This is a genomic window from Lederbergia galactosidilytica, from assembly GCF_017873565.1.
Classification (GTDB): Bacteria; Bacillota; Bacilli; order Bacillales; family Bacillaceae_C; genus Lederbergia; species Lederbergia galactosidilytica.
This window is the reverse complement of sequence record NZ_JAGGKH010000024.1, coordinates 1-55578: the sequence shown is the minus strand read 5'-3', so window position 1 is coordinate 55578 and position 55578 is coordinate 1. Positions and strand designations below refer to the sequence as shown.

Here is a 55578-nt window from a genome sequence, read left to right as displayed (position 1 = left end):
GTTTGTCAAGAGCGATTGCGGTAGCTTACCACCACATTTAGACCGTAGAGCTACGTTTAGGCTTTTGTTTTCATAGAATTTTTGACACTACCTAATAATTTACCATAATCATCTACTTCCCTTCTTTTAATGCAGGAGTAGATTCACCAACATACATATCGCGACCTGCTCCTAGTCCTGATAAGATCGTTCCAACAGAAACAACAAGTAAGAATGATAATGGTAATGTCCAAGATTGGGTATAATCGAATAGGATACCAATCAATATTGGACTGACCGCAGCCAATAAATACCCAACTGACTGAGCCATCCCAGACAGCTGTGCAGCTTGTGTAGAATCAGCCGCACGCAAACTAAATAAAGTAAGAGCTAAGCTAATACACGCACCTTGAGCTATTCCTAATAGTAAAACACAAACAGAGAGAAATACAGTTCCCCCACCAATTAACAATCCACTGAGACTCGCAATGTAAAAAACCCCCACAACCATGACAATCGGACGTTGGTTTTTCAATTTCCCTGCCAATACGGGAGTGATGAAGTTGGCTGGCAAACTACAAAATTGCATAAAACTTAACATCCAACCTGACGCAGCGATACTAAAGCCTTTATTCACCAATATTTCTGGAAGCCAAGTGATAGGTCCGTAAAAAAGGATCGATTGAAGTCCTAGAAATAGAGTCACTTGCCAAGCTATCGAAGAACGGAACATGCTTGTGAACGATAAGCCTGCTGGCTGTAGCCCATGTTTTCCAGCAAATTTCAACACTTGGGGAAACCAGATTATCGCGGCAATAAGAGCCATCGTCCCCCACACAAGCAATGCCTTATGCCACCCGAGACCAAGCCCCTTAGCTAAGGGTATGCTTAGTCCTGAAGCAGTTGCTGCACATAATCCCATTGAAGTCGAATAAATACTAGTCATAATTCCCACTTTATAGGGATAGCGTTGCTTCACAATCGCCGGTAATAAAACATTACAAATTGCAATCCCAATCCCAATAAAGGCGGTTCCGAGAAAAAGAAGATTTAAATTTCCAGATGAACGAATTAGGGCTCCAATTAACAACACAAGTAAACTGACAAAAATAGTTGCTTCATTTCCCCATTTTTTTCCAATGATGGGCGCTATAATCGAGAAAAGAGCAAATGCAAGTAACGGCAAAGTTGTAATCATTCCGGCTACCCCATTGGATATATTAAAGTCCGTGCGAATCGTGCCAATCAGTGGACCGACCGATGTAATCGCAGGTCGCAAATTAAAGGCGATAAAAATAATACCGAGAATTAAAAGGAAACTTTGAATAGATGATTCCCGACCAAGTTGTTTATCGTTCATATATATACCTCTTTCTTCAAGAAAAAAGGGAGTTTCTAATCAAGGAGATTAGCTAAGAGCCACCTTATAACACGGCGTTTTAATCTAAATCCTGTGAATCTGCAACTGACAAATCTCCGGATCTAGAAGGATGTTTTCCCCATTCTCAGTTGACCTTAAGTATCCGCTGTATACAGCTTGACATTACTTTCTAACCGCCAGGGTTAAATGGTTAAAATTAGGACATGATCAATAAATAGCCCCTTTATGTAAAAGCTAACATTTGTAAGAAAAGATTCATTCTTATACGATAACATATATAGGGCTTATTTTTGAATAATTTTGGTAAAAATGACTGAGGTGATGTCGATGAAAGCTATTTTAGTCGAAGAAGAGGATCAATCATTATATATTGGGGACTTTGAAAAGCCTAAAATTGGCTCTGATGAAATACTTGTAAAAGTAAAAGCAACTGCTTTAAATCGAGCTGATTTATTACAAAAGCGAGGATTATACCCGCCACCACAAGGTGCTTCCCCAATTTTAGGACTTGAAATGAGTGGCATTATCGAAGAGCTTGGTGCTGAAGTTACTGGTTGGCAAAAAGGAGATCGTGTTTGTGCTTTACTTCCCGGGGGCGGCTATGCTGAATATGTCTCCATTCCAGCTGGCATGGCTATACGCATCCCCGAAATACTTTCCTTTGAAGATGCCGCCGCCATTCCTGAAGTCTTTCTCACCGCTTATTTAAATATGTTTTGGCTTGGCGACTTAGAACAAGGACAAACAATTCTGATTCACGCCGGGGCAAGCGGAGTAGGAACAGCGGCCATACAACTAGCTAGAGAAAAAGGAGCTAAAATTATTGTAACAGCCGGAACAGAAGAAAAAAGAGAGCTATGTCTTTCTTTAGGGGCTGATTATGCCATTGATTATCGAGAAGGACCATTCTCTGAAAAAGTAAAGGCTGCCACAGATGGTAATGGTGTTGACCTAATTCTTGATTTTATTGGGGCAAGCTATTGGAAAGAAAATATTCACTCTTTATGTATAGATGGAAAACTTATTATTATTGGAACAATGGGAGGAGCCAAAGTTGAAGATGTAGATCTTGGTTTGCTATTGTCTAAAAGACTTCAAATTATCGGGACAGCTTTACGAACACAGACTCCCGCAAAGAAAAGCCAATTAACTCAAGACTTTTCTGGCTTCGCTTTAGATAAACTTGCCTCTGGGGAAATCAAACCTATCCTAGATTCTATTTGGGATTGGAAAGAGGCCAATCAAGCACATGCCCATATGGAGCAAAATCGAAATGCAGGAAAGATTGTACTACGAGTCAATTCGTAATCTAGCGGATTACAATTTCAATTTCAGCCTAACCCTTTATCAGGACCAAGTATGAATGAACTCCCAACTCATTTTCTTTTTGAAAATGGGTTGTTCTTTATTATATTTAGCAAAATTTAAATTTCTTCAAAAGATGATTGCCATAGCTAAAAAGCTTAAAGAAATATGCCACTTAATAATCCCCATTTGTAGAACCCTTTTTCTCCCTAAGTTTTGACACCTTTTTTGGATTCTGAATATTTTCTATTTAATTGCTGTATTAATTAAACTATTTTTGTGAAAGCGAAACTAATCGAAATATAATTTGTAATTTCACCAGTATATTGATCGCCCTTTTTTTCTACGATAGAATAATCAAACAAAACATCATTGACGTAAGTGTTAAGATCATAAAAATACATTTTTTAAACATTTGAAAACCCTTTTTCTTTTTTTATTAACTTAAGAAAGGATGTACATTAATGAAAATAAATAGAAGTGTCTTTTTCACAATAGTTTTAATATTAATGTTAGTAATAATTTTTTTGTTGTATCTATTGATTTCTAGGCCGATTGGATCGGTTAAATTATATGAAGATCTAAATACAGCAACGGAATACAAAGACATCGAAAAACTTATTGATGATGAATACATCGATCATTTTAGTGAAACAGATTTTAAATTATTAAGAGATATTATGGATAAGGATAGCCCAAATGGAATAAATGAGTACTCAATATTTGAGTACAATGATAAATGGATATTGATTAAAAAATCTCCAGGAACTGAAAACAATATTTTAAATATAAAAGTCTTAGATGAAGATGAGATTAAATCGTTGAGTCAATTTTTAAATTAATTTCATTATCTATCCCCTCCTTTTTTAGTCGGTAGACTATCCTAATTATAAACACGAATTATTTTTGAATTAGTTCCACTTTAAAGAGAATTTTTTAATTGAAATATGTAATTCGATAGATTCGGGAGAATCAGGAAATGAAAAGAGCTGAAGTGGGAAAGTGCGCATTCACAACGTTAAAGAATTTTTTATTTGCTTGTTCCACTAAAGCACTCTTATAAAAGAAGTGTTGGTGCTTCATAGGAACCATGTCCTGTATTATACTTTGTTTAAGCTTCGGGTTCATTTAGGTATTACTCACTATGAACTATTTTTTTACTGGGTCTATCATCTATCTCAAGATAAATATCACTTTCTTTATGGGATATAAGATAAACGAGCGTTGTATTTTTATGTTTTGAATCTTTCTTAATAGCTAAAGCTAATAGGAGACATAAGTAGAGGAATGAGTGAAAATGAATGTAGTTTTAACTGTATGTAGGCGATTCTTCTTAGAGCGGTTCCATGATCAATCAGCCTTAATGGCTTACTACTTCATGCTGGCTATTTTCCCTTTTTTAGTATTTTCATTTGCAATTATTAGCCTGCTCCCCGTCCAATCAGAAGATGTGCTTACCATATTAGAACCTTATATCCCAAAAGGTAGCTTTACTTTAATCGAAGATAACATCATGGGGATTATTGGAAGAAATCAGACAAAGCTCGCCTCTTTTAGCTTACTTGCTGCCTTTTGGATTGCTTCTATGGCTGTTCAAGCGCTTGTCAGATCGATGAATGAAGTCCACCGGGTCATTCGCAAAGAAACTTTCTTACTTTCGTTGGGAAAGGATCTTATTTTGACAGCCGGGCTCATGATTACATTAACAGTATCTCTATTAATTCCAATTGGAGAAGAAATCGGACGAGTCTTCTTAGTTGCCCATATCTATCTACCAACGGCTTTTTATCGTTGGTGGGCAGTTGTGAAATGGGGTACAGGCTCTATTTATTTATTTTTCTTTTTTTTGCTTTTATATAAAACGGTCCCAAGTTCGAAGATTCGTTTTCAGCATGCATTGCCTGGTGCCATTTTTTCAACAGTTGGTTGGCAAACGGTAACCATTGGCTTTTCCTATTATGTTAGCTATTTTGCCAGTTATACGAGGCTTTATGGGTATATGGCTAACATGATTGTCCTGATGATTTGGTTTTACTTTACCGCTGCGGTGCTGTTGATAGGAGGGCTCATCAATGCCTCTTGGATCGAAAGACACACATGAGTTGCTTTTGAAGGGAAAAAGGCGGCTAATTTGCGGGGAAAGACACAAATACATTGTCCATAAACTTCATTCATTGTATCTAAATGTTAAAGTGCCCCTTAAGAGGTTTACTTAAGGGGCACTTTAAACTGGGACAGTTCGGAAATTTTTATATTTGTAATCTTTGTTTTGGTTGATTATAAACTTCCTCATCTAATTCACCGGTTATTTTGCCTGTCAATACTCCCGCTGTCATACTTCCACTTACATTTAAGGCTGTTCTTCCCATATCAATTAAGGGCTCAACTGAAATTAACAGCCCGACGATGCCGATTGGTAAATCCATCGCTGAAAGGACAAGTAACGCAGCAAATGTTGCTCCTCCTCCTACCCCTGCTACTCCAAAGGAACTAATCGCTACAATTACAACCAAAGTACCGAGAAATACGGGATCAAGAGGGTTGACACCAGCTGTAGGGGCAACCATAATGGCTAACATGGCAGGATAAATACCTGCACAACCATTTTGCCCAATTGATAATCCAAAGGAACCGGCAAAATTAGCGATTCCCTCAGACACGCCTAATTCTTCGTGTTGGGTTTTAATATTTAATGGCAATGCCCCAGCACTTGAACGCGAGGTAAAAGCAAAAGTTAAGACAGGAATCACTTTCTTAACGTATGTGATTGGGTTTTTACCAGCGAATAGTAGTAAAAGTAAATGAACGATAAACATAAGTATAATCGCCACATATGAAGCCAGCACAAATTTACCTAGTTTTACAATTGCTGAATAATCACTTGTGGCAGTTACTTTTGCCATTAGCGCTAAAACTCCATAAGGTGTTAACCGAAGAATTAACGTCACCATTCTCATCACAATTGTGTAAATCGTTTCAATAATTTTTGCGAAAAACTCTCCATGCTCTGGCTCTTTTCTTCTTACACCTAAATAGGCGATTCCGATAATTGCGGCAAAAATCACTACTGCAATGGTAGAAGTAGGCCTTGCTCCTGTTAGCTCCATAAAAGGGTTTTGTGGAAATAAACTAATAATTTGCTGTGGAATTGACATATCTTCAACGTCCCCAACAGTTTGTTGTAGCTGTGTATTTTTTTCCGCTTCCGCTTCACCCGCTTCTAGCTCAATACCTTCTAATTGAAATCCTAAAGAGGTTGCAATCCCAATCGATGCAGCAATCGCAGTTGTCGCAATTAAAATCCCAATCACTAAGGCACTTATCTTTCCTAAATTGCTTGTTAGCTTTAACTTTGTAAAAGCTGACACAATCGAAATAAACACAAGTGGCATGACAATCATTTTTAGAAAAGATATATAACCACTACCTACAATATTAAACCATTCAATCGAATGATTAGTTACACTCGAATCTGTTCCAAATACAAGGTGAATATAAAGTCCAAGTACAATTCCTAAGCCTAAGGCAGAAAAAACACGCTTCGAAAAGGAAAGATGCTTTTTTTGCATGTAAAACAAAAGGCCTATTAGCACGAGGAATAATATAATGTTGGCGATTACCCACAAAGTATTCATCAAATGACTCCTTTCCTAAGCAGGTATAGATCCTCCATAATATATTCCCACAATTTCGGATTCATAACCAAGATTATGGATTGAAATAAAAAAGTTTTCCTTCTTCTGCTTGTAATATGGCGGGAATTCCAAATGGCAAGGTAACTGTAGGTTCACAATGTCCCGCCCTTATATTCATTAACGTAGGTTTTCCAAATGGAGCAATAATTCTTCGAAATAAATCTCTTACTTGAAAGCTCTTCGGATCGCTGGATTGACAACCGGTCCAGCTGCCTAATAGAATCCCCTCCGCGTCAGCAAACTTTCCGGCTAAAGCAAGCTGTGTCAGCATTCGATCAATTCGATAAGGCTCTTCCCCTATTTCTTCTAAAAATAAGATTTTCCCCTTCGTATTAATTTCAAAAGGTGTACCAAGTAAACTGGTGATAAGTGCTAAGTTTCCTCCAGTTAAAATCCCTTCTGCATTCCCAGGTACAAGGCATTCCATTATTTTTCCAGGTGGGTTCTCTATTCTCCCACCCAAATGGGCATTTGTTATAACTGAGAGCAATGCTTGAAGTGTAAAGTCAGAGGCTGAAATTAGATCAGATGCAGGCATAGGACCATGTATTGTAGCTAGTGCACTTTTCTGTTGTAAAGCGATATGTAAGGCAGTGATATCACTATAGCCAATTAACATTTTCGGCTGAGCAGCAATAAGTTCAAAATTTAAAAATGGAAGGATTTGCATTGCTCCATATCCGCCTCGTAAGCAAAATATCGCATCAATGTCAGGATTAGCAAACATTTGATTCAATTCATTCGCACGTAAGTTAGCGGAACCTGCCAAATAGCCTCCTTCATTTTGGTAACATGTTAAGCCAATTTCCACATAAAAACCAAGCTTTCTTAAAATAGTAATCCCTTTATTTAGTTTATCTTCATCTGTTGGACCAGCAGGGGCAGTAAGGCCAATTTTAGCTCCCTTCTTCAGTGCTTTCCCTTTATTCACCTTTGCATCACTTCCCATTCTATTTATTTTAATTTACGTTATATCCTCTTTCTTCATGTTATTCCTGTTTACTTAATCAATGTATTCTATTTTATCATTAACTATTGCTTACGAACTTTCCTACAATATTGCTGAAAAATCAATAATGCAATGAAAAGTACACAACCTAGAATAGTATAAATATGTCAGAGGAAAGATGACAAATCCACCTTCCTTTCGTTAATATAAAAAAAGAGAAACTTTTTAATTGGGGAGGATAAGATGTCATTTAACGAATTCATGCCATACATTAAAAGAATTAAACTTCTCAAAGAACAAATTCCATCTTATTCTAAATACCCTTTCCACTTACCTGCTGTAAAATCCTTAGATGAACTTACACTTCATCCCCAGGTTACATATCTTATTGGTGAAAATGGAATGGGTAAATCCACTTTATTAGAGGCGATAGCGATTGCATATGGATTTAATCCGGAAGGTGGGAGCTTCAATTTTAATTTTTCCACCTATGACTCCCATTCATCTCTTGACCAGTATTTACGTTTAGTTAAAGGCGTTCAGAAGCCTAAAGATGGATTTTTTCTAAGAGCGGAGACGTATTATAACGTTGCTTCGAATATAGAGGAATTGGATCGCGAACCATTAGGTGGAAATAAGGTGATCAATCAATTTGGTGGTGTTTCTCTACATGAGCAATCACATGGAGAAGCCTTTTTCGCTACATTTTTGAATCGGTTTAGAGGACAAGGTATTTATCTATTAGATGAACCGGAGGCAGCGTTATCTCCCTTACGTCAATTATCCATGTTATCACGTATGCATGAGTTAGTAGAGCAGGATTCCCAATTTATTATTGCTACTCATTCACCTTTACTAATGGCCTATCCTCATTCTACTATTTATGAGTTCTCTGAGGATGGAATAAAGGAAACATTACTTGAGGAAACTAGCCACTATCTTCTATTCAAACAGTTCTTTGATGACAAAGAAAGACTTTTACACCATTTATTTTTATAGGTGCCACTTGAATTTTGCTGAAAGAAGGTTGAAAAGTTTGAATGTGACCATTATTGGTTTAACCATTGTATTAATTCTTGTTTTACTTTTACCATTTACCGTGAAGATTGTTGAAGAAAATTTAGAGCCTTTTTTATTTTTAATGGGATTAGCTGCCGCGTTTATAAGTCAGGTTCTTGATCGGTCTTTATTTTTCAAAGCCCTAGAAGATCCTATTCATATTACTTTAGCTGTATTAATTGCAGGCTTATTATTTCGGTGGTTACAGACACCCATTGAAAAGGGAATTTTAGGATTAAGTCGAGCCATTCCTAGTCGGCTATTTATAGCCTTTGTTGTTATTATCCTTGGCTTAGTTTCCAGTATCATCACAGCGATCATTGCCGCTATTGTACTCGTCGTGATCGTAAGCGTACTTCGCCTTGACCGCCAATCAGAAATTCGTCTTGTTGTCTTAGCCTGCTTCTCTATAGGATTAGGATCTGCCTTAACACCTTTAGGTGAACCTTTATCAACTATTGCTACAAGCAAACTTGGGGAGGATTTCTTCTTCTTGATGCGTTTGATTGGTTCTGATGTCATTCCAGCTGTATTGATCTTCGGAATTCTTGCTGCTGTATTAGTTAAGCCACGAAAAGATCAATCAGGTCTTTCTTCTTCTCTTGAGGTAGAGAGCTACGGAGAAATTATCATTCGCGCTATCAAAATTTACCTTTTTGTCATGGGACTTACTTTACTTGGAGCTGGATTTGAGCCTTTCATCGAAAAGTACTTACTTGGAGTTAGCCCATTATTGCTTTATTGGATTAATATGATTTCGGCTGTTTTAGATAATGCTACATTAGCCGCGGCAGAAATTAGTCCCTTGATGGAGGCGCCAACGATTAAAGCCATTTTGCTTGGACTTATGATTAGTGGTGGGATGCTCATCCCTGGAAACATCCCAAATATTATTTCAGCGGGAAAACTGAATATTACAAGCCGAGAATGGGCCCGCTTTGGCGTTCCAGTTGGACTAGCTGCTATGATTGTCTATTTTATCGTTATTTTAATCTTTGGCTGAGCGCAGGCAGAAGTTCCTATTTAATGACGTACAAATTTGGTTTAAGGATGAACACATTATAAAAACATCCTGTTCACTTACACGATCAGACACTGAAAGTTAGCCACTATTCCTCGTCACAAGCTAGAAATTTAACCAATAAAAAGAGATGGTCCCCAATAAACCATCTCGTTCTCTTTTAAAATAGAGATAAAGCTAGAAAGGTTGATTTCCGCTGCGAGCGGACGCTTTCCGCTCCAATCAACGGTATTTTCTATAACTGAATGAGGTGATGGATATGATGACGAAGAATCAAATTAATGAATGCGAACAGCTGGAAATGCTGACAATAGAGCAGTTGGTTCCTCAAGACCATCTGGTGCGCAAACTGGATGCGACTATTGATTTCTCCTTTATCTATCTATTAGTCGAAGATCTTTACTCAACCATTGAGAGACCCAACATAGATCCTGTCGTACTGATCAAGATGACATTCATTCAGTATACCTGCGGCATCCGTTCCATGCGCCAGACAATCAAGGAAATTGAAACGAATGTGGCATATCGCTGGTTCCTTGGCTTGGGCCTCATACAGAGGTTCCTCACTTTTCCACGTTCGGAAAAAACTATGTGCGTCGATTTGCAGATACAGATCTATTCGAGCAGATCTTCTATAAGGTTCTAAACGAGGTGGCAAACCGCGCTTCTTAGCCCCGACCATGTCTTTATTGATTCGACCCATGTGAAAGCCAGCGCGAATAAGGAGAGCATTTATGGCTCTTTTTCATAGAATGATCCTGTATGAATAGCAAAAGGGTTGGAAATCATTTTGATTTCCAACCCTTTTGTCTACATCCTGAAAGATGGTCCCCAATAGACCATCTCGTTCTCTTTTATCCCTTGAAAAAATTAGCAATGGATTCAAATAAGTTTTTGAAGAAATTGCTGACACTATCCCAGAAACCTTCATCTCCAACAACATCTTGTAGCTTATCCTTAATATCCTTTGAAATATCTTCTAGTTGCTGTTTCACATTTCCAAAATCAATGTCTAAGGAACGCATTTTTTCAAATAAATCAATGAGTAACTGCCGATCCTCTGGACTTAATTGAATTTCCATTTTACTTAATTGCTCTTCAACAATTTGCTCTACTTCTTCTCTTGTGACCGGATTTTGCTCAGCAATTTGTTTTTTAATTTCTGTTAAAAGTTCGCCAACTTTTTCATCATTCAATCCTTCTTTATCCGCAAGTTCGGTGGCGATGTCGAGTTCCTCATTGGCAACTTCCATTCTTCCCTTGTCCAATGTCTGACCACGGGATTCATAAGCTTTATAAATTCCAACCAACGCAGAGTGACCTGTAACCTTTACAGGAGAGGCCACTTCCACAATCGCATTTTCCACACCCGCTGTGAGCATTGCATTGGCATACATTTCTTCTGTTACTTCCGTAATATTTTCTGGTGTGACCCTTTTAATAACAAGCCCTTTTCCTTTATCTTGTAAAGTGATTTTTGCGGAAGAAAACATTCTTGAATTTGGATTCCCATCAATTAAACGCGCCAAGTCATCCGCCGTGACAATGATTTCCTCTACATTATCAGGATTTTTCACGTTCAAGATCTTTCTTACTTCCTCTTTTTGAGAATCTGACAGTGTTTCCCCATAAACAACAATCGGGAGCCCGAGTTTTTCATCAATTACTTCATTATCATCATCGTTTGCGGCAAGGACAGGACTTGCTATATAAAACAAACATCCTAATGTTAGTAATAAAATAAGGAACTTTCTCATTTTGAATTTCATTGTAATCCCTCACTTTCGTTCCTGTATCTTATCATATCAAATTATGCGGAATAAGCTCATTGCTTAGGTGGTAATTTCTCTAAATAATCAATGGCCTCTTGCAATGTTTTAACTGGGACAATTTTAACTTTATATCCCTCTTTTTCCGCTTCATTCAATACATCTTTTTCATTTGAATCATAAGGTTGTATATCAGCTGGACAAAAGAAAATATCCATACCCGCCTTTTCAACAGCGGTGATTTTTTCACGAATGCCTCCAATTTGTCCAACATTTCCGTCCATATCAATTTCACCTGTCCCTGCTATTTCATATCCTTTGGTAAGATGTTTCTGTGATATCTGGTTATAAATTTCCAAGGAAAACATTAGTCCCGCAGATGGACCACCGATCTCACCTGCATCTATGCTAATTTGCCGAGATGGCGTAATATAAAATTCATTCTCCGAGATAATTCCTAGTCCTGCTGTATTTGTACTATTTGTTAATGGGACAAGCTTGACTTTTTCTTCTTTGATTGAGCCTTCTCGCTCAAATTGTAGCTCGACAAGATCTCCTGCTTTTTTATGTGATAAATACTCAAGGAAAGCTTGAGCGTCCTCCACCTTATGACCATCTATTTGTTGAATCACATCACCAACTTCAAGTTTTCCCTTCGCATCAGTATCTTCTCTAACATCTCGTACAAATACACCAGTAGGCTTTATATCCACCTTTTCCCCAGCAGCACGTAAACCAGCCGCAAAAGCGTGGTTTTGGGAGCTTTCCATCATATGTTGTAACAAACGATTATATTCATCATCCGTCATATCTCCTCTTACTTCTTTTACTTTGCGCATATCTGTATGAGGAGCAAACCAGCCATAGGCTAAATAATAAATATTACTCGCTCTCATGGATAACACTGTCGTAAGGTGTAAGTTTCCTGTAGGATCCTTTTCTCCGCCTTCCACAGTTACTTTTGACCCCAACTCTTCCACTGATCCAGGCTGATAAAGATAATAGGGAGTTGGGATAAAGAGTGAAATGATCACCAAAACGAGGATAATCGTAAGACTTCTCTTTTTCATTCTCTTTGCGAAAGCTGAGTTCATATGTCTTCCCTTACTTTCTATAAGTGTTTTCATCATGAACTTCATTTAATTGAACGAGACCAAAGAGTGAGTGGAGTTTCCCCCTCTTCAATTGGCATTTGTTCCATCTTCACCGACCGTTGTTGTTTAGGTAAAGCGAGTTCCTTGTAAATAAATGATGAGGTTCCAAGTCCCACTGTTTTTGCCTCTTCTACAGTTTCACAATAATATACCTTTTGAATACCCGAAAAGTAAATAGCCGTTAAACACATTGGACATGGTTCACCACTTGCATATATCGTACAATCTTTTAAATCTAAGGTTTTTAATTGCTCTTGTGCTCTCCGAATCGCTAAAAGTTCCGCATGCCCACTACTATCATAGTGAAGGTGGAGCTCATTAACACCTTCCGTAATAATTTTTCCATCCCTAACTAAAACAGCCCCAAAAGGCTGACCACCGTCCTTGACATTTTCCCTTGCCAATTCTACAGCTCTGTTCATAAATATATCCATATTTCATATGCTCCTTTCTCAATTCTTCATATATTTCCAAGAAAGTAGCTACTCAAATATTAGGCTTCATTCATTAATCTTTCCAATTCTAATGGTTCAATATAGACTCCATCTTTATACGCTCGCATATTTCCACCAGAGATTTCATCAATTAACATGATTTCTCCTGTTTCAGTTTTACCAAACTCCAGTTTAATATCATACAATTCGATCTCTCTGTTTAGAAGCTCTTCTTTCACTACATCACCGATTTGTTTCGTTAATGCTTTTAATTGGGCATATTCAGTCAATGAAAGAATCCCCAGTACATCAAGCGCATCAGCACTAATTGGGGGATCTTGACGTTCATCATCTTTCAGTGTAACTTCCACGAAACCACCTAAATCCTGACCTTCCACTGCATACTTCCCATATCGTTTCATAAAACTACCGGTTGCTTTATACCGACATATGACTTCTAAGCCATCTCCAAAAACCACAGCAGGCTTTACGATCATCTCTGCTTCATCCAAGCGGGCATCCACATAATGTGTTGGAATTTCCTGTTCTTGAAGCACTTCAAAAAAGTGTTTTGTTAACTTCAATCCCGCTCTACCAGCACCCGCAATTTGTAAGCCGACTGTATTCGCTCCAGGATCAAATACTCCATCTTCTCCTGTTACGTCATCCTTAAATTTCAATAAATAATGGCCATTCTCTAACTCATATACATCTTTTGTTTTACCACAATATTTTAAGTTCATTCCCCTTATTCCTTTCCAAATGAAGTTTGACATAAGTATAGCAAATGCTACTCTGCTTTGTCTTTTTAAAGGATGTTCAAAAAGTTTAGCAAAAGCCACACCGAAATCCTGGCTTTTGCTTGCGAACTTGTTTAAGCTTCCGCTAAATGGGTATGTATTCATTACAGCTACTTAGACAAGCTTAGATTTATTGATAACCACTTAAGCGGTCAAAGAAGGCCCGGGTAAACTTATAAAAGAGCAATTCCGTAGGCATGAGCGCTCGGTCTTTGGGAATAATAATTCCTACCGTTCGGTTCACTTTTGGTTCATCTATTATTACTTTAACTGTCGCTCTTGGCAAGCTATCGATCAATGTAATTTCAGGAAGTAATGTCACGCCAAGACCTGCTGATACCAGGCCTTTGATGGCATCTATATCCATGCCTTCAAATCCAACTTGAGGTTCGAATCCATGTTGTTTACAGGCATTTACGACTAGATCACGTAAAATATAGCCTTGGGGAGATAAAATAAATGCGTCATTTCGTAGTTCGTCTAAAGAAATAGATTTTCTTTTAGCTAAAGGATGATTGGATGGCAAGAGAGCAACAAGATTCTCTAAAAAGAGGATTTCACTTTTTACACGGTGCTCTTCCTTTGGTACAGGACCTAAGAGTGCCATGTCAATATCACCTCTTATGACACTGTCAATTAGTTTATAATAAGCTCCTTGGTGAAGTTGAAAATTAACATCTGGATAATCTTTTCTAAAGGCAGAAACAACGGATGGTAATAAGTACGCGGAAAGACTACTTGGAAATCCAATACGTACTGTTCCCTTTTGTGGATCAAGATTTTCTTCAATTTCCCGTTTAGCTTGTTCTATTACATCCATAGCCTGTTCCATCTTTTTCAAAAACATTTGTCCAATATGTGTCAGGCGAATATTTCTGCCTTCTCTAATAAATAGATCCACACCAAGCTCAGCTTCCAGATTTACAATTTGTCTACTGACTGCAGATTGCGCAACATGCAGAGCATCGGCTGCAGCAGTCATATGTTCGCGTTTGGCAACTTCAATGAAGTATTGTATCTGTCTTAATTCCAAAACACCACTCCTTACTGCGATTCATATCAATGTGATATTAATCTTATCTAATATCAATATTGTTTAGATTAATTATAAAAGATAAAATATTCCTTAACAACATTTCTAGTTCGAGTTTCTTTGCATCTTGGAAGCAACCATTTAAAAGGAAAGTTCAGATGGAGTGGAGCCGCTCCGCTAACTTCTTATTTGAAATGCATATACTATTGCATCCCGTACATTAACGACCGAACAGTGCAATTTTTTGAGCTTATGCGATGTTGCTCACAGAATTCGCATTGCTGAACGACTTGTACAGGATGTGTTGACTTCTGCATTGACAATCAATGTGATGGGAGAAGTTTCTCAAACATGGAGCGGACTTTGTGCTGGACATTTGGCGTATTGATGGAAAGTTTCTTCGCCAAAAAATTCGAATGTTATTTTTCCTAGCTTTTTGAACAACCTCATAAAATGAATGTAGAAGGAGTGGAAAAAATGGCGATGGTGATGAATATGAATGAAACAACTCAAAATATGCAAACTGCCAAAAACTATATAGATAACGTGTACGAAACAGTTGTAAAACGTGACCCCCACGAAGAAGAATTTCTTCAAGCCGTTAAAGAAATCTTTCAATCATTAACCCCAGTATTTGCGAAAAATCCCAAATATATCGAGCACAATATTCTAGAAAGGATAGTTGAGCCCGAAAGATTAATTTCATTTCGAGTACCGTGGGTAGATGATCAAGGGAAAGTACAAATTAATCGTGGATTTCGTGTCCAGTTCAATAGTGCGATTGGCCCCTATAAAGGCGGTCTACGCTTCCATCCCTCTGTTAATGCAAGTATTATAAAATTTTTAGGTTTTGAACAAACCTTTAAAAACGCATTAACTGGTCAAGCAATTGGTGGAGGTAAAGGTGGCTCCGATTTCGACCCTAAAGGAAAGTCAGATGCTGAAATTATGCGTTTCACACAAAGTTTTATGACAGAACTTTCACGATATATCGGTTCAGATGTGGATGTTCCTGCTGGAGATATCGGAGTAGGCGCCCGGGAAATTGGTTATATGTTTGGTCAGTATAAACGACTACGCGGACATTTTGATGCAGGAGTATTAACTGGAAAAAGTGTAGATTATGGTGGTAGCCTTGGTCGTACCGAAGCAACTGGTTATGGTACGGTTTATTTTGTTGAAGAAATGCTACGTGATCAAGATTTAAGCTTTTCCGGTAGCACAGTCGTTGTTTCCGGGTCAGGCAACGTTTCAATCTATGCCATAGAGAAAGCTCAAGAATTTGGTGCCAAGGTTGTGGCATGCAGTGATTCTAATGGTTATATTTACGATGAAAACGGCATTTGCCTAGATACCCTAAAAAGGATAAAAGAAGTAGAAAGATGCCGGATTTGTGAATATGTGAAAGAACATCCACACGCAGAGTATCATGAAGGTAGTGAAGGAATTTGGACTCTTCCTTGTGATATCGCTCTTCCATGCGCGACACAAAATGAAATTAATGAGCAATCTGCGAAAATTCTTGTATCTAATGGTGTAAAAGCTGTTGGGGAAGGTGCCAATATGCCATCTAATCTCGCTGCTATTGATGTATTTCTAGAGAACAAGATTTTATTTGCTCCAGGCAAAGCCGCGAATGCTGGTGGTGTTGCTGTTTCCGCCCTTGAAATGGCCCAAAATAGTTCACGAGTTCCATGGTCTCTTGAAAAAGTTGATGCAAAATTAAAAGAAATCATGATCGATATTTATAAAAATAGCACACATGCATCAGAAGAATATGGTCATCCAGGCAACCTCGTAGTTGGTTCTAATATAGCCGGCTTTGTAAAAGTTGCGGATGCTATGATTATGCAAGGTGTGATCTAAAATTGATCCTTCAAAAGATCCCTATCAAGATAGATAGGGATCTTTTTACTTATCTCCCATTGAACCTCAGAATGATATCAGGAAATGGAGGCAAAATAGGGAATATTTAGTGTACTTTTATGTTAAAATATCCATTAATTGGTCAGGTACTCATTTATAGCGAGTAGATGGAGAGGTTGCATAGATGCCGTATCCGTTAAACTGATTACTTCCTTTTCTTAAGGGAGATAATTCATTGAAAAATAGGGGAGGATATACATATGAATGGAAAAGATTACAGACAAGCTATTTATAATATAGATCCAATTTTTTTAGAGCGTTGGTCACCACGGGCTTTTAGTCAGCAAGAGGTTCCTGAGGATATTCTTAATGGGATTTTGGAAGCGGCCTGCTGGGCACCTTCTGCAGCAAATATACAGCCGTGGAGATTCATCATTGCGCGAAATAAGGGGGACCGAAATCACTTTCACTCATTTATTAATGAAGGCAATTTAACTTGGTGCAAAAACGCACCTGTGCTCATCTTAATTATGTCTAAAACTTCAACAGAACGCGGACCAAGCATTTCCCATGCTTTTGATGCAGGGACAGCTTGGGGATTTCTATCTTTAGAAGCAGCCAAAAAAGGGCTTATTACTCATGCTATGGGAGGATTTAATAGGGATAAGGCACGTGAAAAGTTAGGTATATCTGATGATTACCAGCTTCATGCTGTTGTGGCTGTTGGATATCTGGGGGATATGAGCGAACTATCTGCCGATCACCAGGCACGCGAAAAGCCTTCAAATAGACGCCCACTTAAGGAAACTATTTTTGAAGGGAAATTTGGAGAATCCGCAAAAATATAACGGGAGAGCAAAGGGCAATAGATCAAACTGTTAACAGATGGGCTATTGCCTTTTTATATGTCTTCAGAAATTGTCTCTGTTTGCGGTAAACTTGCTTACTGATGCCATACCCTTACACTCAAAACCCGAGACCATTAAAGACAAAATCGAACTTTTATTAACTCAAAGCATTCGCTTGTTAAAACGCTCGCATTAATTTTAATACTGAAATTCGCTTATTTCTTTATTCATTTCGACTAGATCCACTTCAAATCCCATATCCTCCAACATTTGCTGATCTGCCAATCCAGCATTGCCTTCTGTTGTCAAATAGTCACCGATGAAGATCGAATTAGCAGGATACAAACCAAGAGGCTGCAAACTTCTTAAATTTACTTCTCTTCCTCCAGATATCCTGATTTCCTTACTCGGATTGATAAAACGAAAGAGACAAAGAACCTTCAAACAGTATCTTGGATTCAATTCGTCTGTTCCTTCTAATGGAGTTCCTTTTATTGCATGTAAGAAATTCACTGGAATCGAATCTGCATCAAGTTGTTTTAAACTACGTGCCATATCAATTACATCTTCCAATGTTTCTTGCATACCAATAATTACACCGGAGCAAGGGGAAATACCTGCTTGTTTAATTGTTTCTACAGTTTCAACTCGATCCGCATATGTATGTGAGGTTGTAATATTACTATGATGGAAACGGGATGTATTGATATTATGGTTATAACGGTCAACCCCAGCCGCTTTTAATCGTGCTGCTTGTTCTGGCTTCAAAATCCCTAAGCATGCACAAATTGTCATTTCCTGGTATGTCTCTTTAATTTCTTTTACTGCCTCTACAACGATGTCTAATTCGCGATTTTCTGGGCCTCGTCCACTTGCGACAATGCAATATGTTCCAGCCTTTAACCCATTGGCTCTGCTCGCTCCCGCTACAATTTCGGCTTTTTTCATCATTGAATATTTTTCAACCGGTGCTTTAGATACGATCGATTGGGAACAATATCCACAATTCTCCGGGCATAAACCAGATTTAGTATTCATAATCATGTTTAATTTTACTTTTTTTCCAAAAAAGTGCTTCCGAATCTGGTAGGCCGCGTGTAATAGAGGTAGGATATCTTCATCAGAACATTGTAATATCGCCATAGCTTCTACATCAGATAACTCTTCTCCCGCTAAAACTTTAGCGGCCATTTCCTCAAAATAATGCATCTCAAGCCCCCCTTATCTTCTTTTCACGACTTTTTGCATTCTATAAGCGAACATACCGGCAAGAATCGCTAATAATATATCCTTTGGTAACGGAAATGCCATCCAAATCCAAACAATTTTATAAGAAAATGCCTCAGGAGCATTGGCCCATATTTTATAAGCGGCGTACATCCAGTTCGGTCCAATGATATAGCTAATCAACGTACCAATAAGGGCTGCGAAAATGTAATTAAATGGACTATTCTTTTTTTCAATGATCTTCCCAGTAAAATATGCTGTTAAAATAAAAGCCAATATAAAGCCAAATGTCGGATTAAGAATTTGCGCAAATCCTCCCTGAAACTTAGCAAATACTGGGGCACCGACTAAACCGATAAAGGCATAGACTGCCATGGAAATAGCACCTAGACGACTCCCTAGAAAAGCTCCGGCTAATACGGCAAAAAAGGCTTGTAAAGTAATAGGAACTCCTCCTATAACAAGGAAGGGAACAAAAGAAGTTATATTGGCACCGACCATCATAAGTGCTGCAAACATGCCTACATATGTAATATCTAGTGCAGTTAATCTGTTTTTATTACTATGGGTTCTAGTTGTCACCGTATTCACTTTTTCACCTCATTTTTTAGTATAGTTTAAGAATATAGGAAAGTTAGAATAAATGTCAACCTAAATTTAAAAGTGGTTAACATATATTTTTTTGAAACGAATATGTTACTCATGCTACTACATTATTGAACAGAAAATCCGGGAGGGGGCATCATGCAAGAGCTTGAAAAGCTATATACAGAGATTCAACCTAAGATTTTTGCCTTCTTTTATATAAAAGTGCAGGATCAATCACTGGCAGAGGAATTAACTCAAGATGTGTTTTATCAAGCGGTAAAGGGATTTCATTTGTTTTCTGGAAATTCCACATTGAAAACTTGGATCTTCTCGATTGCTCATAATCGTTTAAAAACATATTACCGTTCTAAAAAATATGCGCGTTTTTTAAATAAGAAAATGACCAATGAAACAGAGCCGCGTTCGTTTACTCCGGAGGAATTATATATTCAAAAGGAAGAACATCGCCAATTCCAAACCTTTTTGGAGCAATTACGCCCCTCGCTAAAAGAGATTGTAATTTTACGTCTTTATGGTGAATTAACTTTTAGAGAAATCGGTGGGCTAGTAAACCAAAGTGAAAATTACGTACGCCTTGCCTTTCATCGGGCCAAAATCAAATTAAAAAAGGAAATGAGGGGAAACGATGAATAATGATTGTTATATTGTAGAGGATTTACTCCCCCTTTATAACGAGGGCTTATTGCAAGAAGAAACTACTCATTGGGTGGAATCACATATTAAATCATGCAAAGGTTGTCAAGAGCTTGCTAGCCTATCTCAAGAGCCTATTGATCAAGAACCGATCCACTCATCCATAGATACTGAAAAAATGTTACGGCAAATACATTTAAAACTTTCTTTCTACCAAATCATTCTGATTGCGATATCCTTTATTTTCGCCATGAAAACATCATTATTAAATGGAAGCTTTGGGTTTATTTTAACCTATACAATTCTCGGATTAATCACTTATCTATTTTACAAAAGAGTAACCATTGTAATGGTCATTAGTTTCTTGCCCAATTTTTTATGGTCGATCGTCGATAGCTTAACTAGTGAGTCAACCTTTTTAAATGCTGTGTTTGGATCAATCTTTCTAGCCTGTCTTCATCTCATTTTTGCCATTATTGGCTGTCTTATTGGATTTCTCGTTTTAAAATTAAAAGAAAATGGTGATAAGAATGAAAGAGAAGAGAAAATGGATATACGTTAGTTTAATTATAATTCTAGTTTTACCTATATTATTTTTCTATAACGCCTTTAATGGCAATCCCGTTTCAAAGTGGGCAGCCGCCTCCGTTCTTAATAATTACTTGCAAGAAACCTATCCAAACCAAGAATTCAATGTAGATAATGGTTTTTACAATTTTAAAATTGGTGGATATTCCTTTGATGTAAACAAAATTGGCAGCGAAGATCAACATCAATACGAACTAAATATAACTGGTTTGTTCAAACCAAAAGTTACCTATGATGAAATCTATTATGCAAATTTAGATCAACCATTAATTGAAAAATGGCAAGAGGAAGCGGCTATTGAATTAGATGAGATTTTCCAAGACATTAAAGGAATTGTTCACATCAATATCCAACTCGAAGTCCAGAAAGGATCTTATTCCCTTGATACGAACTGGAATAAAGATCTTCAGCTTGAGAAACCTATATACATTGATATTTTAATGGATGCCAGTCAACTGCCCAAAAAAGAGCTGTTGGTAGCAGAGATGAAGAAAATGCAGAGTGATCTAAAGTCCGCAGGATATACGTACGACACAGTCAATATTAATGCAAATTTATTTGACAAGGATTCCAAAGATGACCAAGGGTATCTTAAATATGCCAGTTTTTTTACAGCTGACCAAAAAATTTCCTTACGGGATATTGAAGAATATAATCAATAATCGGCAAAGAGACCATCTTACTTCGATGGTCTCTTCGCCTGATTATTTATAAAAACTTCACGCAAACGGCCTCTGGAACTTCTATTTCGGAATCAAGTTGGGTCAATCCCCCTGTTTCTTGATCACGGGCAAAGAGGACAAGATTACCTGTATGCTGATTCGCTGCAACAAGATAGGCACCACTTGGATCAAGGCAAAAATCACGTGGCCATTCTCCGCCTGTTGAAGTAAATTCCACGAATCCGACTTTACCACTTGTTTCATCTATTCGAAAAACAGCAATGCTATTATGCCCGCGATTTCCAGCATACACAAAGCGACCATCAGGAGAAATATGAATAGCACTTGCATCATTTTGTCCTGTGAAATCTTCTGGCTTGGCTAAGATTGTTTGTTTTTCAGTAAAACTGCCTGTTTGTTGATCATAATCAAGTACGATTACCTCAGTCGATAGCTCTGTTAATAGATAAGCCCATTTACCATTTGGATGGAAAGCAATATGGCGCGGCCCACTCCCCGGTTTTACGTGAAGAGTTTGCACCCTTTTCAACTCATTATTTTCTATTTGATAAGTCACAAGCTCATCTGTCCCAAGATCAGCTACGATAACAAACTTTTTATCAGGAGTTAATCCAGTGAAATGAACATGTGGCTTTTCTTGGCGCTCATGTGGTCCATTCCCTTGATGATTGTACACATCCAAAACAGGCTCTATACCACCCTTATGGTTAATATCATATAGGTTTACTCTACCTTCATGGTAATTCCCAGTAAGAAGATGGTCACCATAAACATCTAAATGGCAAGGTGGAGCTCCTTCCTCAACTTCAGTGTTCAATTGTTTCAACTCACCCGCATCATTGACCACTTCGAAAGCAGCCACTCCACCAAATTTATCCTGTTGAGCAACTGAATACAGGAATTTTTGATCTTCACTTATAGCAAGATAAGTAGGGCTTCCGACCTCAGCCGCCACTTCAGGTACACCTAGTTTTCCAGTAGTTGTGTCAAGCGTAAAACGGTAAATACCCTTACTGCTTTGTCTTGTATAAGTACCGACATATCCTATGTATTGTTTTCCCAATCTTACCGCTCCCTTCAGTTCTATTTTATCTGACTCCCATTATACCATTCAGAAAAGAAAACGGAATAAATGCGCTCTTTTCACCACTGAATCCTTCACAGTTTTACCATTTTCGAAGCTTACCTCAGGGCGAGCGCCAAGCCGCTTCGTCTCCACGATCCTCTAGGGTCTCAGCTGTCTCGCAAATCCCGCAAGAGTCAAGCAAATGCTTCTCCAAACCAATAAAGTGAAACTTCATTTAGTGGGGTTTTTTTCCATCCCCACTGAATGTTAGTTGAACCAATCGGGCTTTTATTGGCAGTTGATCCCCACTTATCATTCTTGTTTACCCTCGAATTCTTGAAGTGAGGGCTTACTGCCAGTTAATGCGGGATAAAGTAGTGAATGACCCCTCCTTAACAGCCTTTCGGGTTGTTTGAAGAAGGGGCTTCCTGTTTCATGAACCATTGCATACTGGGGTTGTGCCAATATGTCTTACACAGTCTCCACAGGCGTAGATTATACTGTTCGGACACAACCTTGCCCTACAGTTATGGCTATTCCATTATGGTAAGTAACTCATCTAATCCTTTTTGTAAGATGTTTCGACTAGCATTATGGTCACGATCAAGTATCGTTCCGCATTTTGTGCAAATATGCGTACGAATCGAAAGGGACTTTTTCACTCGATTGCCACAACGGGAGCAATCTTGTGAAGTGAATTTTGGTTCTACTTTGATCAGAATCCCGCCATTTCTTTCGCATTTGTATGCAAGCATGTTTCGAAACATGCCCCAACCTGCGTCCGATATAGATTTTGCTAACTTTCTGTTCCGAATCATGTTGCGTATACGTAGATTTTCCACGGCAATCACCGAATAGTCCTTCGTCAAGTTGTAGCTTAGTTTATGAAGAAAATCTCTGCGTTGGTTCTCCACTTTCTCATGTAGTTGACGAACTCGTTGTACCTGCTTGATATCGTTCGCTGAGCCCTTTTTCCTTTTGGAAAGCCTCCGCTGCGTTTTCTTTAATTGCTTTTCCTTTTTACGAAGAAATCTTGGATTTTCATGTTCTAGTCCATTCGAAAGAACGGCATATTGATTGATTCCAACGTCAATACCAATTGCGTTATGGATATCCAAAGTAGTTGGCAGCGCTTGTCCTTCGACACAGAAAATAGCATACCACCTATTCCCTTGACGTTTGATCATCAGTTGCTTGATTGGCGCCTTTAGTGGTCGATGAAGCAGAATATCTATTTCTCCTAACCTTGTATTGTATAATTTGCCATTGCCGGAAAAGGACATCGCCATTCGGTTCCCTTTCAATCCGAATTGAGGGAATGTCATACTCGTATACTCTTTATATTTTTTCTGTTTTGGGTATCTAGCGTCTTTGCGAAAAAAATTCTCAAATGCTTTTTGTAATCGCACAAATACTTCTTGAAGTGGTTGGGAAGGCATTTCTTTTAGAAATGGATAGTTCTTTTTATCCACTGTTAATTGTTTTTGCATGTCATAACGGTTGTAATGTTCCTTGTTTTGTTTATATTTGCGCTCTTTATCTAAAAGGGCAGAGTTGTAAGTTTGACGGCAGTATTGGAGCCAACGGTCTAACGTTTCTTTTTGTTTTTCTGTTGGGAAAACCTCATATTTTTGATTGACCAACACGGCCATCACTTCCTCTGCTATATCTAACTCTATTATAGAACATTCGTTCCATAAATGAAAGCCCTTTCCCCGGCTTACGCCAACCTAAATTCATCTCCCCCTTATCGTTGGGCTACGCCCTTCACACGATTGAAGAGGGAGACTTCTTTCGGAAGTACGTTAAATTCTACTTTTCTAAATACCCATTCATTTTTATAATAGAGTTATTCGAAAAAAGAAGAATGCTATATCAGAAAGATCATCCATGATATATAATAAAAAGCGAGGTGAGCATAATGAGTCATAATTTATGCCCTAAATTTGAGAAGGCTATGGGATTATTAGGACAACGTTGGACAGGTCTGATTATCTTCCAACTTTTACAAGGCCCACAACGATTTTGTATTCTCGAATCTTCTATGCCAATCAGTGCTAGAGTTTTATCGGAACGATTAAAGGATTTGGAACACGAAGGGATTGTAAAAAGAAATGTCTACCCTGAAACACCAGTGAGGATTGAGTATTCTCTAACGGATAAGGGAAAAGCCCTGCAACCTCTAATGTCGGAAATTCAACGATGGGCAGAAGAGTGGCAAGAACTAGATACAGACCATTCTTGTTAAAAAGTCGGCTGTTTATAAAGACAGTCGGCTTTTTGTTGTTCATACAGCACCATTGCACTTTTGTTCTTTTTCTTAAGGATTTACTGTAAACTAAAGGAATGGTAGCAATTTTATTGAAATTTTTAAAATAAAGGAGAGAATAACAGGATGAAAAGTGAAATCATTAAACGTTTCTCAACTTATGTTAAAGTAGACACACAATCAGATGAAAACAACAGCAATTGCCCATCCACTCCTGGTCAATTAGAATTAGCTAAACTGTTAGTAGCAGAATTAAAGGAAATCGGCATGCAGGAAGTGACAATGGATGATAATGGGTATGTTATGGCGACGCTGCCTGCAAATACGGATAAGAATATTCCTGTTATTGGATTTTTAGCCCATATCGATACAGCAACAGACTTTACCGGAGCTGGAGTAAATCCACAAGTAATTGTTGAATACGATGGCGAAGACATTCCATTAAATGAGAATATGGTGTTATCCCCTACGCAATTTCCTGCCCTTAAAAATTATACCGGGCACACGATAATAACAACGGATGGCCGCACTCTTTTAGGTGCAGATAATAAAGCGGGAATTGCTGAAATTATGACAGCGATGGACTATTTAATCCAACATCCTGAGATCCAACATGGAAAAATCCGTGTTGCCTTTACTCCTGACGAAGAAATTGGTCGGGGTCCCCATAAGTTTGATGTACAAGCATTTGGCGCTAGTTATGCCTATACAGTGGATGGTGGTCCACTTGGGGAATTACAATTTGAAAGTTTTAATGCGGCCGCATTAAAAATAATCTTCAAAGGAACTAATATCCACCCAGGAACTGCCAAAGGAACTATGGTAAATGCGAGCAAAATAGCGATGGAATTCCACCAAGCCTTACCTGCCGGCCAAGCACCGGAATTCACAGAGGGATATGAGGGCTTTTACCACCTACTATCTTTTTATGGAGATGTCGAAACAGCCAAAATGGATTATATTATTCGCGACTTTGATAAAAAACAATTTGAGGCAAAAAAGTCTAGAATTGAAAAGATCGTCACCATGCTTGCAGAAAAGTATGGAAAAGAACGGATTCACTATGAAATCAAAGATCAATATTATAATATGCGAGACAAAATTGAACCCGTAATCGAAATAGTTGAAATTGCCTCTGACGCAATGAAAAATTTAAATATTGAACCGCTTATCGCCCCAATCCGTGGAGGTACAGATGGTTCTCAGCTTTCTTATATGGGCTTACCTACACCAAATATCTTCACAGGCGGAGAGAACTTCCATGGCCCCTATGAATTTATTTCTGTCGATAATATGGAAAAAGCCGTCCGTGTGATTGTGGAAATGGCGTCACTTTATGAACAAAAAGCGGAGTAAATGTCACAAAGTCGTTGCGATAAGATATCGTAACGTCTTTGATCCTTACTTTTTGAATATCCCCTAAATAATTTCTCAATGACAAGGGTTATACATTATGGGGACTGCACTTGTTTTAATAAAAAGTGATTGACTTTTCTCCTCCCTCCTGTATAATACTTATGACAAATGAATCAGACCCTTTAAAACAGTCCCGTGAGGCTGACAAGGTGAACGCACTTATGATAAGTGTAGATTTTTGCATATTCAAATGGATATTAATCCGACTATTATGCACCTTGCCAGTCATTGGACAAGGTGCTTTTTGCTGTATAAAACTCCTTATCCAGTAAGCTTCCTTCCAATGACAAAGTCTGTATTCACTAAAATAGTGATTGTCTTGATCAAAATCATATGAGATCGCTGATAATTTATTGGTTCTTCGATCAAGATATCAAAGAGGAGAGATGTCGGATGAAACAACGAGAAATTCAAGTAGATGAACGATTACCACTTTTACAAAGCTTACCATTAAGTTTTCAGCATTTATTTGCTATGTTTGGTTCCACTGTTTTAGTGCCGTTACTATTTGGGGTCAACCCAGCAATTATTTTACTGATGAATGGAATTGGTACACTCATCTATATTTTTATAACTAAAGGAAAAATTCCTGCTTACTTAGGATCAAGCTTCGCCTTTATTTCGCCAGTTACGGCTGTTCTTGGAAAATATAGTGGTATTGACGGTTATGCCCATGCCCTTGGCGGCTTTCTCCTTGTCGGGATCGTGCTAGTGATTGTCGGTATTATTGTTAAGTTCATTGGAACATCATGGATCGATGTCATTTTTCCACCTGCAGCCATGGGCGCCATTGTTGCTGTGATTGGATTAGAACTTGTCCCAACAGCCGCTGATATGGCTGGGCTTATCACAGCGAAGGGTGTGTCTCCTGATTCCAAAGTCATTGCTGTCTCTCTCTTAACCCTAGGCTTAACCGTTATTTATTGGGTGACCTTAAGAGGATTCCTCAAAATTATTCCAATCTTGCTTGGAATTGTGTCAGGATATGTAATTGCAGCTTTCTTCGGATTAGTAGACTTCTCCCTAGTTCGTGAATCTAAGTGGTTTGCTTTACCGACTGTTTATTCAATGAAAATTAATTGGGCAGATATGCTAATTATTCTTCCAGCAGCACTTGTTTTAGTACCAGAACATATTGGGCATCTGATTGTTACTGGGAATATTGTAAAAAAAGATATGATTAAAGATCCTGGCCTTGACCGCTCTTTTATGGGTAATGGAATTTCTACGATAATCTCTAGTTTCGTTGGAGCTACTCCTAATACGACTTATGGCGAAAACATTGGCGTCTTAGCCATTTCAAAAGTATATTCTACCTGGATTATCGGCGGTGCGGCTGTACTTGCTGTCATCCTTTCCTTCTGTGGAAAATTAGCAGCTTTAATCATGTCGATCCCTACTCCTGTTATGGGAGGCATTTCCTTGTTACTCTTCGGTATTATTGCCGTAAGCGGCTTAAGAATGTTGGTTGAAGCAAAGGTAGATTATAGTGTCTCGCAAAACCTTATTTTAACATGCGTCGTACTAGCTATTGGTATTAGTGGAGCAGCGATCAAAATCGGTTCTGTTGAATTGGCTGGAATGGGCCTTGCTACTATTGTTGCCATCATCCTAAGTCTCTTCTTTAAAATACTTGAGAAATTTAAGCTTTCAAATGATTAATTGAGAAATAAAAAAAAGAACCGGAATGGTTCTTTTTTTATTTCTCCCGCATTAACTGGCAGTAACACCCCACTTCAAGAATTCGAGAGAAAACAAGAATTATAAGTGGGGGTTAACTGCCAGTAAAAGCCCGATTGGTTCAGGCCAACAGGATGTTGGTCACAAAGGCGTTGCGACGTATAGGACGTACTAGTGTAGGCGAAACGACAGGACGTCGTGCTTTAAGCCTGCCGCCAGGACGGCGCGACCTTAGCCTTTGATCTATTCTGTTCAGAGGGGGATGAAAAAACCCCTCTGAATGTAGTTTCACTTTATACACCACGTTTATTTCCCCATAGATACGTATGTAATTGAGGTAAAACACGCACATTCCTTAATTCTTCACTTTCCATTACTTTCTCTATAAGCCAATGATATCTTTCTAATAAATGAGCGAGTAGTTGCTGATCATCAAAATTCGCAAGATCATTATTGCCAACTTGTAAAAAGAAAGTCACACCAGGATACCGCTTATATAAATCAATCGCGTAATGCAAATCTTGTTCATCAAACACAACAATTTTCAAGCTAAAGCTACCTTTTTGCTTATCTTGTAAGGAGTGAATAATTTGATCGAGAATGGCAAAGTTTGTTTTCATTCCTGAACTTGGTGGTTTAGGTGATAAGGTTAACTCATCGATCTCAGTAAACCATGATTGCCATCTACTTCCTTGGGTTTCTAAGGCAACCTGAACATCATGTGAATGTAATAGGTTGACCAATTCGCCCATTTGCTTCAACAATGCCGGATTTCCGCCTGAAATCGTTACATGACTAAACGTCTGGCCCCCTTGCTCTTTCAAAGCTTGCCAAATCTCCTCAGGTTCCAACCTTCGAATATTTTCCTTTTCAGAACCATTCCATGTAAAGGCTGAGTCACACCAGGAACATGAATAATCACACCCTGCTGTACGAACAAACATTGTTTTTTGTCCAATCACCATTCCTTCACCTTGAATTGTTGGACCAAAAATCTCTAATACTGGTATTTTCATATTCTATCCTTCCTTTTCGGACGATAGATACAATAACTTGTGGGTGTTTCACGTAAAAAGACTTGTAGACAAACGGGACAATTAGATTGTGAATCTAAATATTGTTGTACAATTTCATAAATCGTGCGGGCCACAACTTCTGTGCTCGGAAACTGATCAGCAACATAGTCGGAAAAAGCTTGATCATTATTAAGAGCTGCATGATCAAAGCGTTTATGGATAAGATCCTTAATTATTTTAAAGTTTACTAAAAAACCTGTATGGTCTAACTCATCTCCTACTATGGTGATATTAGCAAAATACGTATGCCCATGTACTTGTTGGCATTTGCCCGCATCCTCATGAGGAATATAATGGGCCGCTGCGAAATGAAAATCTTTATTCAATTCATAGGCATAAGAATGTGACCCGACAGGATAAATTTGTTGCATCATTTTATTGTTCCTCCTTGCCGAAGCTCTTCATATTGCTCAAGCCCACGATTGCGCAATTGACATGCAGGGCATTCCCCACACCCACTTGCTTTAATTCCATTATAACAAGTAAGAGTATGCTCCTTCACAAAGTCAAAAGCTCCTAATTGATCACTTAATGCCCAAACATCTGATTTATCTCTCCACATGAGCGGAGTATGAATTACAAATGTCTCATCCATCGATAAATTAAGTGTTACATTTAACGACTTAATAAAGCCGTCACGGCAATCTGGGTACCCGCTAAAATCCGTCTCACTTACTCCTGTAATCAGATGCTTGGCATTTATTTGCTTTGCCAACACGGCTGCAAAGGAGAGAAAAAGCAAATTCCTTCCTGGGACAAAAGTCGAGGGAAGTTCATTGTCCCCTTCCTTTATTTCCATATCAGCTCTTGTTAATGCATTGGGTGCTAATTGATTTAATAATGTCATATCTAGCTCATGATGATGAACATTGAGTTTCATACAAATTTCCCTTGCACACTCCAGCTCAGCAATATGGCGTTGTCCATACTGAAATGTAACGGCCTCCACATGCTCAAATTTCTCCAATGCCCAGAATAAACAAGTGGTGCTATCTTGACCACCACTAAATACGACAACCGCCTTACGATCATCCACTATTATTCTCCTCCCTTATTAGAGAAGAGATTCGGATATTACCATCAAAAAAAACAACACTAAGTAAACGTGTTGTCTCGTCTCCTTAGTTTTTTATAGAGGGATGGAATTGCGAACCTCTTCTGCAAACATGCAGTTATTATTCAACTTCTCTAGTTTAACACATTTCATCTCTTTCATGGTGGGTACTTGGGTTAAGACTAAAAAACAAATGCCTAGCTTACATGCTAGGCATTTGTCCACGGATTTTATTTACTCATCCATTCAGTATGGAAAACTCCTTCTTTATCCACACGTTGATAAGTATGAGCACCGAAATAATCACGTTGTGCTTGGAGAAGATTAGCTGGTAGTGACTCTGTACGATAGCTATCATAATAAGCAATGGCACTTGAAAGAGTCGGTACTGCAATTCCACGTTCAACAGCAACAGCGATCACTTTTCTTAGTGCACCTTGGTAATTTTCAACAATTTCCTTGAAGTACGGATCCAACATAAGATTTGCAAGTTCAGGATCACGATCATAAGCTTCTTTAATTTTTTGTAAAAACTGCGCACGGATAATGCATCCACCTCTAAAGATCATCGCAATATCCCCATATTTAAGATCCCAACCATATTCTTCTGCAGCAGCTCGCATTTGCGCAAATCCTTGTGCATAAGAACATATTTTACTCATATAAAGAGCTTTGCGAATCGCTTCAATAAGTTCATTCTTATCCCCATCATACCCAGCAGTTTCTGGACCAGATAATACTTTGCTAGCAGCTACACGCTCATCCTTCATAGCTGAAATAAAACGAGCAAAAACAGATTCAGTGATGAGTGGGAGTGGTACACCTAAATCAAGGGCATTTTGACTTGTCCACTTTCCTGTACCTTTTTGGCCTGCTGTATCTAAAATCACATCAACAAGCGGCTTTCCTGTTTCTTCATCTTTCTTCGTGAAAATATCCGCTGTAATTTCAATTAAGTAACTATCCAATTCACCTTTATTCCATTCGGAAAATACTTCATGAAGTTCTTCAGCCGTTAAACCAAGTACATGTTTCATCATGAAATAGGCTTCAGAAATTAATTGCATATCACCATATTCGATCCCATTATGCACCATTTTCACATAATGTCCCGCACCGTCTGCACCAATATAAGTTGTACATGGCTCACCATCCACTTTTGCAGCAATGGATTTGAGGATTGGCGCTACAAGCTCATAAGCTTCTTTTTGTCCACCTGGCATAATCGAAGGACCAGTTAAGGCTCCTTCTTCACCGCCTGATACACCTGTACCGATAAAATGTAGACCTGCTTCGCTTAATTCTTTATTACGACGGATCGTGTCTTTGAAATACGTATTTCCGCCATCAATCAAAATATCGCCTTTTTCCAAATAGGGCTTTAATGATTCAATTGTTGCATCTGTTGCAGGACCTGCCTTCACCATCAGCAAAATTTTTCGTGGCTTCTCTAAAGAGTTGACAAACTCCTCAACAGAAAATGTCCCTACTACATTTTTCCCTTCAGCCTCTTTTTTCAAGAAGTCCTCTGTTTTTTCAGGACTACGATTAAAAACGGCCACAGAGTAGCCACGGCTTTCAATATTTAGGGCTAAATTCTTGCCCATAACGGCCAAACCAATTACACCAATTTGCTGTTTTGACAATGTTCTTTCCTCCTAAACCTTATGTATAATATACTTCCAAACATCTTTAAGCTAATTTTATCATATAATTCCGGAAAAGCCGAAATATTTCGGATACTAAAATGTAAGGAAGCTACCTTAAAGTGAACTTTTTATCATTTTACCGATTATCTAACTCCCACGCAAATAATCTCGCACCCTATTCTCGGATACGAGATTACTATTTTTCGAAGCCTTATGTCAGAATAACTGGAGGTTCATCATTATTTAATTTTTGACCTTTACTTGTTCTTTCTACAACAACACACGCAGAAGAATCACCGATAATATTAACAGAGGTTCGTAACATATCAAGGATCCGATCAATACCAGCAACCAAGGCAATTCCTTCTAGTGGAAGATTAATCGCCGTTAGAACCATGGATAACATGACTAATCCTGCACCTGGTACCCCAGCCGTACCTATAGAGGCTAATGTTCCCATCAATATAACCGTTAATATTTGTGGAAATGATAATGATTGGTTAAAATACTGCGCAATAAACATCACAGTAATCCCCATATAAATCGCTGTTCCATCCATATTGATCGTCGCACCAAGTGGCAATACGAAACTGCTTGTTTTTTTCGAGATACCTAAGTTTTCTTGCGTATTTTTCATTGTAACAGGCAAGGTCCCAGAACTGCTACAAGTAGCAAAAGCCACTGATGCGGCTGGAAAGATCCCCTTAAAAAAATGCCATGGGTTCATTTTCCCAAGTGTTTTGACTGCAATAGTATACGTGAGAGCAACATGAACAATCACAGCCACGATCATTGCCACAATGACTTTAATAAGCGGCAGTAAAACTGAAATTCCATAAGCGCCAACGATTGGTGCCAATAATCCAAACACCCCAATTGGCACTAGCTTCATAATAATCCCAGTAATCTTATACATAATTTCAGCAAAACCTTCAAAGAAATCTTGAACCGGTTTTGCCTTTTCTCCTACTAATGTAATTCCTATACCAACAAAGATAGCAAAGAAAATAATTTGCAATACATTGGCTGTTGTTAATGCCTCTATCGAATTGGTTGGAATAATATTTAAGAGTGTATCCATTACACCATCACTGGTAACGGTCTCTGCCGCACCTTCCTCTAATACGACATCAGACCCTTTCCCAGGAGAAAAAATAAAGCCAGCGAGCAAACCGAAACAAATCGCAATCAAACTAGTCACAAGAAAATAGAGGATCGACTTTCCACCGATCGTACCCAATGCTTTGATCCCGCCGGCCCCTGTTACTCCTACAATAATCGTTGACAAAATTAATGGAACAATAATAAATTTAATAAGGCGCAAGAACAAATCCCCAAGCGGCTGTAGAACAGAAGCTTTTTCACCAAACAGAACACCGACAATGACTGCTAAAATAAAAGCTATCAGAATTTGGATAATGAAACTCTTTTTCATTGAATCCACCCTTTCCCACCCATTGTTGATGGCGCTTTCATATTACCCCCTTTCCTAACAATATATGAAGAACAAAAAAAAGAATGCCCCACACTTCTTTTGACATTTAGAAAGAAATTCAAAAAAGAAGAAGAGACATTAAAAATTAGGTAATATTAAAAATAATAATAGTATTTTTCAGCATCTAACCTTGGCCATTCCCAAAAGTTTGAACCGTTAGATACAATAAACCTATCAAGGAATAGCTCAAAGTTCATATTTAAGGGTTCCTTGTCTGTATATCCAATGTATAAATAATTTTTATTATCGTACTTAGTATTTTTCACCATTAGATGATGTTCATGTACATATCCTATAGGATAATAATCGTTGTTCATTGATAGCCTTTGCTGCACTGTAGTGCCTCTTCTAAAGAATATAACAACAAACCGCCACCAATGTTTGTTTCACCAAGATACAATTGATATAACTTAGCACCATTATGCTGTAACAAAAAGGTTCTGTAATCCTTAGGTATATACCAATTGTATTTTTCTTCTATTTCTTGAATCCTCTTATTTTCTATTGGGGGATTAAAACTAAAACCAACAGTTTGGATCTCACCTTGAGGTGCAATCAGTCTTAATTTATTATTTTCTAGTTGAGACTTTAATGTATCTATCGTTTCTTTAATAAACATCGTATTTCTCCTTAATTTTCCTTTTAATAGCTTGCCCACCATGGCGTTACTATTTGTTGATGTATGTCTCTAGGTAATGGGAATAAATTTTCAAAGTTATTTTGTTCCCCCGCTTTCATAAGTTTATCCCCTCCTTATTTATCTCTGATAACATACTTCTACATTAAAAATATAATTCCCCCTCCTTTTATTGGTATTTTAGATATATACACAATTTCCAGTCACTTTTTTCTATCAAAACACTAAGCGAAAAAGGAAAATCATTCTTTGATTAATCTAAGGGACACAAAAAATGTATACTACAGTAAAATTAATAAAAGCATGCCCCGAATTACTGTCGGAACATGCTTTCTGCGTAAATTTAAGATAATGCTTTTTCTTTTGGAACTTCTAAACCAAGTCCTTCTGCAATACGAGTACCATATTCAGGATCAGCTTTATAGAAATGACCAATTTGACGAAGCTTAATTTCTTCTCTTTCAACTGGTTTCATCGCATTTACGATATTCTCTACTAATCTTGTACGCTCTTCTTCACTTAGCAAACGATATAGATTACCAGCTTGTGTGTAATGATCATGATGATCATATGCAACACTGTCTGCTACACCTGATACAGCAAAAGCAGCTTGTTTATTTTCCTGTGTTTCTACAGGACCTGAGAAACTATTTGGTTCATAATAGACAGAACCTCCACCATTTGCATCCAATCTCATTGCACCATCACGTTGATAGTTATTTACTTCATTCTTCGCTCTATTGATTGGTAGCATTTGATGATTGGTGCCAACACGGTAACGATGAGCATCATGATAAGCAAATAGACGTCCTTGTAACATTTTATCTGGTGATGGCTCAATTCCTGGGACAAGTGTTCCTGGAGAGAAGGTTGCTTGTTCCACCTCAGCAAAGTAGTTTTCAGGATTACGATCCAACACCATTTCTCCTACTTCAATTAATGGATAGTCTTTTTGTGACCAAACTTTCGTTACATCAAATGGATCAAAGCGATACGTATTAGCATCCTCGATTGGCATGATTTGTACATATAGTTTCCACTTTGGTAAATCGCCTTTTTCAATGGCATTAAATAGATCTTCTGTATGATAGTCTGGGTTTTCTCCAGCTAGTTTTTCAGCTAATTTCACATCTAGATTTTTAACACCTTGCTCTGTTTTAAAGTGATATTTCACCCAAACAGCTTCACCTTCGGCATTAACCCATTTAAAGGTATGACTACCATAACCATTCATATGCCGGAGAGTGGCTGGAATACCACGGTCAGACATAAGAATCGTTACTTGGTGCAATGATTCAGGTGATAGTGACCAGAAATCCCAAACAGCTGTTGGATTTTTCAAGTGTGTTTTTGGATCTCTTTTTTGTGTATGAATGAAATCTGGGAATTTAATCGCATCTCGGATAAAGAACACAGGTGTGTTATTTCCCACTAAATCATAATTTCCTTCATCTGTGTAAAACTTAACCGCAAAACCACGTGGGTCACGAACGGTATCAGCTGAACCTAATTCTCCAGCTACAGTTGAGAATCGAATAAACATTGGTGTTCTTTTACCCACTTCAGATAGAAAGTCAGCCTTTGTGTATTGAGAAACATCATTCGTTACTTGAAAATACCCATGAGCTCCTGCTCCTTTTGCATGGACCACTCTCTCAGGAATTCTTTCACGATTAAAATGTGCTAGTTTTTCTAGTAAATGAACATCTTGTATTAACACAGGGCCACGTGCCCCAGCTGTCATTGAATTCTGATTATCTCCTACGGGTGAACCCCAACTAGTCGTTAAGTTTTTGCGTTCGTTACTCATATTATCCCGCCTTTTTTATATTTGCTATTTATATTATATAAAATATAATAACATATTTTAAATAGAAATCAATATCTTTTTATAATTATTTTAAATAAGGGATTATTTTCATTATAGTTATGAATATATGCATCTCTTTATAAAAAATGAAAGGAAATAAAAAGGGATGATAGGAAAACAATGTGGACAGGGAGCTGGCTGCTATGGCGACTGAATAACTATATATTTTTAATACCATTTACAGAGAAGCCTGTGGGAAATATGAGATTCAGAAGATCATTGAAAAGCTGTTTTGAGATAGTTTCATACTCATCCATGAAAAGGGAATATTACTCGTCGCGGTGAGAACAAGCTATTTATAAATATTTTTGGACCTTTTCAGCAGCCTCCCTATTTACCATAAGAGCCTCAGATATCCATTTGCTAGAATATCGTTTAGCCCTTCATATTTTTCACAGGATAATCCGAATATCTCCAAAAATTTTTGTCAATAAAAGGCATACAAAAAAATGCATCTCCTTATTCGAGATGCATTTTAACAAACGATTAACCGAGTAATTGTACTGTTAACGCTTTGGCTTTGACAATATCTTTCGTACCATGGACCAAAACACGTCCATCTTTAAACAGTACAATACGATGATTAAGATAATAACAAGCAAGCAAATGTTCATTACATATCAGTTTGGAGACGATTGGTTGAATACCAGTGGCCAATAATTTTAACTCAAATTTCTTTTGCGGCATCGTTAGTTGCACTGTATCGCGTCCACATAATACTGCTGCTCTTGTCTGGCGATTATCTGTCAAATAAGGATATGTAGCCTGACTACTACAGCTTAGACAGTCCTGACGCTTAAGTGTTCTAACATCAATCGCTGCATTTTCACCTGTCCATAAGTCATAGGATTTTAGCGACAAGTCCACCTGGGCTCCCACAATATATTGAAATACACTGGTAACTTGATGGGCAGCAACTACTTGAACAATCGGACTAATGACTCCTGATGTATCACATGTTAAGGTGTGAGGGGGTAGTGTATCTAATAAGCAATGTAAACAAGGCTGCTCTCCCAAGCCAATTGGATAAATCAATCCATAACTTGCTACAATCGCTCCCATAAAAAAAGGGATACCTGCTTTTCTAGTTGCGTCATTCACTAGTAGTCTTGTTTCAATATTATCAGTAGCATCAACAACTACTGTTTTTCCCTCTACTAATTTCTCCACATTTTTAGCCGTTACATCCACAATGAATGTTTCAACATCTATCATACTATTAATTTCATTAATTCTCTTTTTCGCGGCAACTGCTTTCGGTAGTTGTTCAAGGACATCTTGTTCCTTGTATAACTGCTGTCTCTGTAGATTACTCCACTCTAAAATATCCCGATCTACAATCGTTAACTTCCCTATTCCAGCTCTTGCTAACATTTCAGCACTCGCTGATCCAAGTGCTCCAGCCCCAATAAGTAAAACATGGGCATTGCCGATTTTCTTTTGCCCTTCATACCCAATCGGTTGAAATAATTGCTGTTTTTCATAACGATTATTCATGTAGAGAATAGTCCTTCCATCGGGCTACTCGCAACACCATAATCACTTTCCTCAATCCTACCAGCTTCATATCCAAGACGTCCCGCTTTAATAGCTAAGCTCATTGCCTCAGCCATTTTCACAGGATCTTTCGCACCGGATACAGCTGTATTCAGCAAAACAGCATCAGCGCCTAATTCCATAGCATAGCTCGCATCCTTCGGCGATCCAATGCCTGCATCAATAATAACTGGTACTTTCGCTTGCTCTATGATTAGCTTCAAATTTAGCGGATTTAAAATACCTTTCCCAGATCCAATTGGGGATGCACCTGGCATAATAGCATGAACCCCCAACTCCTCTATTCTTTTAGCCAAAACTACATCATCCGAAGTATAGGTTAGAACAGTGAACCCTTCTTCGAGAAGCATTTTCGAGGCTCGTAATGTTTCAACTGGGTCTGGTAAAAGTGATTTTTCACAGCCAATGATTTCAACTTTTACCATGTCACATAAACCTGAAGCCTTTGCTAATTTGGCTGTTCTTACCGCTTCTTCCGCTGTTTTTGCACCGGCTGTGTTTGGGAGCAAAGTATAACGAGACAAATCAAGCATCTCAAGAAAATTAGGTTGGGATGGCTCAAATACATTCATTCTTCTTAAAGCAAAAGTTAAAATTTCCGCCTTAGAAACCTGAACCGCCTCTTTTTGTATTGCGAATGATGGATATTTTCCTGTGCCCAACAAAAGTCTTGATGTAAAACTTTTTTCACCTATTATTAAAGAACTCATTTTTATCCCCCTCCAACAAAATGAATCATTTCAACTTCGTCAAGTTCTTGCAGTTCACGTTGATAAGCCTCTTTTGGAGTTATTTCCCGATTTACTTCCACGATAACAACTCTTTCCGATAGTGTTAAATACTCTAACAATTGTTGGACAGTCTTAATCTCTTCTGGGAGCTGCAAAGATCGTCCATTTAACACAATCTCCATAACAAGAATCACTTCCTTTTATTCTTTATTAAAAATTACCGACCTTTGGCATGCTTGATAATATTCTTTTGCTTTTCCAGCAGGGTGTGGAGCATCAAATATTGTGGACATAACAGCCAATCCTTTCACCCCAATATCAGATAAGACTTGGACATGTTCTGGTTTGATTCCCCCGATGGCATATACATCTATTGATATCGCTTCAACAATTGATCGCAATGTATGAAGCCCTCGAGCTGGTAATCCTGCTTTACAATTTGTTGGGAATATATGGCCATATAGTAGCCAATCAGCTTGTACACTCATAACTGTCAGCGCCTCTTGTAATGAGTGAATGGACTTGCCAATTTGGAGACTTGGAAAATGGTTCTCCACTTCCTGAACATCCAAACCATGTGCTGGTAACTGTACTTTAGAGATCCCAAGTACTAAAGCAAGATCTACCCGATCATTTATGATTAATTTTTCTTTACTGACTCCAGCTTTGATTACCTGGTCTAGCAGATGGATTTGTTCACGAATAGTTTTTGACTTCTCTCTAATGATAAAAAAGTCAACATATGGATCCATTTCACTTATGTGTTTTGCTAAAGTTTCTATATCTAACTGATCGTTTGTCACAACCAGAAGTTTCAATTCAATCCTCCTTTTTTTACCATACAAAAAACCACTTACCTATAGGCAGGAAAGTGGTTTATAAAAAGCCTCGACTCACCAGCACTGAGCCAGTTTGTGACGAGCAAAATTTCGTTATTCCACACTTCCCTACGCAGGCACCAACCTGTTCAGGTTATAAGGGTATCAGAGTCCCACTCTTCTCTCAGTCCTTTTTTAAGGATTCCCCTAGTGATTTTTATATGAAATTATATTATATCCGTATACTAGCATAAAGGATAAATGAATGAAAGGGTGAAACATTCCGAATATAAATTTTGCTCTTGTTTTAATTTATTTCTGCTTCAGCCGTAGAACTATTCACAATCCATTTCGTATAATCTGTTATAATTCCATCTACTCCAAGGTTAAGGGCCTTCTGCATTTTTCTTGGATCACGAATGGTCCAAGCCATAACCTTTTTATCTCTTTTATGGATTTCTTCTACATCTCTTGGTCGTAAGTAGCGAATATTATAATTCACATAAGTTGCATAATCAGCAATATCATCTAATTGTTGATTTGAGAGTGGATGCTCAGCTCTTGAAACAAGTACAGCCACTGGAATTTTTGGAAGTAACTCATGCATTTTTTTCATTGATTCAAAATTCATAGATTGGATGATGACATTATTCGTATTATTATATTGTCCAAGAAGATCGGCAAGGATTTCCTCGATTCCCGCATTGGCTTCAGGCTCCTTAATTTCAATAATAATGCCAATTTGATGAAGCATGGTATCCAATAGCTCTTCAAGTGTAATGATTTTCTCTCCTTTAAAAGAAGCATTGAATTTGCTTCCCGCATCTAATTCCTTTAATTCTTCTAATGTAAAATTTCGAACATATCCTGAACCATTGGTTGTTCGATTCACTTTATCATCATGAATAATGACAAGTTGGTCATCTTTTGATAAATGAATATCTAGCTCGATATAATCTATTCCATGCTCAACAGCCTTCTGAAAAGCAGCCATCGTATTCTCGGGAGCATAGCCTGAAGCTCCCCGATGAGCAACACTTATCGTTCCTTGCAATTCAAAACTAGTATTTGGTTTTTCTGTAAAACCAATTAGGAGAGTAAGACTCGCAATTCCAATGATTGCAAGCATGTATGCTTTAAGTGCTCTTGGTGTCATTCTCAATGAAACTCCCCCTGTTCCACGTCCGCTTTGTAAGCGTTTACTAATTACATTGTATCACATTTTTCGCCAAAATGGTCCTTCCTTTCAATAATTCCCCTTTAAAACTAGCCTATTTTCTTCGAAACTCCGTATCTTCTCTCCAAATGAAAAACGATCAAAGGAAGTAACCCTCTGATCGCCTAGTTTAATGCATTCAATACTGAATAGTGTTCTAATGAGATATCTAATTTTTCTCCCAGTGCCAGTTTTGCTAGTTGAGCACCAAGATAGGGCCCAACAGTCAACCCGCTTGAACCAAGTCCGTTTGCGAGATAGATCCCTTCATAATCAGGAAGTGGTCCGATGATAGGTAAAAATCCAGGTGTGAAAGGGCGAAATCCTACTTTCACATCAAGGAAGTAATTTTTTGATAAACCAGGTGCTACTTCTGAAGCTTTTTCAAAAATTTCATGCATGCCCGAAACAGTGGGCGCTACATCAAAACCTGTATTATTTTCGTGTGTAACACCTACAGCAATTCTTCCATCGGAAAATGGAACGATATAATGAACACCTGGGGGCATAATCACTGGCCATTTATCTGTTCTCTCACTTTTTGCCTGCATATGAATAATTTGGCCTTTTTGAAAATCAACATTTATTTGAATGCCTAGTGGTTCAAATAGCTCCTTCGCCCATGCCCCATTTGCCACCAATGCTGTATTGCAAGAAAATTCCCGTCCATCTACATGAACCCCTACTATTTTCTTCCCACTCACCTGTAAACAGGCATTCCCTCGCACAATCATAGCTCCATTGCTCTCTGCCGCCCGTAATAAAGCATCACGGGTAGCCGCACCATCAACACGTGCTGCCCCACTTATATAAACGGCTCCATATCTATCAGCAAGTGGTGGAAACATTTTTTTCGCTTCATCTGTTGTTAAAAGCTGTATATCTCCGATTTCTGGTGCATCCTTACGACGTTCAATAGCTCTTTGTTCCATTGCTTGTAATTTCTTTCGATCTGTATGTAGACTTAAAGCACCAACTTGAGCATAACCAGTATTAGTCTCCCCCGCGTTTTCAAGTTCTGCAATCAATTGTGGGTAATAGGCTGCTCCAGACTTAGCAAGCTGATACCACGCTTGATTACGACGCTGAGATAACCATGGACAAACAATTCCAGCCGCCGCCTGTGTCGCTTGGCCCTCATCTCTTCGGTCAATAACCGTCACATCAGCCCCTGCCTTAGCTAAATGATAAGCTGTAGAAGCACCAAGAATCCCGGCACCAATGATGATATATTTATTCATAAAGCCGCCTCCTATCTGTCTAATTTTAGGGTTATAGAGATGTGATAGCAATTATTTTTAGCTGATGGTTTAAACGAGTGAAGCACAAGAAGCTAGGGAGGTGACAGAATGAGCAGGGAGTATCATCATACAAAACAAAAAGGAAACTCTCGAAATGAACGTTCCGCGGGGGCCTTTTTAAATTTTCATGCTCCTTGAACAGCTATTAAGAAGCGCAGTCCTTTTACCCTTCACATTCCTCGAAAGATTCTTTATGAAAGTGTTTGTTCTTAGATATATGCTAGCAATCCTTTTTCAACATTCTCTATGTGTTCGTGTTCCTACAAGCGTCTGTCGAACGTTTGAGACTTTTTCCAACGATTTCGCATTTCAAGAGTCGCCCTTGTCCTTGTGCCTGAAGATGCAGCATTACAAAACAATTTTATGAATGTCAAGAAAGGGGTATCTGAATGGCAAAATGCCTTTCAGATACCCCTTCACCTTCAAACGTAGGACAAGTTCTTTGTTCTTTATACCCACCACATCTCAGCAGGTTGTTCTTTGATCAAGACAGATTGCAAGTTGCTAACAGCTCGCTGGAAGCCTTCTTCTACAGACATAATTGGATCTTCGTGTTCAATGCTAACTACATAATCATAGCCATAAATGCGGAGCGCGCTCATCATATCAGACCATTCCTTCACATCATGACCGCAGCCAACAGAACGGAACATCCAAGCTCTTGTTTTAAGTGCTCCATACGGTTGCATATCTGTTAATCCATACATATTTACATTGTCAGGATCAATGTATGTATCCTTTGCATGGAAATGATGGATAGCATTTGCTTCACCAAGGATTTTTATCGCTGCAACTGGATCAATACCTTGCCACCACATATGGCTTGGATCAAGGTTAGCGCCAATAGCATCACATGTTAATTCTCTCAATTTAAGAATCGTATGTGGAGTATGAACTAAGAAACCACCGTGAAGCTCAAGTCCAATTTTTACATTATGCTCTTCAGCTAGTTTTCCTACTTCTTTCCAGTAAGGGACAAGTTTCTCTTCCCATTGCCATTTTAGGATATCTCCATACTCGTTTGGCCACGGTGTCACAGGCCAGTTCGGATACTTAGCCTCCTCGTGATCACCAGGTGTTCCAGAGAATGTATTGACAACTGGAACATTCAATAGAGAGGCAAGCTTGATTGTTTTCACTAGAGTTTCATGACATTCTTTAGCAAACTCTTTATCAGGTGAAATGGGATTTCCATGGCAGCTGAATGCACTAATCGTTAATCCACGTGATTCTACTTGGTGCAAATAATCTTTTCTCTTTTCTTCACTTTCAAGTAGAGCATCTAGGTCACAATGTGCGTTCCCAGGATATCCCCCTGTACCAATTTCTACTGCATCTAGACCAGATGCTTTTACATGGTCAAGCATTTCCTCAAAAGATTTCTCTGCAAAAAGTACTGTAAACACTCCTAGTTTCATACCTACAGTCACCTATCCCTTCTTTATTACTAATGATTTAATCATAACTTCATTTTAACGTTTTTTTCTATATTTGCACAATTTTCTTTGTTTCACTAGATTCTAGTGCTGCCAAAACTACTTTTAAGGATTTCATTCCATCTTCGCCATTAATAGGTGGCTCCGTATCGTTCACAATACTGTCTACAAAATGGTCGATGACTTTTGTAGTAGACTGCCCGCCATCCTCATTAGATTGAATTTTTCCTAGATCAAAATTCTCTGTTTCCCCACCGATATGATGAACAATTAGGGAATGATCTGGATCATCCTCTAATCGTAATACCGCCTTTTCACCATAAATAATAGTCGCATTATCTTCTTTACCATAGGCCCAACTTGCTGCTAGCGTTCCGATAATACCTGTCTCTGATTTCAAAATACATACGGCATTATCATCGACTGTACTATCTTCTTTTGCACCTGATTCTACAAAAGAGCCTACTTCTACGAACTCTTCTCCTAATAAATAGCGCATAAGATCTGTTTTATGTACACCTAGATCTCCCATCGCCCCAATAAATGCTTCCTCTTTTCTGAAAAACCAACTGTCTTTCCCATCAATGCTCCAACCTTCTGGTCCTGGATGACCAAAAGCTGTCCGGAAGCTATGAATTTTCCCAACTGTTCCATCGGCAATAAGTTCTCTTGCCTTCTCATGGGATGCAACAAAACGCTGGTTATGGGCAATCATTAATTTCTTGCCATTCTTTTCTGCTGCTTGGATCATATTCAAAGCTTCTTCTTCAGAAGTAGCCATTGGCTTTTCACATAAAACATGCTTTCCCGCTTCTAATGCCGCAATGCTAACGGGAGCATGCAAGTAATTAGGTAAGCAAACAGACACGATATCTAGTTCTGCTTCACGTAGCATCTCTTTATAATCTGTGAAGGCCTTTCCGCCATATTCCTCTACCATCTTATTTGCTCTTTCTTCTACAATGTCACATACTGCAACAATCTCAACTTGATCGTTCATCGCATATTCTGGAAGGTGACGGAATTTTGCAATGCTCCCACAACCCACTACCCCAACTTTTAATTTGCTCATCTTTATTCTCCTTTTCTATAAAAATATGAGAAATATTTCAAAATAAATACAGTAAGAGTCTATCCTGAAGCAGATATCTCCCTACAGCTACTTTTCGGTATCAAAAAGGCAGAAGGCGCTTTCTACTTACTGTAGGACCCCCCATCAATGCTAGGCAGATGTTTATCCTATTAGGAAGAGGGTATCGGTAGTCAAGCCACCTAAATCCCTAGCTTAATCGAAAGCCTTATCATTTGTAGAGATGATCATTCAAGACATTCTCATCTTCTAAAATGATTGTACCATATTCTTTTCCATTTCGGAATAGAAACGTTTCGAAAGTTTAACTTGTAAAAGATTCGAACAAATTATACAGTATAAGTAAGGAATACATTGGAGTTGGAGGAAAAATGGTATGGTAAGCATTAAAGATATCGCCAAAAAGGCAGGCGTATCTATTTCAACGGTCTCCTATGCTTTAAATGGAAGTCCAAAAGTAACAGAGAAAACAAGTAAAAAAATACTTGAAATCGCCAAGGAACTCAATTATGTTCCAAATGCAGCTGCCCGGACTTTAAAAAACCGCGCATCCAAAATTATTGGCGCATTTATGCCCGATTATGGCGGACCTTTTTTTGGCGATCTATTAAGAGGGATGAGAAAAACCTTCAATCAGCATGGTTATGATCTTATTGCTTGTACAGGAAAGGAATCCCATCGTTTCTTACCTGAAGGAATTATTGATGGAGCAGTTATTTTGGATTGGAATTTCCCGGATGAAGAAATTCTAAGATATGCTGATCTTGGCAATAAAATGATTGTACTTGATCGAGAATTACACCACCCCAATATCGAACTTGTTCTACTAGATAATCATACAGGAACAGAATTAGCTATAAATTATCTAATCAAGAAAAAACATCAAAATATTATCTTACTTTCAGGACCTGAAGGGAACTTTGACTCACAGCAAAGACTACAAGCGGCCACAGATATCTTACAAAAACACCCTACTATCCACTATACAATTTACTCCGGAGATTTTAGTCAATCATTTGGAAAAGAGGTTGTGAAACAAATTTTAAAAGATTGGACTGTACCAACAGCCATTTTTTCTTTCAATGATGATATGGCAGTCGGTCTATACCAAGGCTTCCAGGAAACACCCTATAAAATTGGAACAGACGTGCACATTATCGGATTGGATAATATTGAGGTTTCTAAATATCTCCAACCGCCCCTTACAACCATTAACTATTCTAAAGAAGAATGGGGATCTGTTGCAGCAGACCATTTGCTCCAATTATTGAATGATAAAAAAACAAGCCCACAAACAATACCAGTTTGTTTGTTAGAGCGGGAATCTGTTGGCGATAGAAATGATTGAACGACCACAGATCAACTCTCTTCTAATCTGATTAAAGCGGGACTTCTGCCGGAAAATGATAATACCAAAACAACCGCCTCTCCTCTACAGGTTTGGCGGTTTCTATTTTAGAATGGATATTCACGATGCTGATTTTGCGCGGAAATCCATTGGAAGGTAGTAAATTCATCTAAAGACCATCTTCCACCAAATCGCCCGATGCCGGATTGCTTTTCTCCTCCAAAGGCAATTAGTGGCTCATCATTGACACTTTGATCATTTATATGAACCATTCCTGTTTCAAGCTGTAAAGCAATCTCTACTCCCTTTTCAATGGAGCCCGCGTGCACAGCCCCACTTAATCCATATGGGGTGTCATTGCACATCTCAATCGCTTCTTCTTCTGTTGAGAAAGGAATAATGGTCACAACAGGGCCAAACATCTCATTTTGTGCTGTTGCTACATTATTTGTATTGGATGTTAGAACAGTTGGATGTATGACACTTCCTTCAACCTTTCCTTCTAAAACCACTTTAGCCCCTTCAGTTTTGGCCTTTTCAATTTCTCCTACTATTCGTTTGACCGCTTCCGGATTAATTAGGGGACCTATCATATTTTTCTGATTAGTTGGATCCCCAACTGAAATTTTCTTTGCCGCTTCTATAAATTTCTCTAAAAATTCATCATGTACTTTTTCAGCAACAATAATCCGGTTAATGGCCATACAAATTTGTCCGTTATGCATAAACTTACCGAAGATCGCTGAATGCACCGCTTCTTCTAAATTGGCATCTTCGAGAACAATAAGTGCATTATTGCCTCCTAATTCAAGAGCTACTTTCTTTATATTTTTTCCACACAGTTCTCCAATATGTTTTCCAACTGGTGTAGAACCTGTAAAGGAGATCATTCTTGGTATAGGATGATCCACAAAACCATCACCAATCTCTTCAATGGAGGCAATGACAACATTGAAGAGTCCTTTTGGCAAACCTGCCTCTTCGAAAATTTTAGCGATGATTGTTCCACCAGACATCGCTGTTTGTTCATCGGGCTTAAGGACGACTCCATTTCCTGCTGCTAATGCTGTTGCTACAGATCGCATGGATAAATACATTGGGAAATTAAATGGACTAATGACTCCTAATACTCCCAAAGGGCGACGTAGCAGGCGGTTTTCCTTTCCAGGGACTAAAGATGGAACAATTTCTCCTCCCATTCGCATTGGATAGCTTGCAGCTTCCTTAGTGATAGAAATACAAAAATCCACCTCAACATTTGCCTTTATATAGGAAGAACCTGACTCGATCGTTAGGAGCTCTACAAGCTCTTCCCTCCGTTCTTTCATAATTTGCACAGTCTTCGTCATAATTTCTGACTTCTCAAAGGCATTAACTTTTTCCCAATCCTTTTGCGCCTGTTTTGCGGACTCATAGGCTTCATCAATATCCTTCTGTGTTGCCATCTTTATTTTCGTTACAACTTCTTGATTATAAGGATTCTTATCCTCATAGATCTCCTCACTACTTCCATCGCGCCATTCCCCAGCAATGAATTGTTTGTTTAAGCCTGAATATTTGTCCAAATTTGCCCCTCCTCATAAAGCTATCTGTGTTTATACTTCCTTATTTCCTAAAGAATAAACATGAAGAGAAGGAACAATGGATGATTGGAGTATAATAATGGAATGGTTTTTGTTCCATTCCTATCATCATTTCTGGCAACTGATTATCTTTAGTAGTAATACAAAAAATAACTGATTTTAACTATGATCATAAAAGGTGCAACCTTGAATTCATTCCTTGTGCTCATCCGAGCTATTCATACAAATAATCTGTAAAGGATTTTGTAATCAATTGGGGTCTTGTAATCGCACTTCCTACTACAACTGACCACGCCCCAGTATTTAGCATACGTTTCGCTTGTTCTGGTGTTTGAATTCGTCCTTCAGCTATTATGGGAATAGGTATCTCCCGACAAAGTTGTTCGACAAGTTCAAAATCAGGTCCTTTCTGTTTAGGACTATCTGCTGTATAACCAGAAAGCGTTGTGGAAAGCATATCGACGCCACATTCAACTGCATATATAGCATCTTCCTTTGTTGCTATATCCGCCATGACTAAAGTATCGCCATGTTCATGGATTAGCTGAACCAAATCCTTCAATTTTTCATCATTCGGTCGATTTCGAACGGTCGCATCCATAGCAATCACATCAGGTTTCACCTTTAGTAATTCCTTGACCTCTTTCGCTGTTGCCGTAATAAATACTTCGCTATCAGAATAATTCCGTTTCACTAAACCAATTACTGGTATACTAGTTGCCCTTTTAATTGCCTCAACATCATTGGCTGAATTACTTCGGATCGCCACTGCTCCCCCTTCCTTCGCAGCCACAGCCATTCTAGCCATTAATTCTGATCCATGTAATGGCTCATCTTCTAATGCCTGACAGGAGACAATTAACTTTTTGTGGATCGTTTGAAAAAATTCCTTTCTTCCCAATCGAATCAATCCTTCTATTATTTTTTTATAACGCTCACTAGGTTTAAACAAAATCCTCTAACCGAAAACGAACACCCATAATATAGGGCTTTGCCGCAGTCCCGATTTTCTCAACCTCTTTTTCATCAAAATATCCATAAGAGTTTAGAAAAAAAGTTCCATCTTTCATTACAACATTTCCAGCATAGCCGCAATCGCCCGATTTTCTCGACGGAGTGAAGTCCTCACCCAAAAGAATACGAAACTCTCCTTCTTCACTGTTAATAATATCATCATATGTTCCAACCCAGGCAACCCAATTGCCTGCTATCCAATCATCCTCTCCAATCACTCCGTCATTATTGAGGTCGAGGATTATTTCTCGAAAAGAAATGACAAGCCGTCCACTAACCGGATCATAAGTTGCCTTATGTCTTTCTCCATTTAAAGAAGCTGGCACTTCTCTTGGTTTTGTCCAATGCTTTCCTTCATCATTTGAAAAGGCAATTGTTGACCTATGCAGATGGGACTGGCTTCTTGAAAGAAGTGCAAGCTGATTTCCATCTGGAGAACGAAAAATACATGCCTCACATAATTGAACCTTTCGTTCTAATTCGCGATAACGATGCAAATAAGGTTCAGGTGTGCTCCATTGTTCTTCCCCGGCATCTGAAAAGGTCAAATAGGTTTTATAGTTCACAAATTGCTGATCATGGTAAACACCCAGCCATTGATCTACCCATTGCCCGTTTTCATCCTTCAATTGAACGAGACTAGACATCGCTACAATTGTTTGGTGGCCCTTATACCATTCCCGATAGTCGCTCCATGTTACTCCCGAATCTAAAGAAGTAGAAGTTTTCCACCCTGTGAATTGATCTTCTCCCCAACCAGGTCCACCTGAAATGGAAATTATTTTCTGGCTACCGTCCCTAAAATGGAGTTGATAAATGGTTGGTGTTTCACGAGAATTTGTCCATGTTTCATTTGGAACCATTCTTCCTTGCCAGGTCAGACCGCCATCCGTACTTTTATTGAGCACCGCTTCACCTAATCCATGTCCTTTCGGATAGACGGTTAAAATCGTTTGATCATCATCAAGTAAAATCGAATCTGGCTGACCTAAATACTGCCCCGTCTCCCGATCGATGATAACTTGTTTTGCGGAATTTATTTTATAAGTAGGTAATGCAGTTTGAATATTCATCGTCGATACCTCCGATTGACCAAAATTCATTTAAATTTCGCTTATTCCTCTACAAACGGTTTGATAACTTCAGTCCAAACCAAATACCCCTGTCCAGATAGGTGACAGCCATCAACTGTATAATTCTTATTCAATTCATTTTCCAACTGGACATATGTATATATATCAACAAATTTAACAAGAGTCGCCACCTTCCGCTCCAATCAACTAAGTTAAGGAAATACATGGACTAACAATTCAATCTCCTTTAACAATAACGTTCGTGTATTGATCATTAATAAGCAATGATGAAATGGACTCATATATTAAAAATTCAATTTCTACCATTTGTTCCTCAAAAACAAAAGCAGCCCCTAAGTTCTACTTTGGGGCTTTGGCTTTCATGATTAATAACCTGCATTCCGCAGCTCTTCTACCGTTTTAGCCTTTTCTAATTCTTCAAGTTTCTCTTTCCCACCGTTGTTCAGCCAATTTTGCACATAATTATCCCACTCTTTATCAATATCAGCTTCTCCTACAATTGCCTTCATTCTAAATTCGTCCACAATCGTGGTCAATTGCGCACCATAGCGCTTATCAATCTCCCTTCCATTCGTTTCATTGAGAAGATCGTATTTATACGGACGGATTAACATCTTTTCTTGAATATCATCTCGCGCATAAAAGTCTTCTTTTAGTTTTAAGGTGTATTCTGAATTGATCCATGAGACTCTCGTTTTATTATAAGTACGGAAATTATAAGCCCAAAAGCCAGAGTTTCCTTCCTCTAAGTCCCACTCAGGTTTCACTTTTAAGGCTGATTTCTCAGGTTCGCCTTCCCATTCGGAATGTTCACCAACTTCACCAAATAAAGTCCATCTTGCCTCATCATCTAGATTAATATAGTCAAAGATTTGCAAGATTCGAGCTAGCTCTTCATCTGTCACATCCTTTGAGACATAGAAAGCATCTGCTAAGTCAACAACTGGTAGATATGCTCCCTCCCCTTGATGACCATCTGGCCCAATTTCAGGTGCGAAGGCTAACACTTTTGCTGTTGAATCTGAATCTTCAACGATATTTTGGGGTGCACGACCTCTGGCCCAATCGTCCATTGCGAGATAAGATGGTTGTGCAATAAAATAACCAACCTTTCCTTGCTTATATTTCTCCCACCCTTTCTGCTCATCTAACGTAGTAAATTCAGGATCAATAATTCCCATGTCATACCATTTAGCCATAAGCTTCAGCCATTCTTTATATTGTTTTGAGATCTCCGTTACAACTAACTCGCCATCTTCCATTAAATTGTAACCATTCGCTATTCCAAAGGCCCCCATTAAAGTCGTCGCCCAGTTTAAATTATTATTAGCAGGAAGAATACCATACGTATCTTTCTTTCCATTGCCATCAGGGTCTTCATTCACAATGGCTAGCAAAATTTCTTCTAATTCCTCAATCGTATATCCTTCTTCTGTATAAAAGATTTTTTCCCGTCCCTTATCCGGACCTACTGGCTTTATATCCCCCGGAGGGTCAAATCCTAATTTTTCTAACCAATCTAGGCGAAGGGTTGGTCCCCAAGCTAAACCGTAAACATGCGCATATTGACCAACTAACTGCATGTATTCGTTATCCGTTCCTTCTTTAAGATTCATAATGGGACCAGGAGGGTTAGCTTCAAGCATCTCCATATAACGTGGTGCGTATTTTTCTAACATTTCTTTTGGGATTGTTCTTGTAAGACCAGCATCATACATTTCTTGAGCTGTTTGCCCACCAGCTGTAAAAGCAAAAGTATCAGGTAAGTCGCCTGAAGCAACTAATAAATTAGTTTGGTCTGCATTCCAAGTATCCACTTTCACATTTTTTATCTTAATATTAAACATCTCTTCTAAACGTTTTTGTACATAGTTTCCTTCTTCCACTTTTCCGCGTGTAACGGATCCAGATAATTCAAGTGTTAATTCCTTAGAAAAGTCCCCTGGTTCTGGCAAAGCGGATATATCGACTTCTTCATTAGAATCATTACTCGTCCCTGAACTACATCCAGATATGACAAGGGTAGCAATTAAAAATACGACTACAAATAACCTTTTAAATTTTCTCACTTTCTTTCCCCCTCTTATCCATATTTATGAATAGAAATAAACCGGTTTTCAATATTTCCTTATATTCCCTTGCGGAATGGTAGATTCAATCATTTGCCGAAAACGTGCGGCCAAAATTTTATCGCCGTCTCCATCTGGATGTAGCCCATCTGGCATCCATTTTTCATACTCCTCACCAAACATTTCAAGGCCATCAATATAATAAATATTCTTATCACCGTATTTTTTTAACGTATTAACGACTTGGAGAATTTCAACTCTTACCTTTTCTAACGATAGACCTACTTCATTTTCTTGTTGTTCTCTTTCCCGATGAAAAATAGGAGAAATGATTGCCAGTGGCACATCCTTTTGTACATCACGAATCGTTTGGATAAACCCAATTAAAGCAGAAGAGAAAGTCCTCTCCGATAATGTCTTTCCCCCTACGATATTAATTCCTACACATAAAGAGATAAAATCAGCAGGCAGATCACGAATCATCCGTGCTACCATCGGCTCTAAATGGCAGTTACCGCTATACCCGAGACATGTCAGGTTTAAGTCCAACTCATTTGCCACAAGCGTAGGCCAAGTTTGTGAAGGACTATGAGAATAATAGCAATGAGTAATAGAGCTCCCATAGGTGATCCACTGCAAACGAGAATCCTCTATTACTTCCCATTCGCTCCCTTCATCAAGGTAGATGCCTGTAACAGCAACAGGTACTTTTTGCGATAAATAAAGTTCAATTACTTTCATCTGACTTCCAAGAGAATTAAACAAAACAGTAGTTTCTCCTTTAGAGATATATGCTGTTTTTACTAGAATGCCATCAATCAAACAATCCATTTGCATGAATTCAGTAGCTTTAACAATTGCTATCTTAATAGACTCTGTGTTGCTTCTTAGCGTCACTCTTATTCCTGCAGGCAATTCCGCTTGTCCATTTATGCAGGCGGGTACAAAAAGATCTTTTTGATCAAAAGGAATTCTCCAAGGCTTTACAAACTCTTTTGTTTTCTCTAATGAAACAGCTCCATGAAACAACTTTTCAGATAATGGTACCTGTTGCAAGATCATTCCCCCTATTCAACCAAGCTTTATATGATTCTATCAACCTTTCAATGATCCAATCATAATGCCTTTGATAAAGTATTTTTGTACGAATGGATAAACTAAGACAATTGGTCCAATAGAAATGATAACGGTTGCGGCTCGGACATTACTTAATAGAAGATTTTTACTAGATCCACCTCCTCCAAGTGCTGCAGCATCTGTAGATTGCGATAAATCCATCGCTGTCAGCATGTCTCTTACGATAATCTGTAAAACAGACTTTGCATCATCTTGAATATAAACCAAGGCATGGAACCACTCGTTCCAATGAAAGACTGCCGCCCATAAAGCAATCGTTGCGATAACAGGTTTGGAGAGTGGTAAAATGATTCTCGTCAAAATCGTAAAATAACTTGCTCCATCCATCATCGCTGACTCTTCAATCCCTTTATCAATCGTCATAAAGTAATTTCTCATTATAATAATATAAAAGACATTAACAGCTGTCGGTAAAACCAAAGCCCATCGTGTATCAATAAGTCCTAAGTTTTTCACAAGTAAATAATCGGGGATAATCCCACCGGAGAAAAACATCGCGATTAAGAAGAAGATTGTGATTGTATTCCGAAATGGCAATTCCTTTTTCGATAGTGGATAAGCCGCTAACATGGTGAAAGCAACAATTAAAAAAGTACCCGTTAACGTTCGGATAATTGTATTCATATACGCTTTCATAATATGACCATACCCAAATACAAACTGATAGGCATCTGTTATCCACTTCTCTGGCCACAAATTTGCCCCCAAGGACGAAGCTTGGTTAGGGTCTGAAAACGATAAAACAAGCGTTTGCCAGAAAGGATATAAGACTAGAAAAGAAAAAAAGCAAAAACCAATAGCTAAACAAATTTCGAAAAAGGAAAACTTCTTTTTATTGACACTCATGATTGCACAACTCCTTTTTTACCAAATTCCATGCTCACTTTTCCTACGGATTATGGCATTTGCTCCTAATATAAAGATAATTCCAATGACATTTTTGAATAGCCCTACTGCAGTTGCATAATCAAATTGGAATTGTTCCAAACCACTTCTGTAAACATAGGTATCAATAATATCTGCCACCTCGTAAACGAGTGGATTATATAGATTTAATATTTGGTCAAACCCTGCATTTAAAATCCCACCTAAACGGAGAATAAACATGATGATGACCATCGGCATGATAGAAGGAAGTGTGACATGAATCATTTTTTTGAATCTCCCAGCCCCATCCATTTCAGCCGCTTCATATAGAGCCGGATCAATTGATGCTATAGAAGCTATATAAATGATTGCCCCGTATCCGATTTCCTTCCAAATATCCGTAATCAGGATAACTGGTACAAAGAATACTTTACTAGACAGAAAATTTATTGGATCACCACCAAACATTGTGATCAGATAATTAATTACTCCACGTTGTGGTGAAAACACTTCAATGATCATTGCTGATAAAATAACCCAAGACATGAAATGCGGTAAATAGGAAATAGACTGTGTCACCTTTAGAAACTTTTGATTACGAATTTCATTTAATAGCAAGGCAAAAATAATAGGGGCTGGAAAAGAGATTAGAATCTTTAATAAACTAATAATAATTGTATTTTTTAATGCCCGAATAAACATAAAATCAGTAAACAGCCGTTTAAAATGTTCGAAATTATTCCACGGACTTTCCCAAATTCCAAGGCCAGGCGAAAAGTTCTTAAAAGATATAATGACTCCATACATTGGTAGATAATTAAAGATAAATAACATCACAGCTGGAAATAATAACATGATATAAAGTAACTTCATCTTTTTCATTTGTGTCCATGTAGAAGTTTTCTTATTTACTAGCAAGGATGTTTTCGATGTTTCAACTTTTGCCAAAATAAACCACTCCTCTCTTGTGCTTGTTTGACTTATCCCGATAATAATTCTATAAACCTTTTAGATTTATATTCATTGATCATATGGTAATACCATAATATGGGCAATAAACTAAAAAAGTATTTTTTTATCAGTATCTTATATTATGGTATTACCACTCTCTTATTTAGAATTTAATCGCTTTCAATACATATGTCAACATATTTGTGCAAAATTCGAAAGTTTTATAAAAGAGAGTTAATATACTAATCAAATCCTTAAGATTCCCAAGAAATTTGAAAATATATATATTAGGGTCCACCTCAAAGAATCGATACTTTGTCAGGTTTTATATCAGGTTAATTATTAGTATCAAGAATTCAAGGTGGACAGTCCAGGTTGTTACTATTCCTAATTGTTTACAAAGATATCCAAAGGGGTCCCAAAAATTTGGTGAAGAGGCTTCATCAAGATTTAATTGTGCGTCTAAACTGTTGGTTCATGGTGGGTGCTAGCACTTCAGTAACTGCTATTCATAATCACTCGGTACTACAACTAATGGAAGGAATACAAAAAGTTGTTCCATACCAAGCTATTATGGGAGAGTTCATCACAGCTTTGCAACTGTCTTTGAAGTACTTTGAAGCATTCGTAAAGCCAAGACAAACTCAAAGAATATAGGCACAAATCAAAAGCTAAATAAGTAGTTAGTAAAAATATTATCTACTCCAACTTCTCTTCCTCGATTTTAATTTCTGATTCTTCTTTTAGAATTCGTAGGAATTCATTTATATCCAATCCTTCAGATAATTTATGCAGATCTTCACCAAGATTTACATACTCATCCCATTTACTTAGCCGAGAAGGTGGTAATGCCCCATCATAGTTCCAAAATACCTTCATATTTTTCCCTTCATAAATCGGATAGTTTTCATGTGTTTCACTAAATTCACTATATGGATTTGTTAAGGGATCCCTATTATACACCTTTGCTATTGCTAATATTACTTGGAACCCAGCATCCTTATTTTCACCATATTTATTCAGTACATATGGATGGGAATAGTTTAGGGGTCCTTTTCCTCCTTCTTCCCATACTGGTATTGGAGCCGCATCAATCATTTTTATATCTTCAGGCACACCTCCTAATCCCCATCTAAAATAAGCCGGCCAGGAGACTGTCATAGCTGCTGTCTTTTCGGCGAACTTGTCGGTATCCTCTGCTTCTGGATCGTACAATCCTGGGATATTGTATAATTGTTGGATAAACTCCAAATATTGTCTAACCTCTGGAGAGTCAGTAATAAGTACTTCTCCAGTCTCTGGATCTGTTAAATTAATTCCGAATTCTTTTAATGGCAATGAAGCATCCTTAATACCAAGGCCTAATTCAAAACCACGATAGTCCACACCATTTCTCTGGCCAGTCATCTTGGCAGCAAGTTCTCGCACTTCCTCCCACGTCATTGGCCTTTCTGGATCAGGATATGGAACTCCGAATATATCGAAAATTTCCTTATTATAGAATAAACCAGCGGTATCTACAAGTGTCGGTAAACCAATTAGCTGTCCTTTCCCTTCCGGATCCATAGCCCGATACGTCGCGATAACGCTCTCATCAAATTCGCTGATATCAACGCCATATTTCTCAACATAATCGTCTACTGGCTCAAACATCTCTAACTCATAAAGTGGATCAATCCCCCACTGTGCTAAAATGATGTCAGGAATAGTCCCTTGTGCATTCATCTCCTGGAGAGGTTCTAATTGCGCGGGTATACAAATACATTCCAATGTGATGTTTTTTGGAATTTCATCTTCGATTACTTTTACAACATGTTCTTCAAATGCATCTTCCCCCCACGGGTACATTACTTTGACGGTGACAGGCTCCCCATTTTCATTCCAAACCTCTGTTACAATCTCTTTCTTTGTTGTCGCTTCGTCCTGCTCCTTTCCAGATTCAGTAGCGTCGCTACAAGCTGTAAGGATCATACCCACGCAAAAAAAGTATAATACACTAAGACCCAACTTCCTCCACATCACTTTTCCTCCCTCTATATAATTAAAATATCTTCAAAATGCTCTTGTTTTCTTAGAATTTCTTAAACATCCAATTTGGGTTTGGATAGTGGGGGTGGAGTG

The 55578-nt window shown here is 38.2% G+C and carries 50 protein-coding genes, 1 pseudogene and 2 riboswitches; of the genes and pseudogenes, 15 read left to right on the top strand and 36 right to left on the bottom strand.

Annotation, left to right across the window (positions count from 1 at the left end; translation table 11 throughout):
• Positions 1-112: 112 nt before the first annotated feature.
• Complete coding sequence (locus tag J2Z23_RS19380; RefSeq protein WP_064468809.1) at positions 113-1339, bottom strand: CynX/NimT family MFS transporter; 1227 nt, start codon at positions 1337-1339, stop codon at positions 113-115.
• A gap of 348 nt (positions 1340-1687) precedes the next feature.
• Here J2Z23_RS19380 and J2Z23_RS19375 point away from each other — a divergent pair, with 348 nt between their 5' ends.
• The 3 genes from J2Z23_RS19375 (at position 1688) to J2Z23_RS19365 (ending at position 4766) form a co-directional block, all read left to right on the top strand.
• Positions 1688-2668 carry an NAD(P)H-quinone oxidoreductase gene (locus J2Z23_RS19375; RefSeq protein WP_057985694.1) on the top strand — a complete coding sequence of 327 codons (981 nt, stop codon included), beginning with the start codon at positions 1688-1690 and terminating at the stop codon, positions 2666-2668.
• A gap of 461 nt (positions 2669-3129) precedes the next feature.
• Positions 3130-3507, top strand: coding sequence for a hypothetical protein (locus J2Z23_RS19370; RefSeq protein ID WP_057985696.1), 378 nt, complete (start codon positions 3130-3132; stop codon positions 3505-3507).
• A 455-nt stretch (positions 3508-3962) separates the two neighbouring features.
• Positions 3963-4766, top strand: coding sequence for a YihY/virulence factor BrkB family protein (locus J2Z23_RS19365; RefSeq protein WP_057985698.1), 804 nt, complete (start codon positions 3963-3965; stop codon positions 4764-4766).
• A gap of 148 nt (positions 4767-4914) precedes the next feature.
• Here J2Z23_RS19365 and J2Z23_RS19360 read toward each other — a convergent pair whose 3' ends face one another.
• Both J2Z23_RS19360 and J2Z23_RS19355 read right to left on the bottom strand, forming a co-directional pair.
• Positions 4915-6300, bottom strand: a complete 1386-nt coding sequence (locus J2Z23_RS19360) for an L-cystine transporter (RefSeq protein ID WP_064468807.1) — start codon at positions 6298-6300, stop codon at positions 4915-4917.
• Positions 6301-6373: 73 nt separating this feature from the next.
• On the bottom strand, positions 6374-7309 hold the full coding sequence (locus tag J2Z23_RS19355; protein WP_238482864.1) for a S66 peptidase family protein: 936 nt from the start codon (positions 7307-7309) through the stop codon (positions 6374-6376).
• 243 nt (positions 7310-7552) lie between these two features.
• Between J2Z23_RS19355 and J2Z23_RS19350 the strand changes: the two genes are divergently transcribed.
• The 3 genes and pseudogenes from J2Z23_RS19350 to J2Z23_RS19340 form a co-directional block, all read left to right on the top strand.
• Positions 7553-8308: an AAA family ATPase gene (locus J2Z23_RS19350; protein WP_209974885.1), complete on the top strand. Its 756-nt coding sequence runs from the start codon at positions 7553-7555 to the stop codon at positions 8306-8308.
• A 7-nt stretch (positions 8309-8315) separates the two neighbouring features.
• Complete coding sequence (locus tag J2Z23_RS19345; RefSeq protein ID WP_238482863.1) at positions 8316-9371, top strand: DUF1646 family protein; 1056 nt, start codon at positions 8316-8318, stop codon at positions 9369-9371.
• A gap of 277 nt (positions 9372-9648) precedes the next feature.
• Positions 9649-10113, top strand: a pseudogene (locus tag J2Z23_RS19340) (transposase); the annotation flags it as partial.
• 130 nt (positions 10114-10243) lie between these two features.
• Here J2Z23_RS19340 and J2Z23_RS19335 read toward each other — a convergent pair.
• From J2Z23_RS19335 to gltC, 5 genes are all read right to left on the bottom strand, one after another.
• Positions 10244-11146, bottom strand: a complete 903-nt coding sequence (locus J2Z23_RS19335; protein ID WP_238482862.1) for a DUF1002 domain-containing protein — start codon at positions 11144-11146, stop codon at positions 10244-10246.
• Between the two features lie 68 nt (positions 11147-11214).
• Complete coding sequence (locus J2Z23_RS19330; protein ID WP_057985733.1) at positions 11215-12252, bottom strand: SepM family pheromone-processing serine protease; 1038 nt, start codon at positions 12250-12252, stop codon at positions 11215-11217.
• Between the two features lie 41 nt (positions 12253-12293).
• On the bottom strand, positions 12294-12746 hold the full coding sequence (locus tag J2Z23_RS19325; RefSeq protein WP_057985708.1) for a nucleoside deaminase: 453 nt from the start codon (positions 12744-12746) through the stop codon (positions 12294-12296).
• A gap of 59 nt (positions 12747-12805) precedes the next feature.
• Positions 12806-13489 (bottom strand): phosphoribosylaminoimidazolesuccinocarboxamide synthase, encoded by a 684-nt coding sequence (locus J2Z23_RS19320; RefSeq protein ID WP_209974883.1) that lies wholly within the window; start codon positions 13487-13489, stop codon positions 12806-12808.
• 187 nt (positions 13490-13676) lie between these two features.
• Positions 13677-14579, bottom strand: a complete 903-nt coding sequence (gltC, locus tag J2Z23_RS19315) for a glutamate biosynthesis transcriptional regulator GltC (protein WP_057985709.1) — start codon at positions 14577-14579, stop codon at positions 13677-13679.
• A 483-nt stretch (positions 14580-15062) separates the two neighbouring features.
• Here gltC and gdhA point away from each other — a divergent pair, with 483 nt between their 5' ends.
• On the top strand, positions 15063-16445 hold the full coding sequence (gdhA, locus tag J2Z23_RS19310) for an NADP-specific glutamate dehydrogenase (RefSeq protein ID WP_420795732.1): 1383 nt from the start codon (positions 15063-15065) through the stop codon (positions 16443-16445).
• A 260-nt stretch (positions 16446-16705) separates the two neighbouring features.
• Positions 16706-17293: a nitroreductase family protein gene (locus tag J2Z23_RS19305; RefSeq protein ID WP_057994284.1), complete on the top strand. Its 588-nt coding sequence runs from the start codon at positions 16706-16708 to the stop codon at positions 17291-17293.
• A gap of 198 nt (positions 17294-17491) precedes the next feature.
• Here J2Z23_RS19305 and bioB read toward each other — a convergent pair whose 3' ends face one another.
• Together bioB and J2Z23_RS19295 are read right to left on the bottom strand one after the other, a co-directional pair.
• Positions 17492-18502 carry a biotin synthase BioB gene (gene bioB, locus J2Z23_RS19300; protein WP_209974881.1) on the bottom strand — a complete coding sequence of 337 codons (1011 nt, stop codon included), beginning with the start codon at positions 18500-18502 and terminating at the stop codon, positions 17492-17494.
• 12 nt (positions 18503-18514) lie between these two features.
• Entirely contained in the window at positions 18515-19039 is a 525-nt protein-coding gene (locus tag J2Z23_RS19295; protein ID WP_064468892.1) for a biotin transporter BioY, read from the bottom strand.
• Between the two features lie 225 nt (positions 19040-19264).
• Between J2Z23_RS19295 and J2Z23_RS19290 the strand changes: the two genes are divergently transcribed.
• The 3 genes from J2Z23_RS19290 to J2Z23_RS19280 are packed head-to-tail and all read left to right on the top strand — an operon-like array spanning position 19265 to position 21012.
• Entirely contained in the window at positions 19265-19762 is a 498-nt protein-coding gene (locus tag J2Z23_RS19290; RefSeq protein WP_064468805.1) for an RNA polymerase sigma factor, read from the top strand.
• The gene (locus J2Z23_RS19285; protein ID WP_057985717.1) at positions 19755-20324 is read left to right on the top strand and encodes a zf-HC2 domain-containing protein; all 570 of its coding nucleotides are present in this window, start codon (positions 19755-19757) and stop codon (positions 20322-20324) included. Before J2Z23_RS19290 ends, J2Z23_RS19285 begins: the two co-directional genes overlap by 8 nt.
• Positions 20293-21012 (top strand): YfjL-like protein, encoded by a 720-nt coding sequence (locus J2Z23_RS19280; protein WP_057985719.1) that lies wholly within the window; start codon positions 20293-20295, stop codon positions 21010-21012. The genes J2Z23_RS19285 and J2Z23_RS19280 overlap by 32 nt, the downstream gene beginning before the upstream one ends.
• Before the next feature lie 46 nt (positions 21013-21058).
• Here the strand turns inward: J2Z23_RS19280 and J2Z23_RS19275 are convergent, their stop codons facing one another.
• Together J2Z23_RS19275 and J2Z23_RS19270 are read right to left on the bottom strand one after the other, a co-directional pair.
• Positions 21059-22096: a lactonase family protein gene (locus J2Z23_RS19275; protein WP_083492386.1), complete on the bottom strand. Its 1038-nt coding sequence runs from the start codon at positions 22094-22096 to the stop codon at positions 21059-21061.
• 536 nt (positions 22097-22632) lie between these two features.
• Positions 22633-23751: an RNA-guided endonuclease InsQ/TnpB family protein gene (locus tag J2Z23_RS19270; RefSeq protein ID WP_209974879.1), complete on the bottom strand. Its 1119-nt coding sequence runs from the start codon at positions 23749-23751 to the stop codon at positions 22633-22635.
• 269 nt (positions 23752-24020) lie between these two features.
• Here J2Z23_RS19270 and J2Z23_RS19265 point away from each other — a divergent pair, with 269 nt between their 5' ends.
• The 3 genes from J2Z23_RS19265 to uraA all read left to right on the top strand — a co-directional run bounded on the left by J2Z23_RS19265 (position 24021) and on the right by uraA (position 27446).
• Positions 24021-24347: a winged helix-turn-helix transcriptional regulator gene (locus tag J2Z23_RS19265; RefSeq protein ID WP_057986235.1), complete on the top strand. Its 327-nt coding sequence runs from the start codon at positions 24021-24023 to the stop codon at positions 24345-24347.
• A 147-nt stretch (positions 24348-24494) separates the two neighbouring features.
• Positions 24495-25724, top strand: a complete 1230-nt coding sequence (gene pepT, locus J2Z23_RS19260; RefSeq protein ID WP_057986237.1) for a peptidase T — start codon at positions 24495-24497, stop codon at positions 25722-25724.
• Between the two features lie 453 nt (positions 25725-26177).
• Positions 26178-27446 carry a uracil permease gene (gene uraA / locus J2Z23_RS19255; RefSeq protein ID WP_209974877.1) on the top strand — a complete coding sequence of 423 codons (1269 nt, stop codon included), beginning with the start codon at positions 26178-26180 and terminating at the stop codon, positions 27444-27446.
• 311 nt (positions 27447-27757) lie between these two features.
• Here uraA and queE read toward each other — a convergent pair whose 3' ends face one another.
• The 15 genes from queE to J2Z23_RS19180 form a co-directional block, all read right to left on the bottom strand.
• Positions 27758-28480 (bottom strand): 7-carboxy-7-deazaguanine synthase QueE, encoded by a 723-nt coding sequence (queE, locus tag J2Z23_RS19250; RefSeq protein WP_057986242.1) that lies wholly within the window; start codon positions 28478-28480, stop codon positions 27758-27760.
• Positions 28477-28914 (bottom strand): 6-carboxytetrahydropterin synthase QueD, encoded by a 438-nt coding sequence (gene queD, locus J2Z23_RS19245; protein WP_057986249.1) that lies wholly within the window; start codon positions 28912-28914, stop codon positions 28477-28479. Before queD ends, queE begins: the two co-directional genes overlap by 4 nt.
• Positions 28911-29576 (bottom strand): 7-cyano-7-deazaguanine synthase QueC, encoded by a 666-nt coding sequence (gene queC, locus J2Z23_RS19240; protein ID WP_057986251.1) that lies wholly within the window; start codon positions 29574-29576, stop codon positions 28911-28913. Before queC ends, queD begins: the two co-directional genes overlap by 4 nt.
• A 79-nt stretch (positions 29577-29655) precedes the next feature.
• Positions 29656-29702: riboswitch (PreQ1 riboswitch) on the bottom strand.
• 122 nt (positions 29703-29824) lie between these two features.
• A complete protein-coding gene (gene gndA, locus J2Z23_RS19235) occupies positions 29825-31240 on the bottom strand; it encodes an NADP-dependent phosphogluconate dehydrogenase (RefSeq protein ID WP_057986253.1) in 1416 nt (471 codons plus the stop codon).
• 214 nt (positions 31241-31454) lie between these two features.
• On the bottom strand, positions 31455-32678 hold the full coding sequence (locus tag J2Z23_RS19230) for a dicarboxylate/amino acid:cation symporter (protein WP_209974875.1): 1224 nt from the start codon (positions 32676-32678) through the stop codon (positions 31455-31457).
• A 373-nt stretch (positions 32679-33051) separates the two neighbouring features.
• The gene (locus tag J2Z23_RS19225) at positions 33052-33357 is read right to left on the bottom strand and encodes an SMI1/KNR4 family protein (RefSeq protein ID WP_057986259.1); all 306 of its coding nucleotides are present in this window, start codon (positions 33355-33357) and stop codon (positions 33052-33054) included.
• A gap of 361 nt (positions 33358-33718) precedes the next feature.
• Positions 33719-35185 (bottom strand): catalase KatA, encoded by a 1467-nt coding sequence (gene katA / locus J2Z23_RS19220; protein WP_209974873.1) that lies wholly within the window; start codon positions 35183-35185, stop codon positions 33719-33721.
• A gap of 546 nt (positions 35186-35731) precedes the next feature.
• The gene (locus J2Z23_RS19215) at positions 35732-36742 is read right to left on the bottom strand and encodes a ThiF family adenylyltransferase (protein WP_057986263.1); all 1011 of its coding nucleotides are present in this window, start codon (positions 36740-36742) and stop codon (positions 35732-35734) included.
• Entirely contained in the window at positions 36739-37512 is a 774-nt protein-coding gene (locus J2Z23_RS19210; RefSeq protein WP_057986265.1) for a thiazole synthase, read from the bottom strand. The genes J2Z23_RS19215 and J2Z23_RS19210 overlap by 4 nt, the downstream gene beginning before the upstream one ends.
• 2 nt (positions 37513-37514) lie before the next feature.
• A complete protein-coding gene (gene thiS, locus J2Z23_RS19205; RefSeq protein WP_057986267.1) occupies positions 37515-37715 on the bottom strand; it encodes a sulfur carrier protein ThiS in 201 nt (66 codons plus the stop codon).
• 18 nt (positions 37716-37733) lie between these two features.
• Positions 37734-38351 (bottom strand): thiamine phosphate synthase, encoded by a 618-nt coding sequence (locus J2Z23_RS19200; RefSeq protein WP_057986269.1) that lies wholly within the window; start codon positions 38349-38351, stop codon positions 37734-37736.
• 109 nt (positions 38352-38460) lie between these two features.
• Positions 38461-38570, bottom strand: a riboswitch (TPP riboswitch).
• Between the two features lie 88 nt (positions 38571-38658).
• On the bottom strand, positions 38659-39507 hold the full coding sequence (locus J2Z23_RS19195) for a glycerophosphodiester phosphodiesterase (protein WP_238482865.1): 849 nt from the start codon (positions 39505-39507) through the stop codon (positions 38659-38661).
• Positions 39508-39692: 185 nt separating this feature from the next.
• Positions 39693-40808 (bottom strand): NAD(P)/FAD-dependent oxidoreductase, encoded by a 1116-nt coding sequence (locus tag J2Z23_RS19190; protein ID WP_209974869.1) that lies wholly within the window; start codon positions 40806-40808, stop codon positions 39693-39695.
• 509 nt (positions 40809-41317) lie between these two features.
• On the bottom strand, positions 41318-42286 hold the full coding sequence (locus tag J2Z23_RS19185) for a sugar phosphate isomerase/epimerase family protein (protein ID WP_057986276.1): 969 nt from the start codon (positions 42284-42286) through the stop codon (positions 41318-41320).
• Positions 42287-42353: 67 nt separating this feature from the next.
• Positions 42354-43376, bottom strand: coding sequence for a Gfo/Idh/MocA family protein (locus tag J2Z23_RS19180; protein WP_057986279.1), 1023 nt, complete (start codon positions 43374-43376; stop codon positions 42354-42356).
• Positions 43377-43743: 367 nt separating this feature from the next.
• Here J2Z23_RS19180 and J2Z23_RS19175 point away from each other — a divergent pair, with 367 nt between their 5' ends.
• Complete coding sequence (locus J2Z23_RS19175; RefSeq protein WP_274380137.1) at positions 43744-44742, top strand: LacI family DNA-binding transcriptional regulator; 999 nt, start codon at positions 43744-43746, stop codon at positions 44740-44742.
• A gap of 107 nt (positions 44743-44849) precedes the next feature.
• On the opposite strand, the gene J2Z23_RS19170 is transcribed toward J2Z23_RS19175, so the two are convergent.
• The 9 genes from J2Z23_RS19170 to J2Z23_RS19130 form a co-directional block, all read right to left on the bottom strand.
• Positions 44850-46307 carry an aldehyde dehydrogenase family protein gene (locus J2Z23_RS19170; RefSeq protein WP_209974867.1) on the bottom strand — a complete coding sequence of 486 codons (1458 nt, stop codon included), beginning with the start codon at positions 46305-46307 and terminating at the stop codon, positions 44850-44852.
• Positions 46308-46539: 232 nt separating this feature from the next.
• Positions 46540-47226, bottom strand: a complete 687-nt coding sequence (locus J2Z23_RS19165; protein ID WP_082881485.1) for an N-acetylmannosamine-6-phosphate 2-epimerase — start codon at positions 47224-47226, stop codon at positions 46540-46542.
• 43 nt (positions 47227-47269) lie between these two features.
• A complete protein-coding gene (locus tag J2Z23_RS19160; RefSeq protein ID WP_057986285.1) occupies positions 47270-48412 on the bottom strand; it encodes a sialidase family protein in 1143 nt (380 codons plus the stop codon).
• Positions 48413-48453: 41 nt separating this feature from the next.
• The gene (locus tag J2Z23_RS19155) at positions 48454-48615 is read right to left on the bottom strand and encodes an SGNH/GDSL hydrolase family protein (protein ID WP_209974865.1); all 162 of its coding nucleotides are present in this window, start codon (positions 48613-48615) and stop codon (positions 48454-48456) included.
• Positions 48616-48798: 183 nt separating this feature from the next.
• Positions 48799-50502, bottom strand: a complete 1704-nt coding sequence (locus tag J2Z23_RS19150; RefSeq protein WP_064468797.1) for a type 2 periplasmic-binding domain-containing protein — start codon at positions 50500-50502, stop codon at positions 48799-48801.
• A 48-nt stretch (positions 50503-50550) separates the two neighbouring features.
• Positions 50551-51558 (bottom strand): SGNH/GDSL hydrolase family protein, encoded by a 1008-nt coding sequence (locus J2Z23_RS19145; protein ID WP_209974863.1) that lies wholly within the window; start codon positions 51556-51558, stop codon positions 50551-50553.
• Between the two features lie 39 nt (positions 51559-51597).
• Entirely contained in the window at positions 51598-52485 is an 888-nt protein-coding gene (locus tag J2Z23_RS19140) for a carbohydrate ABC transporter permease (protein WP_057986292.1), read from the bottom strand.
• Between the two features lie 18 nt (positions 52486-52503).
• Positions 52504-53454 carry an ABC transporter permease gene (locus J2Z23_RS19135; protein ID WP_238482861.1) on the bottom strand — a complete coding sequence of 317 codons (951 nt, stop codon included), beginning with the start codon at positions 53452-53454 and terminating at the stop codon, positions 52504-52506.
• Between the two features lie 702 nt (positions 53455-54156).
• The gene (locus J2Z23_RS19130; protein WP_064468794.1) at positions 54157-55476 is read right to left on the bottom strand and encodes an ABC transporter substrate-binding protein; all 1320 of its coding nucleotides are present in this window, start codon (positions 55474-55476) and stop codon (positions 54157-54159) included.
• Positions 55477-55578: the final 102 nt, after the last annotated feature.

Bases quoted from the DNA above. Each gene is read 5' to 3' on its own strand.
- J2Z23_RS19265 (WP_057986235.1), top strand. From the start codon at position 24,021: ATGAGTCATAATTTATGCCCTAAATTTGAGAAGGCTATGGGATTATTA.
- J2Z23_RS19130 (WP_064468794.1), bottom strand. From the start codon at position 55,476: ATGTGGAGGAAGTTGGGTCTTAGTGTATTATACTTTTTTTGCGTGGGT.
- J2Z23_RS19215 (WP_057986263.1), bottom strand. From the start codon at position 36,742: ATGAATAATCGTTATGAAAAACAGCAATTATTTCAACCGATTGGGTAT.
- J2Z23_RS19140 (WP_057986292.1), bottom strand. From the start codon at position 52,485: ATGAGTGTCAATAAAAAGAAGTTTTCCTTTTTCGAAATTTGTTTAGCT.
- J2Z23_RS19330 (WP_057985733.1), bottom strand. From the start codon at position 12,252: ATGAACTCAGCTTTCGCAAAGAGAATGAAAAAGAGAAGTCTTACGATT.
- J2Z23_RS19270 (WP_209974879.1), bottom strand. From the start codon at position 23,751: ATGGCCGTGTTGGTCAATCAAAAATATGAGGTTTTCCCAACAGAAAAA.
- J2Z23_RS19360 (WP_064468807.1), bottom strand. From the start codon at position 6,300: ATGAATACTTTGTGGGTAATCGCCAACATTATATTATTCCTCGTGCTA.
- J2Z23_RS19350 (WP_209974885.1), top strand. From the start codon at position 7,553: ATGTCATTTAACGAATTCATGCCATACATTAAAAGAATTAAACTTCTC.
- pepT (WP_057986237.1), top strand. From the start codon at position 24,495: ATGAAAAGTGAAATCATTAAACGTTTCTCAACTTATGTTAAAGTAGAC.
- uraA (WP_209974877.1), top strand. From the start codon at position 26,178: ATGAAACAACGAGAAATTCAAGTAGATGAACGATTACCACTTTTACAA.
- queD (WP_057986249.1), bottom strand. From the start codon at position 28,914: ATGATGCAACAAATTTATCCTGTCGGGTCACATTCTTATGCCTATGAA.
- J2Z23_RS19375 (WP_057985694.1), top strand. From the start codon at position 1,688: ATGAAAGCTATTTTAGTCGAAGAAGAGGATCAATCATTATATATTGGG.
- gdhA (WP_420795732.1), top strand. From the start codon at position 15,063: ATGGTGATGAATATGAATGAAACAACTCAAAATATGCAAACTGCCAAA.
- thiS (WP_057986267.1), bottom strand. From the start codon at position 37,715: ATGGAGATTGTGTTAAATGGACGATCTTTGCAGCTCCCAGAAGAGATT.
- J2Z23_RS19195 (WP_238482865.1), bottom strand. From the start codon at position 39,507: ATGACACCAAGAGCACTTAAAGCATACATGCTTGCAATCATTGGAATT.
- J2Z23_RS19365 (WP_057985698.1), top strand. From the start codon at position 3,963: ATGAATGTAGTTTTAACTGTATGTAGGCGATTCTTCTTAGAGCGGTTC.
- J2Z23_RS19370 (WP_057985696.1), top strand. From the start codon at position 3,130: ATGAAAATAAATAGAAGTGTCTTTTTCACAATAGTTTTAATATTAATG.
- J2Z23_RS19335 (WP_238482862.1), bottom strand. From the start codon at position 11,146: ATGAGAAAGTTCCTTATTTTATTACTAACATTAGGATGTTTGTTTTAT.
- J2Z23_RS19305 (WP_057994284.1), top strand. From the start codon at position 16,706: ATGAATGGAAAAGATTACAGACAAGCTATTTATAATATAGATCCAATT.
- J2Z23_RS19325 (WP_057985708.1), bottom strand. From the start codon at position 12,746: ATGGATATATTTATGAACAGAGCTGTAGAATTGGCAAGGGAAAATGTC.
- J2Z23_RS19295 (WP_064468892.1), bottom strand. From the start codon at position 19,039: ATGTTTGCAGCACTTATGATGGTCGGTGCCAATATAACTTCTTTTGTT.
- J2Z23_RS19280 (WP_057985719.1), top strand. From the start codon at position 20,293: ATGAAAGAGAAGAGAAAATGGATATACGTTAGTTTAATTATAATTCTA.
- J2Z23_RS19290 (WP_064468805.1), top strand. From the start codon at position 19,265: ATGCAAGAGCTTGAAAAGCTATATACAGAGATTCAACCTAAGATTTTT.
- bioB (WP_209974881.1), bottom strand. From the start codon at position 18,502: ATGCATTATTTTGAGGAAATGGCCGCTAAAGTTTTAGCGGGAGAAGAG.
- J2Z23_RS19185 (WP_057986276.1), bottom strand. From the start codon at position 42,286: ATGAAACTAGGAGTGTTTACAGTACTTTTTGCAGAGAAATCTTTTGAG.
- J2Z23_RS19160 (WP_057986285.1), bottom strand. From the start codon at position 48,412: ATGAATATTCAAACTGCATTACCTACTTATAAAATAAATTCCGCAAAA.
- J2Z23_RS19210 (WP_057986265.1), bottom strand. From the start codon at position 37,512: ATGAGTTCTTTAATAATAGGTGAAAAAAGTTTTACATCAAGACTTTTG.
- J2Z23_RS19285 (WP_057985717.1), top strand. From the start codon at position 19,755: ATGAATAATGATTGTTATATTGTAGAGGATTTACTCCCCCTTTATAAC.
- katA (WP_209974873.1), bottom strand. From the start codon at position 35,185: ATGAGTAACGAACGCAAAAACTTAACGACTAGTTGGGGTTCACCCGTA.
- J2Z23_RS19180 (WP_057986279.1), bottom strand. From the start codon at position 43,376: ATGAGCAAATTAAAAGTTGGGGTAGTGGGTTGTGGGAGCATTGCAAAA.
- queE (WP_057986242.1), bottom strand. From the start codon at position 28,480: ATGAAAATACCAGTATTAGAGATTTTTGGTCCAACAATTCAAGGTGAA.
- J2Z23_RS19355 (WP_238482864.1), bottom strand. From the start codon at position 7,309: ATGGGAAGTGATGCAAAGGTGAATAAAGGGAAAGCACTGAAGAAGGGA.
- J2Z23_RS19190 (WP_209974869.1), bottom strand. From the start codon at position 40,808: ATGAATAAATATATCATCATTGGTGCCGGGATTCTTGGTGCTTCTACA.
- J2Z23_RS19230 (WP_209974875.1), bottom strand. From the start codon at position 32,678: ATGAAAAAGAGTTTCATTATCCAAATTCTGATAGCTTTTATTTTAGCA.
- J2Z23_RS19380 (WP_064468809.1), bottom strand. From the start codon at position 1,339: ATGAACGATAAACAACTTGGTCGGGAATCATCTATTCAAAGTTTCCTT.
- J2Z23_RS19320 (WP_209974883.1), bottom strand. From the start codon at position 13,489: ATGAACTTAAAATATTGTGGTAAAACAAAAGATGTATATGAGTTAGAG.
- J2Z23_RS19225 (WP_057986259.1), bottom strand. From the start codon at position 33,357: ATGTTTATTAAAGAAACGATAGATACATTAAAGTCTCAACTAGAAAAT.